The organism is Pedobacter sp. SYP-B3415, from assembly GCF_004138205.1.
Taxonomy (GTDB): domain Bacteria; phylum Bacteroidota; class Bacteroidia; order Sphingobacteriales; family Sphingobacteriaceae; genus Pedobacter.
On the sequence record NZ_RXNQ01000033.1, the window covers coordinates 229,893 to 287,181 of the forward strand.

The window sequence follows — 57,289 nt, forward strand, 5'->3', positions numbered from 1 at the left end:
CACTCTGGTCCAGTATGTCGCCGACAACGAAACTGTTGTTCGGGCTGTAACGATCTGTATTGTTAATGAATGCATTGTGAAAGACCACCCTGGCATTGTTATTCAGCGGAAAACCCAGCTTGATATCAATCCTCCGGTCGTATTGTTCAATGTAAATAGGGCGTGGATTTTCGATAAATATCTGACTTGTGTTATAAAAATTCCAGTGGTTGTAGGTCAGTTCCGCACCGATAAAGAGCGGCAGCCGGGTCGGGTAGTCGATCCGGCCTGAAGCCTGTACCGATTCATAAAATCTGCCTGAATAAAAACTCGTACCGAAGGTATAGGCCTTCCGGTTCAGGTAATTGTATTGCAGACCGAGAAAGACGTTACTGATGGGACGGGTTGAAATGTTCCCGCCAAGGTCAACCTTAAAGCTTTTTTGCGGCTGCGCAATGATCTCAAAGATATAACTGTCTGTTTCAGGCTTGTACAGGATACGCGGATAAATAGTCTCAAATACCTCATCAGCTACAAGCTTATAGTAGCCTCTGCGGATGTCTGCCAGGTTGAAGGTAGGCCGGTCGCTCTTAAACAGCCGCTCAATGTATTTTCGCTGTCTGAGCGTTACACCCTTTACTGAAATTTCACTGAACACCAGGTCTGGTTTTCTGTTGTTGAATTCGTTTCGCCGCCTGGCCAGGTTGTCTTTGTTTTCCCGGCGTAACACAGCTGCTTTAATTTTTGGCATATCTGCCATAGTCGCTTCATAACCCCTTTGTATCAGTTCAGCCACGGGGGCGAAGTTACTGACGCTGAAATCGCCAAGCTCGGGCTGAATATAAGTTCCGTTTTTTCCAATGAGCGTTGAATCAGATTTCGACAGGAACATAAAAACAAAAAAGCGGTTCATGAGCCGTTCGTCTGCTGACGATGGGTATTCATTGTAGATTTTTGACGATACATTGGCTCCGATGATGTAATCCGGATTAAATTCCTTTTTTAAAACATCTGCGGGAAAGTTGTTATAGAGGCCGCCGTCGAATACATATTTGCCATCCAGCCTGATGGGGCGATAGATAACAGGTACGGTCATGGTGGCACGGACCGCTTCGGCCAGACTTCCCCGGCCTACCGCAATACTGTTCTGAGAAAGTACATCAGAAACCATACAGCGATAGGGAACGAAGAGGTTGTCGAAATTATCTTTAGAAATGGCCGAAGCCTGAGAAAAAAGCTCCAGAAGCGCAAAGTTTAAAGGGATGTCATTGATGAGGTTAGACCGGAAGCTGAAATGGAAACCTGTATCCAGGCTAACCTTTGCGCTAAGCAGGGAGGCGGAAGGATCATTTTTGCTGAAGAAAAAACTGTAATCGCTCGAATACTTACCGCTTACCCAGTCCTGAAAATCACGGCTGAGCGCAATTTTTTCGATCTGTGCCGGCGCGTATCCGGCAGCATACATGGCACCGACAATTCCGCCCATGGATGTGCCGGTAATGTAGTCGATCGGGATGCCGTTTTCTTCCAGCGCTTTCAGGGTGCCGATGTGCGCCAGGCCTTTTGCCCCGCCGCCGCTTAATACGAGGCCAACCTTCTGTGCATAGAGCATGTGGCCAAGCATCGACAGCAGGATGAGAGATAGCAGGGCTTTCACATCCTAAAAATAAGCGTTTATTATTAAATTAATTTAAAATATAGATCTGCCAGGTCAGAATGGCTGCAAAGCTCACCCATAAGATATACGGCACAAAGAGGTAGCCTGCCCATTTATTGATCCGGTAAAAAACTATCGCGTTGATTATAATTATAACGAGAAAGACAAAGATCTCAATCAATGCAAAACCGATATCACGTTTATAGAAAAACAGGAACGACCACATGAGGTTCAGAATGAGTTGGATGGCATAAATGGCCACCACGCGAGGCCAGTGCGCTACCGCCGCCCTGTTGCGCCAAACCAGATAAGCGGCGATACCGATCAGGATAAATAACGTCGTCCAGACCGGGCTGAATAGCGAATCGGGCGGATTAAATGATGGCTTGGCGAGGGTTTTATACCATGTTTTTACTGAGTTCGCGGTGAATAGTCCGCCAAGTGCACCAACGGCCAACGTAATTGCTAGGCTGATGGCCAGCGCTCCAAAATTTATTTTTTTAGTATTCTCTGCTGGTTGCGGCCGGCTAGTCGCGGCCATGTCTGCGGGTAAGGTTGTCATCTGTTCGAAACATTTGGCGCCATGCTTGTGTTTGCGCTTTGACCGCAAGGTCGTCAATTTTTTGGCTCCCCTGAACAAATTACTAAATTTGATTACGGTTACACACAAATGAAACACGATGAATAAAAATTTGTATCTGGCTCTGTTGGGCTTAGTCTGTTTTTGCTCTTCACTGGCTCAGGACAAACAACCTGTCGACTATGTCAATACCCTGCAGGGTACCGACTCTGAGCCTGCATTGTCATACGGCAATACTTATCCTACCGTCGGCCTGCCCTTCGGCGTACATTTCTTTTCTCCGCAGACAGGTAAGAATGGAGATGGATGGAAATACCAGTACAAGGCAAAAACCATCCGGGGTTTTCAGCAGACACACCAGTGCAGCCCCTGGATGAACGACTATGCGGTTTTCTCGCTCATGCCCAGCGCCGGTAAACTTGTTGTTGATGAGGATGACCGGGCACTCGCCTTTAAGCACGAAAATGAGATCGCAAAACCATATTATTATAAAGTCGATTTTGATAACGGCATTAAAGCCGAGCTTTCGCCCGTTGAACGCGGAGCGCATATGAAATTCAGTTTCCCTGCAGAGCAGGATGCGTACCTGGTATTAGACGGATTTCTTAAAAATTGTGATATTACGATTTTGCCCACAGCCAGAAAGATTGTCGGTTATGTAGACAACGGGCGGTTTGTTCCCAAAAATTTTAAAAGTTATTTCGTTATCTCGTTCGATCAGCCTTTCACCGGATATGGCACCTGGGAGAACCGCAAGAATACCATGGTTCCGGCAAAATCATTTGCCATGGGGCCGGGGGCCGGAGCTTTTATCAAATTTAAAAAAGGAGCGGTGGTACAGGTAAAGGTATCATCATCATACATCAGTCTTGACCAGGCGCAGACTAACCTCGACCGCGAACTGGGCAAAGCGGCGAACTTTGAAGATACGCGCGATTCTGCGGCTGCAACCTGGAACAAATTATTGGGACGTGTAGCTGTTTCCGGCGGGTCTGAACAGGAACTCGCAACGTTTTATTCCTGCCTGTTCCGCGCCAATCTTTTCTCACGCAAATTCTATGATCTTGATAAGAGCGGCAAACCTGTTTATTACAGCCCATATGATGGAAAGGTGCGCCCGGGCTATATGTTTACGGATAATGGATTCTGGGACACCTTCCGCGCACAGTTTCCGCTCAGCAATATTTTGCATCCTGAAATGCAGGGCCGGCATATGAAATCATTGCTTGCTGCACAGGAGGAATCGGGTTGGCTGCCAACCTGGTCAAATCCCGGTATGTCTGGCGTCATGCTTGGCAACCACGCAATCTCACTGCTGGCAGACGCCTGGGCAAAAGGAATCAGGGATTTTGATGCCAGCAAGGCGCTGGCCGCATATTATCATGAAGCTACCAATAAAGGGCCCTTTGGCGGTTCGAACGGCCGCGAGGGTTGGAAGGAATATTTCACCCTGGGTTATATTACCTATCCGGAGATCCCTGAGGCTACTGCAAAGACGCTGGAATATGCCTATGACGATTTTTGTGCCTGGAACCTGGCACGGATGTCTGGCAATACGTACTACGAATCGGTCTTTGCCAGGCAGATGTATAACTACAAGCAGGTGTTCGACAGCGCTGCAGGTTTTATGCGCGGCCGGAAAATAAACGGCGCCTGGCAGGAAAACTTCGATCCTGTAGAGTGGGGAGGCCCTTTTACGGAAGGTAACAGCTGGCAATATACCTGGTCTGTTTTCCATGATATTCAGGGGTTGAAGAATCTGATTGGCGGCGACGAAAAATTTGTGGCAAAACTCGATACCTTCTTTACCCGTGCATCTGACTTTAAGGTTGGTACATATGGTAAGGAAATTCATGAAATGAAAGAAATGGCACTGGCCAATATGGGGCAGTATGCGCATGGCAATCAACCGGTTCAGCATGTGGCCTACCTGTACAATTATGCACGGGCACCCTGGAAAACGCAGGAGCGTGTGCGCACCATTATGAACAAGCTTTATAACGCCACCGAAAAAGGTTATCCTGGCGATGAAGATCAGGGGCAGATGTCATCATGGTATGTGCTGAGTGCGCTTGGCCTGTACAGCGTTTGCCCGGGAACCGATCAGTATGTAATCGGCAGTCCGGTGTTTCAGAAAGCCAGCATTCAGCTGGAAAACGGAAAAACGTTTACAATTGATGCACAGAACAACAGCAAAGAGAACGTGTATATTGAGTCTGCCCGGTTAAATGGTAAAGAATACAGCCGCAACTGGATCAGCTATGAAGACATCATAAACGGTGGTATCCTTGAGTTTAAAATGAGTAATACCCCAAATAAAACCCGTGGCACAGAGGCAGCCGATCAACCGTTTTCCTTAACTTCGGTAAATTAGATCCTGTATGAAGCTCAGATTTTTCTATTTCGTATCTTTTGTCGTGCTGCTGGCTTTCCCTGTTTTACCAGTCCTGGCCGCAAAGGTTGATACTGTTATTACGCACAGTGCTTCCATGAAAAAAGACATTAAGGCTGTCGTTGTATTGCCCGAAGGTTATGATGGCAGCAAGACCTATCCCGTTGTTTATCTTTTGCATGGTTATGGCGACCGTTACGATGGCTGGGTCAAAAAGTTCCCGGCTATACAAAATGAGGCAGACAGGCATAAGCTGATTATCGTTTGTCCTGACGGCAACATAGGCAGCTGGTATTTTGACAGCCCGGTAGATAAAAAATGGCGTTACGAAACGTATGTCTCAACAGAACTCGTTCAATGGATAGATAAAAACTACAAGACCATAGCAGACCGCAGGGCCAGGGCTATCACCGGATTAAGTATGGGCGGGCATGGTGCGCTCTATCTTGCGATTAAACATCAGGAGGTATTCGGCGCCGCCGGAAGCATGAGCGGGGGCGTAGATATCAGGCCTTTTCCGAACAACTGGGACCTGGCCAGGCGCCTGGGGCCAAAAGCAGAATTTCCTGAACGGTGGGCAGCCAACAGCGTAATTGAACAGCTGCATCTGTTAACTCCGGGTAAGCTGGCGTTGATTATAGACTGCGGTAAAGGCGACTTTTTTTATGATGTGAACGTAGCCTTACATGAAAAATTGGATTACTTGAACATTAACCATGATTTCATTATCAGGCCCGGCGTTCATAACTGGGAATACTGGAGCAATGCCGTGGGATACCAGTTGCTGTATTTTAGCCGGTTTTTCCGGTCTTAAAGGTGTCTGTGACCTGTAGCCCCGACAAGAGGAGGCCAAAAAAAAACCTCCGCATAACGGAGGTTTTCATCAATTAAATATCACTTAAAAAGAAAAATCGTCTTCAACTGGTCTTGGTGAAGCATGCTCTGCATGTTCCGAAAACTCATATCGTTTTTCAACGACATCCTGATGAGATTTGATATAGTCGACCGTGTCATTCAAACCTTCGGAGAACTTTTCAAAATCCTCTTTGTACAAAAAGATCTTGTGCTTGACAAACACTCCATCTTCCGGTCTTTTCTTGCTTTCAGTAATTGTCAGGTAATAGTCGCCCGCGCGGGTTGCCTTCACGTCGAAAAAATAAGTTCTTTTCCCCGCTCTTACTTTTTTAGAAAAAACCTCTTCTCGCTCTTTGTTGTCGTATTCTCCCATGATTGGTATTGTTCTTGGTTTTTGGTTGCGGTAAATATAAAGCAAATTCTGAAACTTCAAAATAGAAATTTATTTCATTTTGTTCTCCTCTTCTTCAAGCAACTGGTTGGCGTGCATTTCTGCGTAACTGCCATTAAGTGAAAGCAATTCGGCATGGGTTCCCTGCTCTTTTACCCGTCCTTCTTCAAGTACGAGTATCAGATCTGCGTTCTTAATTGTCGAAATACGATGGGCAATCAGCAGGGTTGTTTTTCCCTTCATCAGCCTGCCAAGATTGCTCAGAATTTCCTCCTCGGTTTTGGTGTCAACGGCCGAAAGGCAATCGTCGAAGATGAGAATTTTCGGTTCCTTGATCAATGCCCGGGCAATTGAAACCCGTTGCTTCTGACCGCCCGATAAGGTGATGCCGCGTTCTCCGAGCATGGTCTCAAATCCCTGTTCGAATCCGATGATGTTTTCGTACACCGCTGCATTCCGGGCTGCTTCGCTCACGGCGTTATGGTCCAGGTTATCAAGTCCAAAGGCAATATTATTGCTGATGGTGTCTGAGAAAAGAAAAACTTCTTGCGGAACAAAACCGATCTGGTCCCGGAAATGCTGCAGGTCCCGTTGTTTTACATCAATGCCATCAATTTCAACACTGCCTGAATTTGCGTCGTACATCCGCATGATCAGGTTTGCCAGGGTCGATTTTCCGGAACCGGTGCGTCCGATGACCGCAACAAACTGCCCTGGCTTAATTGCAAGGTTGATGTTGCTCAGCGCTGTGATGCCGGTGTCCGGATAAGTGAAGCTGACATCTTTGAGTTCAATTGCGCCGGCTATTGTTCCGGTTGCCACGTTTCCGCTGGTAATATCTGGGCGGAGCTGCAAAAACTCATTGATGCGTTTCTGCGAGGCTGCTGCGCGCTGAATGAGTGTCGTAACCCATCCAAGCATGGTCACCGGGAATGTAAGCTGGTTGACATACACAATAAATTCGGCAATATTCCCCGCACTGATCGATCCGTTAATTACTTGCAGGCCACCTATATAAACGGTCAGAATCGTGCTCAAGCCTACCAGCAGGAGCATGGTTGGGTAAAACAATGCCTGCAACCTGACAAGTTTCATCGATTCGGCTTTGTAATCTTCGCTCTGCACGGCAAAAGCATCGCGCGTCTGCGATTCGCGTACGTATGATTTGATTACCCTGATCCCTGACAGCCGTTCCTGTACAAATGCCGAGAGGGATGACAGTCGCTGCTGAATCTTTTCACTTTTATCATGAATGCCCGTATTGACGTAATAAATGGTTACCACGAGTACAGGTAAGGGCGCGAGGCTGTAGAGGGCCAGGGTTGAATTTACGTTAAACATGGCGTAGACGATAAGCACAACCTGAACGGCTGTATTCAGCGCATACATAATGGCGGGACCAACATACATGCGAACACGGTTTACGTCTTCAGTTGCCCTGTTCATCAGGTCGCCTGTATTATTCCGCCTGTAAAAACCGAGGCTTAACTCCTGGTAATGCGTGTAGATCTCGTTTTTCATGTCAAATTCAATATGCCTGGACATGAGAATCAGTGTCTGGCGCATAAAAAACATGAACAGCCCGCGCAGCAGGTAAAGTGCAAGAACGACGGCACCAAAATAGAGCAGGCCGGCGCTGAAGATATCATACATGATCTGCTGCCGTTCAAACCCTGCAAACAGTCTGTAGATAACAAGGTTTTCAGTGATCAGATCGAACGCAAAGCCAATGACCTGCGCAGGCACAACGCCAAAGATGTTTGATATGGTGACAAAAAAGACACCGGGTATAATCCACCACTTGTATTTGTAAAAGTATTTGTTGAGATAACGAAGGTGTTTCATACCCTGCAAATCTACCCAAAATAACGTGCAAATTTTTTGGTGATTTAGTTACGGGAGTGTAAATAATGGTTTTTTTATCTATTTTTGGCCCAGCGTTAATCAATACATCCATATGCCCGAACAAAGCCCTTCCGTATTGGATCAGTTGAGTGCATCCGGCCACAAAAAGGTTGTTTTTTGCAATGATTCAGATTCAGGATTGAAAGCAATCATTGCCATTCACGACACAACTCTGGGTCCGGCACTTGGCGGTACGCGCATGTACAATTATTCGTCTGAGGCTGAAGCGCTGGAAGATGTGCTGCGGCTTTCCAAACGTATGACTTACAAGTCGGCCATCACCGGTCTGAATCTTGGCGGTGGCAAGGGCGTAATTATCGGCGATTCACGTAAGGACAAATCAGAAGCGCTGATGCGTAGTTACGGGCGCTTCATCAAAAACCTCAACGGCGAGTACATCACTGCCGAAGAACTTGGAACTACTGCACGCGACATGGAATACATTCGCATGGAAACGCAGTATGTAACCGGTGTTCCTGAGTCGCTGGGCGGTGCGGGAGATCCTGCGCCTTTTTCTGCACAAGGTGTTTATTACGGTATCAAAGCCTCGCTTAAGGAGGTTTACGGATCAGATATGCTGGCCGGAAAAACTGTCGTTGTGCAGGGACTTGGCAAAGTAGGGGAGCACCTTGTTTCGCTTCTGCGAAAAGAGAATGCAGTTGTGCTGATCAGTGACATCAATAAAGACCTGACCATGCATGTAGCCTCAAAGTACAAGGCGAAGCCAATTGATGCAGACAAGATTTTCGGTATTGAGGCAGATGTATATGCGCCATGCGCACTCGGTGCAACGATTAACGACAAGACCATCGATAAGATGAAATTTGCCGTTATTGCCGGTTCAGCAAACAACCAGCTTGCAGATGATGAGAAACACGGCCGTGCATTACTGGAAAAAGGTGTGGTTTTTGCGCCCGATTACCTGATCAATGCCGGCGGCCTGATCAGCTGTTATTCGGAGCTTACAGGTTTAGGAAAAAAACGGACTATCCAGCTTACTGAGCACATTTTTGACGCTACGCGTGATGTGCTGCGGATGTCTAAAAAAGAAAACATCCCTACGCTTGAAGCTGCAAACCGGATCGCTGAACAACGCATCGCATCGATCAAAAAAATAAAATCGTCTTATTAGTAAAAATTTAAATAACAGGTTTTTTAACCGAATCGTTCTTTTCATGTTAAACAGAAGACACCTCAGAATCAAAGCGCTGCAAACTATCTTTGCATGGCAAATGGACAGTAAGAAAGACATCCGTTCTTTCGAAAAAGTACTGATGCAAAGCATCGACAGCGTTTATGAAATGTACATCTGGATGCTGTCGCTCATCCTCGACGTTACTGAATATACCAGCAATGACGCCGCTGAAAGGGCCAACAAATTTCTGCCCAGCGCAGAAGATCTCAATCCTAATCTTAAACTGCTGCATAATAAATTCGCAAACCTGCTCAAGCAAAATCCTGAGTTTGCATCGGCGGTAAAAAAATATAAAATAGACTGGGGCTTTGATCCCGAGATCACAAAAACAGCCTTTTCTGAGCTGAAGAAATCGGCAGAATACGCCGCTTATCTCGCCGATTCAAATGATGACCTTGAATCCTCAAAAGACATTATCAAATTCCTCTTCCGGAAAATCATCTTAAAAAATCCAAATATCGTTCAGGTATTTGAAGATAAATTTATCAACTGGCCTGTAGACCATGAGGTGATGAAAGGAATGGTAGCCAAAACGCTCAAGAACTTTACGTTCGATGACCCGTTCAAGAATAAACTGACGGTGATAAGCCAGGATTGGGAAGAAGACAGCAAATTTGTTCGTGATCTTTTTGTATATACACTGCAGAACGAAGCTAAATACAATGAACTGATTGCCGAGCGTACCAAGAACTGGGAATCGGAGCGTATTGCCATTGTAGATACCATCCTGATGAAAATGGCGATTTGTGAACTGCTTAATTTTCCCTCGATTCCTGTAAAGGTAACCATCAATGAATACCTTGATTTATCAAAAGATTACAGTACGCCGAAAAGTAATTCATTCATAAACGGTATTTTAGATAAAATTCTTGCCGACCTTAAGCGCACCAACAGCATTAAGAAGTCGGGAAGGGGTTTGATTGAAGACTAACTGATTAAAACACATGAAAAGAATCTTTTTTGCCGTGCTGATGGCCGGCGCCCTCGCTTCCTGCCAAAGCAACCAGAAAAATGAAACAGCCCAGTCTGAAACAGCTGCGGTATCAAATAACGGCGCAGATCATGCGGCTGCCGTACCTGATAAAGATGCGCCTGTAATTACCTGGGAGCGCGAAACCTACGATTTCGGAACAATCAAACAGGGCGAGAAGGTTCAGCATGACTTCAAATTCAGGAATACCGGTAAAACACCGCTCATTATCAGCAATGCCTCTGCTAGTTGCGGCTGTACAGTACCAGAGCCGCCTAAAGAGCCGATCAAACCTGGTGCAGAAGGCGTAATCAAAGTCGTATTTGACAGCAATGGAAAAGAAGGTGTACAGGATAAGGGAATCACTATTACCTCAAATGCTAATCCGACAATGTCGGTTGTGCACCTGGTGGGTGAAGTAAAAGCAAACTAAAATTTAATTAAATACAGCGTTAATGACAGCAGCAATTTTATTACAGGCTCAGGGCGGCGGACTTGGAATGATCGTTCCTATGGTCCTGATCATGGTCGTTTTTTATTTTTTCATGATCCGGCCACAGGTAAGAAAAGCCAAAGAGCATAAAAAAATGATCGGCGATCTGAAAAAGGGCGATAAGGTCGTCACTACTGCAGGTATTCATGGCCGCATCGTTGATATGAACGAAACTACCTTTCTGCTTGAGGTTGAAGGTGGCACGAAGATCCGCTTCGATAAGACAGCCGTATCACTTGATGCGACTAAAGCCGCGCAGCCAAAAGCTTAGTGCAGATTGTACATATTGAAGACTTGTCGGGATGCCCATGGCATCCCGCTTTTGTTTGTGGCTTTGACCTTGACACGATCTTTGTTACATTTGAAATGAACTAACAGCACGTATCTGCATGCCCATCATCAAACTCACTAAAGTTGAAAGAAGGCGTTTCCTGACCTTCCTGTTGTGTTTGCTGCTGGCCCTATCGGGCTGGATATTTCTTGCGCTTAAAAACAAATATGTTTATACGGCAAAAACTGTCCTGGTCTACAAAAATTTCCCGCAGAATAAGGCATTTCATCCCCTCCAGTCAGACACGGTAGACCTTCAGGTTGAGGGAACCGGCTGGCAGCTTGTGTTTGCCAGGCTCCGCATCAACCCGCAGTCTATCGCCGTTAGTCTGAATTCGCTGAACATCAGGAATTTCGTCGTGTTCAGCGACCAATTGTACAACATCAATAAACAGCTGGAAACCTCACAGAAAATAGTCAGCATTAAACCCGATACGCTTTATTTTGATTTTTCGAAGCGGACCGTTAAACGGGTACCGGTGAAACTTGTATCTGACCTGAAGTTCGTGAAACAATATGATGTATCAGGACCCATTGAAGTGATCCCGAAATATGTAACCATATCTGGACCGCAGGAGGAGATAGCCGGCATCCGCGAATGGCGTACTGATACGCTGTTTCTTGAAAAGATACAGCATACCAGCATGGCACGCATTCCGATGGAGGAAAAAAAGAAAAAGAACATCAACATTTTTCCGACTACGGCCGAGGTTAAGATCCCGGTTGATGAGTTTACCGAAAAAGAAGTCAGTGTGCCCCTCAAGATCGTTAACAATCCACGGTTTCTTGATCTTTCTGTATTTCCCCGGAAGGTCAGGGTAAAATTTATGGTGTCTCTGAGCGATTATGACGATATCAACGAGGACATGATGGAGGCGCAGGCAGACCTGAACGAATGGAGCCTTCAACACCATAAGCAGCTGCGGGTGCGTATGTCACGTTTTCCTGATTACTGCAAACTGATCTCCGTGAGTCCGGAAAAGGTAGACTTTATTATCGAACGCTGATGCTGAAAATAGGAATAACCGGAGGCATAGGAAGCGGTAAGACAACCGTGTGCAAAATTTTTGAAGTACTGGGCATCCCCGTTTTTTATGCTGACAGCCAGGCGAAAGCGCTGATGACTACCGACCCGATCCTGATGGCAGGAGTCAGGGAAGCGTTCGGTAAGCACAGCTACCGTGCAGATGGATCGCTTGATAATCAGCACATAGCAGGTATCGTTTTCAACGATGACGAACAACTGGCAAGACTGAACGCCCTTGTTCATCCCGCGGTGTTCCGCGCCTTTGATGTGTGGGTAGCAGCGGTCGACCGGCGGGCGCCATACATACTCAAGGAAGCGGCGCTGCTTTTCGAAAGCGGCTCCTACCGTATGTGCGATCGGAATGTCCTTGTTACTGCTCCGCTTGAGCTAAGAATCGGACGCGTTATGGAGCGCGACGGCGCTAGCCGCGATGCGGTCCTTCAAAGAATAGCCCGGCAATTCGATGATGAAACCAAGGAAAAAATGGCCGACTACCTCATCACAAACCAGGAAGATGCAGCCCTCATTCCTCAGGTTATGCGCTTACACAGGCAATTTACTGAGCCGGGTTCATGATTTTGCAGGATTTTATTGTATCGACCAGGGCCGGCCTGTATTGCCGTTACGGCGATTTTTATCTCGATGCCCGCCAGCCCGCTCGTATTGCCATCATATCACATGCGCATGCAGATCATGCCATTCCCGGTAACGGACAGGTGTTTTGTACCTCGGCCACAAGGGCGTTCATGCAGCACCGTTACGGCCCGATGGCGGCGGGTAGTTTTTCCTGCAGGATGTATGGCGAGCCGTTTATGATCGGCAAGGTTCGCGTAACACTGCTGCCTGCCGGACATATGCTTGGTTCGGCCATGATACTGATGGAATTTGAGGGGATCCGGTACCTCTATACCGGCGACTTCAAAACGCAGGAAGATGCAACCTGTGAACGCCTTGAAGCTGTTCAGGCCGATGTATTGATCACAGAATCCACATTTGCGCGAAAGGGGTTGACGCATCCACAGCCAGAGGCGGAGATAAGGCGCTTGTCTGAAACGCAGCATCCTATTCTGTTGGGCGCATATGCCCTGGGTAAAAGCCAGCGTCTGGTTCATCTGCTAAATACGTACTGTCCGGAAAAAAGGATACTTGTTCATTCGGGCATTGCACCCTTTATGAAAATCTATGAAAGCTTTGGCAAAGGACCATGGAAATGGGAACCTTACAACACAAAAATTGCAAAGCGCGGCGAGAAAGACATTGTTTATCTCGTAACCCCTTTATCTTTCAAGAGTTATAGCTTTGACCTGAATTTTGTCAGGGCGTTTGCAAGCGGCTGGGAAGCGCTGCAAAGTAAAGGTGGAATTAAATTATTTTTGTCTGACCATTCAGATTGGCAAGGTATTATCTTATTGATAAAAACGGTATCGCCAAAAGAAGTTTGGACCTTACATGGGGACGGGGCAGATCTGAAGGAATTTTTTGCAGGCTCGCTGTTCGTTAAGATTCTGGAATAATGGAAGAGGGGAAAGACTTTTATTTTAACGAAGCTGGTTTGATGGTGTTTACGAAAGAATATCATCTGAAGCGCGGTTACTGCTGCAAAAACAAATGCCTTCACTGCCCCTGGAACTATGGAAGGCCAAAATCCGGTCGAACCAGGACAAAATGATGTTTTATGAGGTCAATCAATGAACAAGCAACAAGCGCCTTGCGCCTGGAGTGCGACAAGGCTTTAATCAATCTTCTGTATGCAGCTAACCGGTGTAATCTTGAAATGCGCGAACGGCTAAAGGATTTCCAGATTACCACCCAGCAATTTAATGTATTGCGAATACTGAGGGGGCAATACCCCGGTGCAGCCACGATCAGTCTGATTAAACAGAAGATGGTTGACAAGATGAGCGATATTTCCCGCATCATTGACCGTCTGTTGCAGAAAAAATTTGTAGTCAGGGAACCTGGTAATTCGGACCGCCGTACGGTAGACATCAGCATCAATGAGTCAGGTCTGAAACTCCTCGAGGCCATTGACCAGCAGGTGGACTTGTCAACTTTTATTGCACGAAAACTTACACTTGACCAGGCGAAAGGCCTGAACCATCTGCTCGATAAATTAAACCGGAAGGCTTAAAGATAAGTTCCGGCAACCGCAATCCCGATACCGAGCAAAACGGCGATCATCTTACGCTTATTGACTTTATGATCCATACTTGATTCGAACAGGATGGTTGTAGAAATATGCAGAAAAATGCCGATCACAATGCCCATGATCTTGTTGAAGTATGATTCAACACCACCGATGGTGCCGTTGCTCAGCCCAAGGCTTACATAATAACCAAGAGGTGCCATAATAGCGAATACACCTACGCAGAGCAACAGAAGGCCACCACGAAACTTGTTCTGGAGGAGGATACTCGCCAGGGCAAATGCTGCAGGAATGTGGTGAAGAGATATGCCAAAGATCAGCTCATTCTGCCTGTCGCGTGCAAGCGGCATCCCCTCAAGGAATGCATGCAGACAAAGACTAAGCATGATTCCCCATGGGAACTGCCGGTCATGGTCATGATGCCGGTGAATGTGCCCATGTTCAACCCCTTGCGAAAATTGTTCAAGCAAAACCTGGAAAAGAAAGCCAATAAGAATAAAGATGCCGATCTCTTCAGAATCTGTACCGCTGTAGGCCTCGGGAATCAGGTGCAGAACGGTAATGGCAAACAGGTAAGCCCCGCTGAATGAAAGGATCAGCTTTAACAAAGCCGACTTGTCGCTCTTGACCAAAAAGATCGCAATTCCGCCCAGAAAGGCGCTGAAAAACAGGATCAGAAATTTCCAGATCTCCATCAGAACTCAGGTTTCAATGTTTTAAACAGCCTCGCCGTAAGCAAACCGATGCTGCAGCCAAGCAATGTGCCGGTCATCACATCAACCGGATAGTGTACCCCGACATAAATCTGAGCCAGGCTGATCATGATTGCCCAAGCCAGCCCGATGGGCAGAATGGGCTTCCATTTAGGATAGAAAACACAGATAATAAACACAGCCAGTGCAAAATGGTTGGTGGCATGAGCAGACGGAAAACTGTAGCCGCTGCCGCAGGGCACCCGGTGAATAATGTCGAGGGCAAGTGTTGGTTCATTGCAGGGCCGAAGCCTTGCCACAAAGGGTTTGATGAGGCGCGATGCCGTCAGGTCGCCCAGGCCAAAGGTAAGTAGGAAAATTCCCAGCAGGTAATAACCCGTTTTTTTGTATTCTTTTATGAAGAAAATGATGATAAACAGGTAGAGCGGAGCCCAGAAATACCGGTTGCGCACCAGCGGAAAGAAAAAGTCCAGAAAGTCATTGCTCCAGCCCCGGTGTATCTTCAGGAACAAGTCGGCGTCAAACTGCTGTATGCTCTCAATCATGCCTTTTTACAGATAAAGATCAGGCGGTCTGAAACCGTTTCCTGGAACGGGTTAAGCGCATAATCACCAAATGTATTTGTAATTCTCAAACCGCTTTTTTCAAACATACGTTCAAAATCTTCGGGCATAAATGCCTGAACACGCTCTTCGAATGCATAGGTCTTGTTCCGGTGCTCGAAGTTAATGTGTTTGATGATCTTACCGTCCTGAACAAATTTTTTTATATGGAACTCAATACCTTCCGCAATTCTGGTATCCATATGTGTAAGATTACGCAGAATTTTTTGTGTATTAAAATAATCGATAACCAGCGTCCCATCTTCGCGGAGCGACTTCCGGAATGATTTGAGGGCGTTTACGTGCTGAAGTTCCGTTTCGAAATACCCGAAACTGGTAAACAGATTTAGCGCGAGATCATAATAATTTATATAATGCAGCTTTCGCATGTCATGAACAAAGAAATGCAGGGAGCGGTTCTCGAACTGCCTCGCGTACTTTATATTCTGCTCTGACAGGTCTATGCCTGTGACATCAAAACCCTTTTTATTGAGGTACACGGCGTGGCGGCCCCTTCCGCAGGCAATGTCCAGAATGCGGTCATCGGCGCGGGGCCGTAAGCTGGCAATCAGGTTGTCGATCAGGAATTCGGCTTCAGCATCATCCCGCTGGTGGTATAGGATGTGGTAGAAGGGTGAATTGAACCAATATTGAAACCACTTTCGCTGCATAAACAGATCAATTTTGAGGCGCAAATATACTACTTTGAACCCTTCCCCGGGGCGCTAATCCTTGTCGGGTGATTAGATTTTCGCTTTCGAACGAATAAAAGCGGGCAAATCACCGGTGCTTCGAAAGTAATTTTTTATTTTTGACGCTCACCCAAATTCGTAGACCTTTGACACTTATCAAATCTATTTCCGGCATTCGCGGAACCATTGGCGGCGCCGCCGGATCAGGCCTTACACCAATCGATATCGTAAAATTTACAGCAGCATTCGGCGCTTGGGTCGTTGCCAAAAGCGGTAAGAAAAAAATCGTTGTAGGCCGTGACGCCCGCATCTCCGGACAAATGGTCAACCATCTTGTTCTCGGCACGCTCCAGGGGCTGGGCATAGAAGTGATTGATCTCGGCCTTTCTACAACGCCGACCGTAGAAATAGCCGTTCCTGACGAAGCGGCCGGAGGCGGAATCATTCTTACGGCCAGCCATAATCCCAAACAATGGAATGCCCTCAAACTGCTGAATGAAAAGGGGGAGTTTATCAGCGATGCCGATGGCAAAGAGGTACTTGACATGGCTGAAAAATCAGATTTTGAGTTCGCAGATGTAAATGAGCTTGGCCAGATCAAACAAGATGACAGTTACCTGCAAAAACATATTGACAAAGTGCTGGCGCTTCCGCTGGTAGACGCTGAGGCCATTCGCAATGCAGGATTTCGCGTGGTAATTGACTGCGTGAATTCAACGGGGGGTATCTATGTACCGGCCCTGCTGCGCGCGCTCGGTGTGCAGGAGATTACTGAGCTTTATTGCGAGCCAAACGGACATTTTCCTCATAACCCTGAACCGCTTCCTGAAAATCTTACAGAAATCTCGAAAGAGGTTCAAAAGCGCAACGCTCACCTCGGCATTGTTGTAGATCCCGATGTTGACCGTTTGTGTTTTGTGAACGAAGACGGCAGCATGTTTGGCGAAGAATATACCCTGGTAGCCGTTGCAGACTTTATTCTGAAACACACCCCGGGCAATACCGTGTCTAACCTTTCGTCTACCCGCGCTTTGCGCGATGTAACGGAGGCCGCCGGACAGGAATATCACGCGGCAGCGGTTGGAGAAGTGAATGTAGTTAACCAGATGAAGGCTGTTCAGGCAATTATCGGTGGCGAAGGCAATGGAGGTATTATTTACCCTGAACTGCACTATGGCCGCGATGCTTTGGTAGGTATCGCGCTGTTCCTTACGCACCTGGCGCGTTTCGGTAAGCCGATTTCGGTACTGCGTAACAGCTATCCTGCATACCATATCTCAAAAAATAAAATCACCCTTACCGATGATATGGATATCGACGGTTTGCTCGCCAGCGTTCGTGAAAAATACAAAGCCCAGCCGCACAGCACGATCGACGGACTGAAAATCGAATTTGATAAAAAATGGGTACATTTGCGTCGGTCAAACACCGAACCGATTATCAGGATCTACAGCGAGGCAGAAAATGAAACTATTGCTGAAAACCTGGCATCCAAGATTATTGCAGATATCAAGGAAGTACTCGGTACCAGATAGTTGTCAAAGCTGATCTGCCTTACGGTGAAAGCCGCAAAATGTCTGTCCTGTCAGCCATGACAAGGGCAGGCTTACTAACTTATTAAATTCGGGAACATGCAAAGGGTTTACCTTGACAATGCGGCAACGACACCGCTGGACAAAGAAGTTATTGCTGAAATGACAAATGTGATGGAGAATTTCTTCGGAAATCCTTCAGCAATACATGCGCTTGGCCGCGAGGTACGTACGCTTGTCGAAAAAGCGAGAAAAACAGTTGCCGGCATCCTGAACGCGGCACCCGCCGAGATATTTTTCACCTCAGGTGGTACGGAGGCCGATAATATGGCAATTCGTTGTGGTATCGCCGCGTATGGCATCCGCCATGCAATTACCTCCAGGATCGAACACCATGCCGTTGAGCAGACCCTTCATAACCTGCTGCGCGATGGCGTGATCGACAAACTCAGTTTCGTCAATATCGATGAAAAAGGCAATGTTGACTACGCACATCTTGAACAGCTGCTGCAAGACAACGAACGTTCTTTCGTATCATTAATGCATGCGAACAACGAGTTGGGAACGCTTACCGATATGGAGCGGGTGGGCGAATTATGCGAGACCTATAACGCTATCTATCATGCAGATACGGTGCAAACGATGGGGCACTACGCACATGACGTAAAAAAGCTTAAAGCTCATTTCCTGGTTTGCGCAGCGCATAAACTTCACGGGCCTAAGGGGGTTGGCTTTCTATACGTCAGCAATAAAGTAAAAATTCCGCCAATGATCTACGGCGGTGCACAGGAACGTAACATGCGCGGCGGTACGGAAAATGTTTATGGTATTGTCGGCCTTGCCAAAGCGCTTGAGATTGCTTACGCTGAAATGGATAGTCATCAGCAATATATCCAATCATTAAAAGACTATCTGAAGAAACGCCTGCAGACCGAAGTTCCGGGGGTAGCGTTTAACGGCGAAGTTGACCCTGAAAAAAGCTTGTACACGGTTTTGAATGTGTCGTTTCCTGAAATGGACATGGCCGATATGCTGCTGTTTAATCTTGACATTAACGGAATCTGCGCCTCCGGCGGGAGCGCATGTTCATCAGGCTCAAATATCGGTTCGCATGTGCTGACAGGGATCGGCGCCGATCCAAACCGGCCTTCGGTTCGCTTTTCGTTCAGTAAGTACAATACAAAAGAAGAGCTGGATTACGTTGTTGAAAAGGTGAAACAGGTTGTACGGCAAAATGTAAATGCCTGAGGCCACAAAGGGCGATGCCGTAGATCTTTGAAACATTTACTGAACTGATGTGTTTTTCTTTTGAGTCCAATCATGAACCAAAAGATAAAGAACATGAATTCAAGTACAAATCCAGAAGGACTGCACAACAGCAGCGAAGACCAGGAAAGACTGAACAATGGCGGCGGTCAGGAAGATACGCAGGATAATAACGAGGACAAAAAATCTGTAAATCCTGAAGGCATAGCCTCCCTGGACCAGTCTGATTTTTCAACAGATCATACCCGCAAGCATAAACCACTTGGCGACAGCCACGAACCCGGCACAGTACCGGGAGCAGACCTGTAACAAGTTCTTATACGAAAGCCACGGCCACAAGCTGTGGCTTTTGCTTTAAAGCCTGAACCTGTTAATTAATATCCTTTACGTTGGTTTTCAGGTAATGAAAGTATTTCGGATCTTCTGACTCAAAAATCTCTGACCCTTCGAGCATATAGGCACGCAATAAATGCTCGGTAGCCTCTCCATGCATTCCCTGTTCAAAGAGCGACTGTCCAAGCCGCAGTCGAACGAAAGGGTTTGTCGCGCCATCTTCGCAGTTCAGGGCCCGGCTCAGCGCTTCAGCGGCTTCGGTGTAACGACCCGACAGGAAGTCCATATCGCCCATACTCGCATATAACCACAATGCGGCTTCCCAATCCGTTTTTGGTTCAGGCAATAACGCCAGCGCCTCTTCAAATTTTGTACGGGCGGCCCTGAAGTCGTCCTGATCTGCCAGTGCATTCCCAACTTCAGACAATTCCAGAATCTGGTTGTAGATTTCGGCATTTAGTTCTTTTTCCATATTGTGTATCTCCTGTATAAAAGGACAGCCGAATATACATGATGTTTTTTAGAACGGTTCTAAATTAATAATGGGCCTGGTACAATGTGTCATCGCTTCGGATGCAGGAGATTTGTACAGTATATTTGTTACAGTCTTAAATCCTTAGCATATGGATGATTTTCTCGCCGCGCGATCGCAGATGGCACTTTCCCTGGGTTTCCATATCATTTATGCATGCATCGGCATGGTGATGCCATTCTTTATGGCTGTTTCGCATTACAAATGGCTGCGAACGGGCAATGATGTTTATAAGGATCTGACAAAGGCATGGAGCAAAGGCGTGGCGATTTTTTTTGCAACGGGTGCCGTGTCAGGGACAGTTTTGTCTTTTGAACTGGGATTGTTGTGGCCGGAGTTTATGAAACACGCCGGACCTATATTCGGTATGCCATTTTCGCTTGAGGGTACGGCTTTTTTTATTGAAGCCATAGCGCTGGGGTTTTTTCTGTACGGATGGCAAAAACTGAATCGCTGGTTCCACTGGTTTACGGGTCTCGTGGTCGGAATGAGCGGACTTGCCTCGGGTATACTCGTGGTAGCAGCCAATGCCTGGATGAATAGTCCGGCGGGCTTTGACTTTGTAAACGGGAAATACCTGAACATAGACCCCATGGCCGCGATGTTTAACCGGGCCTGGTTTAGTCAGGCTTTACACATGACACTGGCCGCGTTTGCATCGACCGGCTTTGCTGTAGCCGGAGTACATGCGCTTATGTTGTTGCGCAACCGGGAGCGTGTCTTTCATGCGAAAGCTTTTCGTATCGCAGCTGTCTTTGGTTGTGTAGCTGCAATGCTGCAGCCGTTAAGCGGCGATATTTCTGCCAAGGATGTAGCACAGAGGCAGCCGGCAAAACTTGCAGCAATGGAGGCCCTGTACAAAACGGAACGCCGGGCACCGCTGATCATTGGCGGAATACCTGATGACAAAACCGAACGTGTCAATGCAAAACTCGAAATTCCGGGACTGCTCAGCTTCATGGCTCATGGCGACTGGAATGCTGAAGTAAAAGGCCTTGATCAGTTCCCCGCTAACGACAGGCCACCCGTGGCAATTACACATTATGCTTTCCAGGTTATGGTTGGCATAGGAACGCTGCTGATGGCCGTTTCTGTCTTGTATTTTATAGCGCTGATCAGAAAAAAAAGCTGGCTTGAACGAGGCTGGTTCCTTAAACTGTTCGTTTTTGCCATTCCGCTGGGCTACATTGCGCTCGAAGCTGGCTGGGTGGTTACCGAAGTAGGCAGACAGCCCTGGATTATTTATAACGTTATGCGAACATCAGAAGCCGTTACACCGATGCCCGGTATTGCCTGGTCGTTTTACATCTTTTCAGCTATCTATCTTTCCTTGAGTTTAATCGTCATCTTTCTCCTTTACCGGCAGATCAAAATGGTGCCTGTCCTTTATTCAAGCAACCCTGACCTCAATAAAACTACATAATGGAATCTGTTGTCCTTATCTTCCTGTGCGTGTCGATCCTGTTGTATTTCCTGCTTGGCGGGGCTGACTTCGGAGCCGGTATTGTTGAATTGCTTACTTCCCGAAAAAACCTCAGTAAGACGCGGAAGACCATGTACCATGCAATCGGCCCGGTATGGGAAGCCAATCATATGTGGCTGATCATTGCTGTGGTCATCCTGTTTGTCGGGTTTCCGGTAATTTATAGCACCATGTCGGTCTACCTGCATATTCCTCTCGCCATCATGCTGATCGGAATCATTGCACGCGGCACTGCATTTGTGTTCAGGCACTATGATGCGGTAAAAGACAGCATGCAGCAAACATATAACCGCATCTTTGTGTACAGCAGTTTTATAACACCGCTGTTTCTCGGCATCATTGCCGGAAGTGTAATTTCAAGGCACATTGATACGGGCGCTACAGATTTTGCATCCGCCTATATATGGGGCTGGCTGAACGGTTTTTCGGTTTCAGTCGGTCTGTTTACCGTAGCGCTGTGCGGCTTCCTGGCGGCCATTTACCTGATAGGCGAAAGTGATGACCACGCGGACCGGAAGCGCTTTATAAGAAAAGCCAAACAAATGAATCTCGCTGCGGTAGCGAGCGGCTGCGTGGTATTCATTTTTGCCGAACAGGACGAGGTACCGCTCCGCACCTGGATATTCGAGAACCCTGTAGGCTTATCAGCGGTCATTGCGGCAACGCTTTCACTGGTTGCATTGTGGTACCTGCTGTTGCGCGGAAAAACGACAGTTTTGCGTATTCTGGCGGGTTTTCAGGTAACCATGATTTTGCTGGCAATCAGTTATGCGCATTTCCCGTACTTCCTCAGGCTGAAAAATGGGCGCGATCTGTCATTATATGAGCATATGGCGCCGGAAAAAACAATGCAGACGCTGGGTATTGCCTTACTGGCGGGCAGTGTGCTGATCCTTCCGTTTCTGGGATACCTCTTTTACAGCTTTCAGCGCAGCACAGAAGATTAACGGTTGTCAGGAGGGATGGCCAAACCAGGCTGAAAACTTTTTTTTAAGCCGCTGAAAACCTTCAATGGCAATGGCCAGCACGCCTATGATCAGAGTATATTCTTCGAAGCTGTTCATACTAATGAGACGTATTCAGAATGTAAAGGTTACAGCCTGCCGGCGGATAATTACAGCCCGGTATTCGTCCGGAAAAGCTTAATGGCGATGGCCAGGAGAATTACGCCGAAAGTCTTTCTCAGTACATTTAATCCCGACTTTCCAAACAGGCGCTCGAGGCGTGCCGTATTTTTCAGAACGAAATAAACAAAGGTCATATTGAGTACAATGCCGACCAGAATATTCTGAGTGGCATATTCAGTTTTGAGCGAGAGCAAGGTGGTCATAGATCCTGCACCGGCAATAAGCGGGAATGCAAGTGGAACGATTGACACCGTTTCGGGCGCGTCTTCTTTAAATATCGTGAGGCCGAGAACCATTTCAAGTGCAATGCAGAATATCACGATCGACCCGGCTATGGCAAACGAGGCCACATCAAGACCGATTACGCGCAGCAGAGATTCGCCCAGGAAGAGGAAAAGGATCATTAGTGCAAGTGCGACCAGGGAGGCTTTCTCAGATTCGATATGCCCTGCCTTGCGTCTGAGTTCGATGATGATCGGAATAGATCCGAGGATGTCGATGATCGCAAAAAGGATCATGGTTACAGACAGGATCTGACTGAAACTAAATTCCATAGCTCGTTTTTTGGCAAAGATAGTGATTAATTGTTTGCCTGTGAAGGAAGGGCCGGAGACGCATCAGGCACAAAAAAACCACGTCTTTTGAACGTGGTTTTCTTTATTTCTGTTGTTGAATCTAATTCTTATTGGCAAGTTTCTCAGCTTCGTTGAGGTTGCGGACCTTACTGTTGTAACGACCATAGCCAAAGTAGATGATTACCCCAAGGGCCATCCAGATAACCAGCCTGATCCAGCTTTCGCCAGGCAGAGATGCCATCAGGTATACGCAAACAAGGATGCCCATGATCGGAACAAACGGTACCAGCGGCGTGCGGAAAGGACGGACAGCATCTGGCAGCGATTTACGCATAACAAGTACGCCGATACAAACAAGAACAAATGCCAGCAGGGTACCTATACTAACCATATGGCCAAGGTCTGATACCGGAACAAAGCCGGCAAACAAACTTACAAATACCATAAAGAACAGGTTTGTTTTGAATGGCGTTGAGAATTTCGGGTGCACTTTGCTAAAGAATTTCGGCAACAGACCGTCTTTAGACATTGTGTAGAATACGCGTGATTGTCCCATAAGCATAACCAGGATAACCGAAGTATAACCGGCAAGAATTGCTACGATCAGCGCATCCTGAAGGAAACCGTAACCTGTTACTGCGAATGCCGTGGCGGCAGGCTTGGCATCGCCGGCAAAATCTTTATAGTTTACAAGACCGGTCATAACGTGCGCAAATAATACGTACAGGATTGTACATACGACGAGCGATCCGAGGATACCGATAGGCATACCTTTTTGCGGGTTTTTGGCTTCCTGCGCAGCAGTTGAAACGGCGTCAAAACCGATGAAGGCAAAAAATACCACAGCCGCTCCGCGTGAAATACCGCTCCAGCCAAACTGACCCGGACCCACATTTTCAGGAATGTAAGGTGTATAGTTGGCCTCGTTGATGTGGCTCCAACCAAGGGCGATAAAGATCAGTACAACCGCAACCTTTAGAATAACGAGCAGGTTGTTCATCGTTGCAGACTCTTTTGTTCCGCGGATCAAGACAAGTGAAAGCAGACAAACGATAAAAATAGCGGGCAGGTTAATAACGCCGCCTTCAATGAGTGTTCCATCTCCGAGTTTTACGGTTTCCCATGGTGAGACAATCAATTGATGAGGCAGGTGAATGTTGTACTTATGAAGTAATTCCAGCAAATAACGAGACCAGCTTACAGACACGGTTGCCGCACCCAGCGCGTATTCAAGTACAAGGTCCCAGCCAATGATCCAGGCCATAAACTCGCCCATTGTTGCATAAGAATATGTATAGGCACTTCCTGCTACCGGGATCATTGAAGCGAACTCAGCATAACACAAGCCTGCAAAGGCACAGGCTACAGCAGCAAGTACGAATGAGATGGTTACTGCAGGACCCGCATTTTCTGCGGCTGCTATTCCAGTTAGCGAAAACAACCCTGCGCCGATAATGGCGCCAATTCCCAATGCTACAAGGTTCCAGCTGGAAAGTGACCGTTTCAGGGTACCCTCACCACTTTGACCAGCTTCAAACAGAAGCTGCTCTATCGATTTCTTATGAAACATAGATTAGTTAAGATAATATTACGTTAGTTTGTTATAGAAAGGCGTAAACCTAAAGAAAAATAATCTAAATAGAAAAGGGATTTATCCTAAATCCCTTTTTCCATGTGTTTTACGAAGCTATGTTTTAAGGTTGTTGCACTTTTACAACTTTTTTGCCTGCGATTTGCTTCTGTAAGGCGGCAGTATTCCTTTTGGGGACCTCCGTTTTATACTTCACTCCAGAGCTTTCATTTTTTACAGTCGCAACTTCAGGCGAGGATACCGCAATGTAAGGCGCAATAACTAAGGATACGATAGACATCAGTTTAATCAGGATGTTCATTGAAGGACCTGATGTGTCTTTGAAGGGATCGCCCACGGTATCGCCGGTCACAGAGGCCTTATGCGGTTCAGACTTTTTATAGTGCATTTCCCCATTGATCTGTACACCTTTTTCGAATGATTTTTTTGCGTTATCCCAGGCACCACCAGCATTGCTTTGAAAGATGCCCATCAATACCCCTGAGACCGTTACGCCGGCAAGCAGGCCGCCTAGAACTTCAGGTCCGAAAATGAAACCAACTACAACCGGTGTAATCAGCGCAATACCACCCGGCAACAGCATTTCACGAATTGAGGCTTTGGTAGATATGGCCACACATTTTTCATATTCCGGTTTTGCTTTGTATTCCATAATGCCGGGAATCTCCCTGAACTGACGGCGAACCTCCTGAACCATATCCATCGCTGCGCGGCCAACAGCCTGAATGCACAAAGCAGAAAAGATAAACGGAATCATACCGCCCACAAAAAGCCCGGCAAGAACCGGCGCTTTATATATATCTATGGCAGTGATGCCTGCAATGCCCACAAACGCGGCGAAGAGGGCCAGGGAGGTCAGGGCTGCAGAAGCAATGGCAAAACCTTTGCCTGTAGCAGCAGTTGTATTCCCGACAGCATCAAGATTATCTGTACGCTCCCTTACTTCAGGAGGCAGCTGGCTCATTTCAGCAATGCCGCCCGCGTTATCGGCAATCGGCCCGAAGGCATCGATAGCCAGTTGCATGGCCGTGGTGGCCATCATGCCTGCAGCCGCGATGGCTACACCGTATAAGCCGGCAAAATAGTAAGACGCCATAATGCCCCCGGCGAGCACAAGGATCGGAACGACAGTTGATTTCATACCCACAGCAAGACCGGCAATGATATTTGTTGCATGTCCGGTAGAAGACTGCTGAATGATTGAGTCTACCGGTCCCTTGCCCATGGCGGTGTAATATTCTGTAACAATGCTCATAATGGCGCCAACGATGAGGCCCACAACAATGGCATAAAAGACATTCATGCTTGAAAACTGGTACCCCCTCAGTTCGAGATTTTCAGGCAGCATCCATCTGACGATAAAAAACGAGGCAATCCCGGTGATGATAATCGATGACCAGTTGCCCAGGTTCAATGCGCTCTGCACATTAGACTGTTCGTTTTTTATAGTGACGAACCAGGTGCCGACAATGGAAAAAACGATACCCAGGCCGCTGATGAGCATAGGAAGTAAGATGGGAGATAATCCGCCAAAAGCATCGTTGCTTGCATCGATCTCCTGTCCGAGGACCATGGTTGCCAGTACCGTAGCCACGTATGAGCCAAAGAGGTCTGCCCCCATACCGGCTACATCGCCCACGTTATCGCCCACGTTGTCTGCAATAGTTGCCGGGTTACGTACATCATCTTCAGGAATCCCAGCTTCAACTTTACCAACCAGGTCAGCACCGACATCGGCAGCCTTTGTGTAGATGCCGCCCCCGACCCGTGCGAAAAGGGCAATTGACTCTGCACCCAGTGAAAAGCCGGTTAACACCTCTATAGCGGTTTTGACAGTGTCCGGACCCAAATCTGCAAATATGGAGAGAAAAACGATGAACAGTCCGCCAAGACCAAAGATCGCCAAACCCGCTACGCCCAGACCCATGACGGTGCCGCCGGTAAAAGAAACTTTAAGTGCTTTTTTTAAGCTTGAACGGGCTGCCTGGGTGGTTCTTACATTGGCTTTCGTAGCGACGTTCATGCCGATGTATCCGGCGAAAGCCGAAAAGACAGCACCAATAATAAATGCCAGGGAAATGATCCAGCTCGAATGGATCTCGCGGCCATTTACTTCATGGACGGTTCCGGAATAAGCCAGGAGCGCGCCGGCTATAACCACAAAATAGCCGAGTATCTTCCACTCGGCCCGTAGAAAGGCCATCGCGCCATCAGCAATGTGGCCGGCTAATGTGCGCATGTTTTCATCGCCCGCATCCTGCTTTGATACCCACGCGCTTTTGGCCAGCATCACCAGAATGCCGATCAGCCCAAGGGCGGGAATCGTGTAGATCAGATTTTCTTGTAAAAAATTCATAGTTACTTTAGATTACTCGTATTTGGTTTAGATTGATAGAACAGCAAGATAGGAATTTATTCCACATACGCTAAAAAATGTTCCTGCTAAAAAATCTCTACTGTTCTGAGTGTCAGCATGGGCAATTGCTGCCCATATGCGCCGGCTGGCGGTTGGTTTGCGCAGCAGAATACCCAGGATTCGTAAATGCGATATTTTTGAATAAATTAGGGCCGGACTAAACCAAACAAATGGAAAATCAGGATCATTCTTTTAAGCGCGAGCTGGGTCTTTTCGATGGCACAATGCTCGTCGTGGGCTCTATGATCGGCTCGGGCATTTTTATCGTGAGCTCAAACATGACTCAAAATATCGGTTCGGCTGGCTGGCTTATTCTTATCTGGGTGCTGACTGCCCTGGTAACAATGACCGCTGCCGTTAGTTATGGTGAACTCAGTGCGATGTTTCCCAAGGCAGGCGGACAGTATGTCTACCTGAAAGAGGCGTATAACAAACTATTTGCTTTTTTATACGGGTGGAGCTTTTTTGCGGTGATACAAACCGGCACCATTGCAGCGGTGGGCGTGGCTTTCTCCAAATTCGCCGCTTATTTGTATGAGCCGCTCAGCGACAAAAACGTACTTTGGGAACTCGGTGCATTCAAATTGAACGCAGCACAGCTGGTTTCAATAGCCACAATTATTATTCTCACCTGGATTAACAGCCGAGGTGTGAAGAACAGCAAAACGCTGCAGACTTTTTTGACCATCATAAAAATCCTCTCGTTATTTGGTCTCATTGTATTCGGGTTCATACTAGGTGCAAAAACCGAGGTCTGGAATGCCAACTGGTCAAATGCCTGGGACGCGCGCATGTGGTCTGTCGGCACCGGAAGCTGGACTGCGATAGGGGGAACTGCCTTACTTGGTGCCGTTGCAGCTGCCATGGTGGGATCTCTCTTCAGCAGTGATGCCTGGAATGGCGTTACTTTTATCGCAGGCGAAATCAAGCGGCCGGAAAGAAATGTTGGGCTTAGCCTTTTTCTCGGTACGCTTATCGTCAGTGTTATTTATATTCTTGCCAATGTGATGTACGTTGCAGTTTTGCCGTTGAATCAAATTGCTTTTGCAGACCAGGAGCGGGTGGCCGTTGCTGCTGCAGAAGTCATTTTCGGGAACATCGGTACCAATATCATTGCCGTTATGATCATGATATCAACTTTCGCCTGTAACAACGGATTAATCATGGCCGGCGCCCGCGTGTATTATACCATGGCTAAAGATGGCCTGTTTTTTAAGCAGGCCGGCAAACTAAACCGTTTTGACGTGCCTGGCTGGTCACTGTGGATTCAATGTGCATGGATTTCACTACTCTGCCTTACAGGGCGGTACGGGGATCTGCTGGACTACGTCATCATTATTGTACTAATATTTTACATTCTTACTATTCTGGGCATCTTTATCCTCAGGCGTAAAATGCCACATGCTGAACGTCCTTATAAAGCATTCGGCTACCCCGTGCTGCCCGCACTTTATATATTGATTGCTTCGGTAATCAGTATTTCGCTGCTTATTACCAAGCCCGCCACTTGTGGCTGGGGCGTTCTGATCATGCTGCTCGGTATTCCCGTCTATTACCTGAGCAAAGCAAGAGGCGCGCAGGCAGACTAGGTGCTTACAGTTTTTAAGCGTAACTTTGTGCTGAAATGGGCACGTTAATAGATCAGGGCATTAAGGGATACAGGAACTATGGAACATATCTGCGCGAAAAATATAAGGGGCAGCGTGTTTTTAAAGTTATTGTAGACGGTGGTTTCACCTGTCCAAACCGGGATGGGAGTAAGGGATACGGCGGCTGTACATATTGTAATGTAGATTCGTTTACTCCTGAACTGTCGCGAAAAATGCCCACGATCAGGGAGCAGTTGCTGGCGGGAATGGAGCGCGCGAAGCTCCAGTACCGCGCCGACAAATTTATCGTGTATTTTCAGCCAAATACAAACACGTATGCGCCTGCTCATTACCTGAAAATGATGTATGATGAGGCGCTTAGCATCAATCCAGAAGAGATTGTAGGTCTATCTGTCGGCACCCGGCCTGATTGCATAGATGCTGAAAAGATAGCCTTGCTTGAAAGTTATACCGACCGCTTTGATGTTGATCTTGAAATGGGCATGGAGTCCATCTATGATGATACGCTTGCCAGGATTAACCGGGGCTGTACGCATGGAGAGCTAATTTCGGCTCTAAACCTGGTTAGCAATAGTAAACTTGATGTTTGTGTGCATACCATTTTTGGTTTTCCATGGGAAACACGAGAACAGATGCTTGCGTACGCTGACGAAATAAACCGTTTCCCGCAGATCAGTTTTGTGAAGTTTCATCATCTGCACATTGTCGAGGGATCTATTATGGGCGTAAAATATAAGCGTGAGCCCTTTCCTCTTTTCACGCTTGAGGCATATACCGATTTTCTTTGTGAGCTTATCCCTTTGATCAGACCTGATATAACAATTCAGCGTCTTTTTGGTATTTCTGATTGGGATTTGCTCATTGCACCGAACTGGGGTCTAAATAAATCTGCTATTCAAACGTACATGGATAAGGAGATTGAGCGCAGGGGGGTTGTTCAGGGTAGCGCCTACGTCGGAAATTGATTCCTCTCTTTTTGCTGAAACAAGAACTTTTTATGTAAGCTACCGTCAGATTGACCGGAGGATGCCCTGCGCCTTGTCGTTTCTGTTGGCTTATCCAGTAGCTGAACCGTCTTAGTTTCTTAAAAACTTCTCTTCTTATGCATCGCCGCTTTGGTGTAAATTTTTTTTAGGCATTTTTTCAGATTCCTGATTTATCTGTTTTTTCTTTCTTTTTCTGTATTTTTTGAAACAACTGCAATTTTATGGCTTTATTTTTTGTTAAACAGCGAATTTATTAGGGTATTTTGCTGTATAAATTTAATAAATTCTGAAAAATGATCTGAAAAACTACTTTTTTGTGTTGGTTGAATAATATTTTTCTACTTTTGGATTAATTCATTGAAATATATGAGCTAAAAAACCGAATAACTAGTAAAAATAACCATCATGAGTACGAAAAAAATCACATTTAAGCAGATTGCACCGTTTTTAGTGCTGGCGGGCGTTTCTGTTCTGGCAATATTTATTCCGTCGGAGCCGATGTTTGCAGATTCCGCCCAGTATAATGCTGCAGATATAGCCTGGATTCTTGTGGCTGCCGCATTGGTCTTTTTAATGACGCCCGGCCTTGCATTCTTCTACGGGGGTATGGTACATCGCAAAAACGTCCTTTCCACGATGATCAAGAGTGTGGTTGCTGCCGGAGTTGTCAGTGTAATCTGGGTTGTGGTCGGCTTTAGTCTTTGTTTTGGAGATACGATAGGTGGATTTATTGGCGATCCGACGACATTTTTGTTCTTTAAAGGGGTGGCCTCAGGGGCGCCTGTGCTTCAGGGTGGTGCGCCAATGACGATTCCGTTGCTGTTGTTCTCTGTATTTCAGCTCATGTTTGCTATTATAACGCCAGGGCTGGTTGTGGGCGCTGTTGCTGAACGGATTCGCTTCACATCTTATATTCTATTTACTGTTCTGTTTGTATTATTTGTTTATGCACCGCTTGCGCACTGGACCTGGCATCCTCAGGGTTTCCTTTTTAAAATGGGAGCGCTCGATTTTGCCGGCGGAACCGTTGTGCATATCTCGGCAGGCTGTGCTGCCCTGGTTGGAGCGCTTGTGCTGAAGAGAAGGAAAGCGCACCTTGAGCACCGGGAAATTCCGCCTGCAAATATTCCTTACGTTCTGATCGGTACCGGGCTGCTTTGGTTCGGCTGGTTCGGGTTTAATGGTGGTTCTGCGCTGGGTGCAAATGCATTGTCTGTTTCTGCGTTTGCTACAACAAATATTGCTGCAGGTGCGGCCGGTTTGTCATGGATGTTTTTTGATGTGATCAGGGGTAAGAAACCATCAGTTCTTGGCTTCTGTATTGGTGCAGTTGTGGGGCTTGTCGCAATTACGCCGGGAGCAGGTTTCGTGGCTATTCCTCAAAGTATCTTCATTGGCTTTATAGCGGCAATTGTTTCGAACGGCGTTGCGCACTGGAAAGCAAAATCAACACTTGATGACACATTGGACGTATTTCCTTGTCACGGCGTTGGTGGCATGGTGGGTATGCTGTTAACCGGAGTTTTTGCGACCAAAACCGTAAATGGTGCGGGAGCCGACGGTCTTATTTTTGGAAATTTTGAATTTTTCTTTACACAGCTGAAAGCAATGCTTATTGCTGTAAGTTACAGTCTGGTTGTTTCTTTTGTGATCTTTAAGATCGTTGGTCTGGTGCAGCCACTACGCGTTTCTGATGAGGAAGAAGAGTTGGGTCTGGATGAGTCGCAGCATAATGAAAAATATCTTCAGGGCACACTGATTGTGGCAGGAAGAGAAGTTGTTCATGTTGCGGACGGTGTATTCGAAAAGGAATACCTCGAAGCCGGCGTTATTGAGGCGAAATAAATATTTACGTTGATAATTTTTTTGAGCCCTCCGCATCAGCGGGGGGCTTTTTTATGGGAATAATTCTTTGATCTTCGTGCTGCGGTAGGCGAATATATTTCGTACGCGCTTGTTTACCATTACGGCATCTGCAAGTGATCCGGCCAGGCTTAAACCCACGTCGTAATACAGGGTGTCTGTCATGAGTACGCCGGTTTCATTTTCTTCAAACTGGTGCAGGTGATGCCAGAATGCAAAGGGGCCCAGGCGCTGTTCGTCTATAAAATATTTTCTATCCTGCATTTGTGTGATCTCGGTTACCCAATCCATCCGGATATTAAAAACCGGCGCTACCTTATAGGTGATGAGCATTCCGGGGAACATTTTGGTTTGTTCGTTAAAATCTGACGTGATGATAAACTTCATGTCAGGTGGTGTGATCCTGGAAAGGTTGATGGGTGATGAAAAAAAATCCCAAACGGTCTGCAGGTTTGCGGGGATTTGTTCTGTAAAATGAAGTTGTCTGAGTGCCAAGTTGTCCTTTCTGTGATTAACAGCCTTGTAAAGATTTTTGTTTTTCCGGGCTTTGGCGGGTTGCCTGTGATGTGCTGTAAAGTCAAGATGACTGTTTGAGGTCTGACGACGAATATATAAACAATCCTGTTTAATATTTGTATGCCAGCGGCGGTTGTCTATAGGTGTTCAGATATGGTGATCAATTGGTGTGTTTTCATAGTCTCACAGCTTTTGGATGTTGTTCCGGAGGGTGCGGTGATCGTAATTATCTATTTTCTACACGAAAACCTCAGGTTCTGCGGGATAAATTGCTGTTTAGCTCGTTAACTTTTGATAAAAACTCAATTTTTGGTAATAAAAATTGAAAAATCTGACTCTTTATCTCGTTTAAGTTGATTTAAATCAAAAAAGCTAGTATAAAATTCGCATAAAATATATAATCTGATTATTTAAAATTGTTAAAATCTAATTATAAGGCGTTTTTAGCGTGAATATTTTTAATACTTACCTCTTTCCATGAAAAATATATCTATAAATTAACTATGTCTATTCGATTTCAGTATTTTAGGGATGTTAATTCGTCTAAACCAAACTAAAATTCTGAAATTATGAACAAATTTTCCGTTAAACGGTTTTTGCCCTTTGCAATTTTATCAATTGTGGCAATCTTTTCTGTTTTCGTTCCGGCTTTGCCCAATTTTGATGTCGGAAAATACAATTCTGCAGATATTTCCTGGGTGATCGTAGCAGTGGCCCTTGTTTTTCTTATGACACCTGGTCTGGCGTTCTTCTATGGGGGGATGGTTCACCGAAAAAATGTGCTTTCTACCATGATCAAGAGTGTGGTTGCTGCCGGGGTGGTGAGCGTTCTCTGGGTTCTTGGCACGTTTAGTCTTGCATTTGGGGACAGCATAAATGGTTTGATAGGCAATCCGACTACGTTTTTCTTCTTCAAGGGAGTCAATTCCGGCGAAGCCTGGAGCCTTGCGCCAACGATTCCACTAACGCTGTTTGCCTTATTCCAACTGATGTTCGCAATTATCACACCCGGACTTGTAGTCGGAGCGGTTGCTGAACGGATACGTTTTACATCTTACATACTTTTTATTGTGCTTTTTGCGGTTTTTGTCTATTCGCCGCTGGCGCACTGGACCTGGCATCCTGAGGGTATACTCTTCAAGATGGGTGTGCTGGATTTTGCCGGGGGAACGGTTGTCCATATATCCGCCGGGATGGCTGCCTTAGCAGGTGCCCTTGTTTTGAAGCGGCGCCGTTCGCACCTGGAGCGGAGAGAAATTCCGCCGGCAAATATTCCTTATGTATTGATCGGCACGGGTCTGCTCTGGTTTGGATGGTTCGGCTTTAACGGCGGTTCGGCGCTTGGTGCAAACAGCCTGGCGGTGTCGGCTTTTGCAACGACTAACATGGCAGCGGCAGCCGCAGGACTGTCATGGATGTTTTTCGATGTACTGAGAGGCAAAAAGCCGTCTGTACTCGGTTTTTGTATTGGCGCAGTTGTCGGTCTGGTTGCGATCACGCCTGGAGCCGGTTTCGTCGGCATTCCCCAAAGTATCTTTATCGGCGTAATTGCAGCAATCGTTTCCAATCTGGTTGTTGTCTGGAAGTCTAAAACCTCTCTCGATGATACCTTAGATGTTTTTCCGTGTCATGGTGTTGGCGGTATTGTTGGTATGCTGCTTACGGGTGTTTTTGCCACCAAAACCGTTAACAGTGCCGGCGTAGACGGCCTGTTGTATGGAAATCCTGATTTCTTTTTCACGCAGCTGAAAGGTGTACTGATCGTTGTGCCATTCAGCTTCATCGTCTCATTTGTCATTTTCAAACTGGTTAACCTGATTCAGCCGATCCGAGTAACGCAGGAAGAAGAGGAAGAAGGTCTGGATGCCAGCCAGCATAACGAAAAATACCTGCAGGGTACGCTTATCGTTGCTTCATCTCCTGACGAAAGCATCAGGCCCGTGCATGACTAGGCTGTCTTTGCAATCAAATACCGAATAGAACCACAGATAAACTTAAACCACAACCAAACTTAAAATGAAAATCAGCAGACTACTCTTTTCTTTTCTTGCATGTATTACAACCAGCGCTTATGCTCAGGATTCGACCGCCGTTAACCCGCTTGTTATCAGTGGCTCGGTTGATACATACTTTAAATATGATTTTTCAAAAAGATCAAATATTCAAACGAGTTTTGCGACCGATCAAAATTCGGTTTCACTTGGCATGGTAAACTTCGCCCTTAAAAAAAGTGTGGGTAAGGCATCTTTTGTTGGCGACCTGTCTTTTGGTCCGCGGGGGCAAGCTCAGTCTATACTTAATGCGGCTGAGGAATACAGTGAGACCTCGGCCAACAGCTTTCATATTCAGAATCTCTACGTGACTTATGCCTTTACGGATAAATTTTCCATGACGGCCGGTTTCATGGGTACATTTGTAGGTTATGAAGTGATCTCGCCGGCTGCCAATTTTAATTACTCAACGTCATACCTTTTCTCAAGCGGTCCGTTTCAGAATGCGGGTATTAAGGCAAACTATGCTTTTTCAGACAAAGTAGCCGTTATGGTCGGGTTGTTCAATGACTGGAACAAATACCAGGATTTTAACGGTGTTTCTGATTTTGGCGCGCAGCTCATGATCTCGCCTGTTGAAGGATGGACGGCCTACCTGAACGTGATTACAGGTTATCCGTCAGGAACTGAATTCGATCTGACCACTTCTTACCAGATCAGCAATAAGTTTAAGCTGGGGCTGAATGCGGCAGATTACAGTATGCCTGACGATGCCGGCGGTTTTAGCGGGGCTGCCCTCTACCCGCAATATGCATTTACAGATGCCTTTGCCTTAGGACTCAGGGGTGAGTATTTCAAGGCAAAAGCCGGAACTGACATCTATAACGTTGCTGCAGGATCTGCGGTTACAGCGCTGACTTTGACAGCGAATGTAAAGGCCGGACCTTTAACCTTTATTCCTGAACTGCGTTTCGATAACGGCGAGCAGGAGATTTTTTATCGCGGGCGAAACAGTGCTGCCTTTGATACCAAAAAGGCTTCGCAATTTTCTTTGGCCGCCGTATATAGTTTCTAATCTTTATATTGTATAGCCAGGCCATCCGAAACAAGTGCGGATGGCCTGTATTGATCTTATGTTGTTATTTAGTAATAAGCTGTCCGGACTGCCCATTTTCATTATCCTGTTTGCAATTGCGTTTGGGAGGGCTTCCGCGCAGGGCCCCGCAAAAACTGATTTTGCAAAGAATCAGGACCAGAAATATACCTTGTATCAGGTAGTAACAGACGCAGTCAGATCAGATTCGCTGTTGAGGCGTGTTGTTCACTTTTTAAAAAAAGAGAAGGCAACGGCAATCAAACAAACAGATTCGTCAATAACCTGTACAGGGGTCTTTACGGTTGCAAAGAGAGCCCTGGTATCTGCCCAGCCGGAAGCACTTGTGTCGTTTTCTTTTCAGTTGGAATCCAAAAGCGGAAGGTACCGGTTTTGGCTGACCGACTTTATAACAACACCATACAAGCGCAACCGTTATGGTCAATTTGAACCGGAACCTGGTGTCAGGCTTCCGCTTGAACAAGAGCCCGGTTCGTTAAACAGGAAGAGCTGGGAAGCCAGGGTGAAGTCTGTTGAAGCAGCATCGCGGCAATTCGCTGCGAGACTACGTACCGCGGTTTCAGAAGTCATATCCGCCCCCTTACCCAAAAAACGTCTTGATGTGAAAAAAGACGAGTGGTAACGGTTTAGTGGACCATTTTGTCTGCACAGGCAGAGCTTGCAAAAGCTTCGGGCTTCGCCTTGAAAATAAAGCCCATACTGAGAATATAACCCATAGCATCGTTCAGCGCTTTGTTTGACTTGAACATTGGGCTCGTATTGATGTCGGCATGCACCTCCAGGGCCACATCATAAATATCAAGAAGGTCGCAGATCGAATAGGCCGTTTCGATTGATTTCTGCACTTCGGCAAGCATCCGTTCTTTAATGCCGAGCTTCTGAACGCTGCGTTCCTGATGAATATACATGAAGCCTCCGTGGTGCTCGCGAAGAAGCACGATTACTGTAGCAAAGTCTGTAACCGGGCCCTTTACCTGCGAATCGGTGCCGATGCATACCTTGAGTTTAAAACCCGCTTCCGTTTCACGGATAATTGCATGCTCAACTTCTTCGAGGATATTTGACTGAATGGTTTCGCCGCTGAATTTTTTCCAACTCATAGCTATTGAATTAAGGATTTGTGCCTGTACTAAATTTACGGTTAATATGTTAATACGACGTTAACCAGATAAAGTCTTTTACGCACATTGTTCTGGTTTTCAACAAATTGTTGCCTGTTGTTTGACCAAATCCGTCTGAAATTCGAAAAAACACAAAACAATCCTCGTGCTGAGTCCTTATACTAACTAGAACCGCCAGGAGTGTGAATGAGTAAAACTATAATAATATCCAATCGTCTACCCATCAAAATCACTGAAGAAAACTGTCAGTACCAGCTGAGTCGCAGTGAAGGTGGTCTTGCCACCGGTTTGGGGTCTATCTACAAAAACGGAAACAATATATGGGTCGGCTGGCCTGGCATTGAAGTGCCGCCTGAGCGCCAGGATGATGTCCGGGCACAATTGGAAGCATTAAATCTGTTTCCGGTTTTTCTTACACAGGAAGAGATAAATCTTTTTTACGAAGGTTTTTCAAATGAAGTATTGTGGCCTGTATTTCATTATGCGGTTACGTATGCGAAGTTCGAACAAGCATATTGGGACTGCTACAGGAAGGTAAATGAAAAGTTCAGGGATGCAGTGATCCGGATTGCGGAAGAAAGGGATACGATCTGGATCCACGACTATCAGCTGCTATTGCTCCCGGAGCTGATCCGTGAAGGTCGCGAACGCTGTACAATTGGTTTCTTCCAGCATATCCCTTTTCCATCTTATGAAATTTTCAGGCTGATACCCTGGCGCACGGAACTGATTAACGGGGTTTTGGGGGCTGATCTGATCGGTTTCCATACGTTTGACGATGTCAGGCACTTTATGAGTACGGCTACAAGGTTGCTTCCGGTAAGCAGTTCAGCAAATATGATCGTGAAAAAAGACAGACAGGTGCTGGTCGAATCGTTCGCTATGGGAATTGATTTCAACTTATTTGAGCGCCTGCCTGAGCAACAGGAAGTAAAAGAACATATAACAGAATTGAAGGAAAGCATCGGGAAGGATCAGAAAATAATTCTTTCCATAGACCGCCTTGATTACAGCAAGGGGATCTTGCAGCGTCTGCAAGCCATCGAATTGCTGTTAAACGAGCATCCTGAGTACGCCGGACAGTTTTCGCTATACATGATCGTTGTTCCTTCGCGCGATACGGTACCGCAGTATCGTGAGTTGCGCGAGCAGATCGATCAGCTTGTTGGTAATATCAATGCCCATTATCGCACATTAAACTGGTCGCCTGTGCATTATTATTATCGGTCTTTTCCCATGGAGTTTCTTTCGGCCCTGTATGCCTCGGCAGACATTTGCCTGGTTACGCCGATGCGCGATGGTATGAACCTCGTTAGCAAGGAATACGTTGCCTCGCGCACAAAAAATGATGGTGTACTTATCCTAAGCGAAATGGCGGGTGCTTCCAAAGAACTGAATGACGCGCTTATTGTTAATCCGAACAACATTGGCGATATCATGCAGGCTATGGTTACAGCGCTGAATATGCCGGAGCAGGAGCAGCAGACGAGAATGCAGTCTATGCGGGAACTGGTAAAGAAATTTAACATCCATCACTGGGTGCGTTTGTTTATGCAACGATTAAATGAAGCAAAAAAAATGCAGAATGATCTGATTACAAAATATGCGGGGGGAGCCGTTAGAGAAAACCTGTTGACGACCTACGACACATCGGAGGAACGTTACATTTTCCTTGACTACGATGGTACGCTTATGGGTTTTAGTGGAGACATTGATAAGGTAGCGCCAGATGCAGAACTGTATGCACTGCTGCAAAAGCTGTCTGATGATCCCTCTAATCATGTTGTGATCATCAGCGGACGCAGGCATGAAACGCTTGAGCAATGGTTTGGGCATATGAAACTCGATCTGATTGCCGAACATGGCGCCTGGCAGAAAGCCGACGATCAGTGGAACAGCCTGCCCTTGTTGACTGAACAGTGGAAGGCGGAAATACGCGCGGTACTGGAAACCTACACTGACAGGACGCCGGGATCGTTTATCGAAGAAAAAAGTTATTCGCTCGTCTGGCATTACCGCAAGGCAGATGCCGGCCTCGGTGATCTCAGGGCAGGTGAAATTGTAAATCACCTTAAGCCGCTTGCTGCTGATAAAGGACTTCAGGTGATGCTTGGTAACAAGGTTATCGAGTTCAAAAATATAGAGGTAAACAAGGGCAAATCGGCGTCAAACCTTATTTACGACAGAAAATATGACTTCTTGCTCGCCCTTGGCGATGATCATACTGATGAAGATATTTTCAAAGCGCTTCCTGCATCAGCTTTCACCGTAAAAGTGGGCAGCAACATTTCGGCCGCAAGATTTTATCTGAATGATTTTAAAGAGGTTAGGCGTTTGCTTACGGAACTGGCAGACCGTTCCAGGCGATCTGAACGTCATCAGCTGAAAGTTCATTGAGACAAAAAAAAACGGCACGCTGATAGGGTGCCGTTTTACTTTGTAAGTCACACCTTCTGACGAATTAGCTGTGTCTCAAATGCCCCATTACCGTTTCCAGGTCTACCTTTAGGCCGCGGGCAACACCCATGCCCAGTTCGGGGTTTGCTCTGAAAAAATGGCAAAGCTGTCTGTTAATGATTTCATCCCGTTTCGGACCTTCAATCCCACTCATCGCACCCACAATGTTTGAGACAAGATTGTGCCGGTCATAGTCATTCAAAACTTTGGTGTATAACAGGCCGGGCTGGCTGTAGTGGTCATTATCTCCCGCACCATTGCGGTCGTGCCAGTCAGCAACATAGCTATCGAGTTCCCATGCCGGTTCCTTATAGCTCTGGTCTGCAACGATGTCGTCAAAGCTATTGGGAAAATAATTCGGACTGTCTTCGCCGTTGCCATCAATACGCATCGCACCATCTCGCTCGTAATTGTTCACCATGTATGGGCAGCGGTTAACCGGAATCTGCTCATAATTTACGCCCAAACGGTACCGGTGGGCATCAGGGTAGGAAAGGATGCGACCCTGCAACATTTTGTCAGGGCTGTACCCGATTCCGTCAACCACATGCGCCGGTGCGAACGCTGACTGTTCTACCTGGGCGAAATAGTTCTTCGGAACCTGGTTGAGTTCGAGCACGCCAACATCGATCAGCGGAAACTCAGCATGAGGCCAAACCTTAGTCAGGTCAAACGGATTAAAAGGAAGCTCCGCTGCCTGTTCCTGTGTCATAACCTGGATCTTCATGTCCCATTTGGGAAAATTCCTGCTATCTATCGCTTCAATGAGATCGCGCTGCGCAAAATCAAGGTCCCTGCTTTTCATCTCAGCAGCTTCTCTGTCTGTGAAATTTTTTATGCCCTGCTGTGTCTTAAAATGGAATTTAACCCAAACCCGCTCATTGTCTGCATTGATCATGCTGAAGGTATGCGAGCCAAATCCATCCATATGCCTGTATCCGTAGGGCGTGCCCCGATCGGTCATGAGAATCATAACCTGATGAAGGCTTTCAGGGTTCAGACTCCAGAAGTCCCACATCATTGTCGGACTTTTCATGTTTGTACGCGGGTCGCGTTTCTGTGTGTGGATGAAGTCGCTGAACTTTTTCGGATCTTTTACAAAGAAAATCGGCGTATTGTTGCCTACAAGGTCCCAGTTTCCATCTTCAGTATAAAATTTTATAGCGAAGCCCCTGGGGTCGCGTTCTGTATCAGCGCTGCCTTTCTCACCGCCTACGGTGCTGAAACGCAGGAAAAGTTTTGTTTCCTTGCCAATTTTGCTGAAGAGTTTTGCTTTGGTATAACGTGTTATATCATGTGTAACTGTAAAAGTTCCGAATGCGCCCGACCCTTTTGCATGGACAACCCGTTCGGGAATACGTTCGCGGTTGAAGTGAGCCATTTTTTCATGCAGAATAAAGTCCTGCAGCAACAGGGGACCCCTTGCGCCCACACTCTGGCTGTTTTCATTTTCTGCATAGGGCTTTCCTGATGCGGTAGTCAGTTTCTTCTGGTTGTTCATGCCTTTATCGTTTTGATTGTTTCTTTCGATAAAGGTGAAAAACTTTAATCTGCCGGTCAAACTGATATTTTCTATATGGCAATAGACGAAATTTATATACATAAAAGCAAAGCCTCCGGTGTTCGCAGAGGCTTTACATGACTTGTCATTTATGCAGCGGTTTTCCTGTTACTGTTATGGATCTGAGTTCTTCCTGACTACGCGGCAGTACGGGTTTAGCCGGTTTAGCGCCGGGACCGCCGGGGCCAAAGCCGGTAACAGTAATTTCCTCCGGAGCAGATTTACGCGCCTGGCCAATAACAAGCTTCACCGCATTCTGCGTTTTTACTGTGCCCAAACCGGTAATCCTGATCGCTTGCAACCGTTCAGGCGCAGGGGCCGCAGGGACCATAGTCTGTGCATGAAGTTCCTTTCCTTCTACTATAACTTCCCTTTGTGCAGGCTTCATAATGGATGCCTGTTCAGCATTAAATGTGACCGCCTCCACTTCAGGTTTGCCTGTAAATGTTATCGAAACAGTCTTTTTACGTGCTGGCGGCGGTTCTACCGGCGGGGGTGGCGGAGCAACCTTTTTCGCTGCCCGGGAAGCCCTGGGCGGTGGCGGCGGAACGCTATTTTTGTCGTGCTCTGACCCTGCAGTTTTTGGATGAGCAGGCGGGGGTGGCGGTGCCAGCGGTTTTTTAGCTGTCCTGGCACCTGGGTGCGCCGGAGGAAGCGGAGCAGGCGGTGGGGGAAGCGGGTAGCCGAGAACACGAGCTTCTCTTCCGGTGATAACAACGGCGCCATATTGCCCGGCATTACCGTACTGCCTGGTTGCCTCGGCGGCATTTAAAGTCTGGATCCGGCTGGCTGCAACGACCCCACCTATTTCCGTGTTCCTGAGCGTCTTACCGTTTAAGACGATCAGTCTTTTCTCGGTCGAAACCGGCTGTCCGTTTGCATCTGATTTGAAAGAGATATAAAAATTTCGTTTACCGCTGCGGTCAGGTGCGGAAATCCGGATCTGTTTGACCGTGTCCTGTATCAAAATCTTTTCATGAGCCAGGTTTTCAGGTGCAAGATCGAATTTTTTGTAACCGGCGTTTTTGAACGCCATAGTCGAAACGGCTAACAGCATTACACCGATCGGTGCTGCAAGCAGGTACCTAAGGCGGCCCCGTTTGTCTGTCTTTTCTTTGTTTAACATGTTGATTCTCCTTTTTAATATTGATTGATTGAATATGTGATTGGTCAATTGAAGGTCTGGCATGCCATAGGTATTTTTAATCAGGAAGAGCGCATAGTCGTAGCGGCTGTTACCGAGCGTACTTTGCTCGTCTGCCTGGTACTCATGCAAAAGGCGCAGGTCCCGGCACAGCAGGTGAACGATCGGATTAAACCAGCCGATAATTCTGATGAATTCAAAAAAGATAACATCATAACTGTGTTTTTTCCTGATATGCGCCATCTCATGCTCTATGATTGTTTGCCGGTTCTGCGCACCTGTTGAAATGAACAGGGTGTTAAAAAACGAAAAGCCTGCATGTTTTGACGCTTGAAGTTCTACGATCTGCACACCCTGGTCGTAGTGACTCTGGTTTTTCCGGCGAAGCTGTAGAATCCTGAGAAAAGATAAAATCAGTTTTACCGTGAGCATGATCGCACCAACCAGATACAGCGCAACCAGGGTAGCGGCGGTCCATGCCTGATTCCAGACTAACGTTACGGGCTCGCTGCCGGCCGGGCGTTCCAACAAAACATAACGGACCTGCTGCGGTTGTCCTGAGAGCAGTATGCTTAACTGCCCGGCCTGGCAGAGCGGCAGCACAAATGACAGCGCGACGGCTATGAATAAATACAGACGGTTAAGGCCATAGAATGTTTGTGGGTGCAAAGCGAACCGGTAAAACGCATAAAATATACAGAGATAGCAGTTTGCTTCGAATAGATAGGTTAGCGTTTCCATCAGTCTTTGTTTTTGAGTTGTTCAGCAAGACGGATTAAATCATCAAGCTCTTCAGGGTTGAGATTTTTCTCTTTAACCAGAAAAGAAACCAGACTTTCATAAGAATTTTCGAAATAATTGTTCATCACCTTATCGAAGGCAAAGTGTTTATATTTTGCTTCGCTGATTAGCGGGAAATAAATATGTGTATTGCCGACGGCCTTATGATCTATGAAACCCTTTCCTTCCAGCACGCGGACAACGGTCGAAACCGTATTATATGCCGGTCTGGGTTCAGGCAGCCGCTCTAAAATATCTTTAACCAATGCCTCTCCGATTTCCCATAAGATGAGCATGATTTGTTCTTCTGCTTTTGTAAGTTCCCGCATAAGTTTGATCGTTTTTCTAAAGGTACTACTATTTTTATAGTTTGCAAACTATTTTTATAGTTTGTAGAGGCCTATGCTGTTTTGATCTATATCAGTAATTTATAGCGTAAAAAATTAATTAATATTTTAATTTATATGCGAAATTAGTAAATTTGGGTAGATAGAATTGTATGTTACATCAGCTTGCTTTAGGTTTTACGCGTTTCATCGGTCCGGTTAGTACAAAGGCATTAATTAATCATTGTGGAAGTGCGGAAGCGGTATTCAGCACTTCGGAAACGCAGTTGCTTGATATTCCGGGAATTCACAAACGCATTGTTTCCGGTCTGCTGGATCCTTCCGTTATGAGAAGGGCAGAAGAGGAGCTTAAATTTATAGACCGGCACCAGGTGAAGGTTCTTTTTTATGGAGATCAAGAGTACCCGAAGCGCCTGATGAACTGCTGCGATGCCCCGCCGTTGCTGTATTACAAGGGTACAGCTGATCTGAATGCGCAGAAGATCATTGCGGTTGTCGGCACCAGAAAGATGACGCCCTACGGGCAACGGGTTTGTGAAGAACTCATGGCTGAGTTAGCGGCGTACAATGTGATTACCATCAGTGGTTTAGCCTATGGTGTCGATGCTGCCGTGCACCGGCAAAGTGTACAACACGGCGTGCCAACCATCGGTGTGCTGGGGCATGGCCTGGATACATTGTACCCCAGAAGCCACCTCGAGCTTTCCCGTAAAATGGCTGTATCCGGCGGGCTGCTGACCGAGTTCCCTACGGGTACACTTCCCGACCGAAGTAATTTCCCGATGCGTAACCGGATTATTGCCGGCATGGCAGATGCTGTAATTGTTGTGGAAGCTTCCAGGAAAGGTGGGGCATTGATTACCGCAGACCTTGCCAATTCTTATTTCAGGGATGTCTTTGCCTATCCCGGGCGTGCCGGTGATGAGTTCTCCGAAGGTTGCAACTTTCTCATCAGAAGTAACCGCGCAGCTCTGATTACGTGTGCTACAGACCTTATCAATGCGCTTAACTGGGGTAATCGCGAAGTTTTATCGAATGTTCAGGCAAGTCTGCCACTGGCGTTAAACGACGAGGAGCGGCTGCTTACCGAATCCCTGCGAGAGGGGCCATTATCTGTCGATGAACTATGTTGTCGCCTTGATATGCCCCAAAGCCGGCTGTCGGTAGTGTTACTTAACCTGGAGATGCAGGGAATTTTGATCGCCCTTCCGGGAAAACGCTATCGCATTGCCTGAATATGAGCAAACATCATGGTCGGGATTCAGAATATTTAATATATATTCCCTATAACATTTATAGATATTAGAATAAAATTCTGTTAACGCTTCATATCTGTAATTATATATCGAATTCATGGTTTGTTGTGAAATAGCTGCCTTGAATCTGTAAATTTGAAGCATGTGGTACAACAACATACTCGAGACAATCGGTAACACGCCTCTGGTGAAATTGAATACAATTACCCGTGGTGTGCCCGGTACGATTCTGGCCAAGATCGAAACGACTAATCCGGGAAATTCGATCAAAGATCGGATGGCGGTTAAAATGATCGAAGATGCAGAGCGAAGCGGAAAGCTGAAGCCGGGGGGGACAATTATTGAAGGCACATCTGGCAATACCGGGATGGGACTTGCTATGGCTGCCATTATCAAAGGATACAAATGTATTTTCACTACGACTGATAAACAGTCGAAAGAGAAGGTGGATGCACTCCGGGCATTTGGTGCCGAGGTAATCGTTTGCCCAACGAATGTTGAACCGGAAGACCCCCGTTCTTATTATTCCGTCTCTTCCAGACTGGAACGGGAGGTGCCTAATTCCTGGAAACCCAATCAGTACGATAATCTCTCTAATTCGCAGGCGCATTACGAGCAGACCGGTCCGGAGATCTGGGCGCAAACAGAAGGCAAGATTACACACCTTGTAGTTGGGGTAGGCACAGGTGGTACCATCTCCGGAGCCGGAAGATTCCTTAAGGAACAGAACCCGGATATTAAGATCTGGGGAATTGACACCTATGGCTCCGTCTTTAAAAAATACAAGGAGACCGGGATATTCGACAAAAACGAAATCTATCCGTATATCACAGAAGGCATAGGCGAAGATTTTCTCCCGGCTAATGTAAATTTTGACGTGATTGACCTTTTTGAGAAGGTGACAGATAAAGACGCGGCATTAACTACCCGGGATATTGCGCGGCGGGAGGGAATTTTTGTCGGCAATTCGGCTGGGGCGGCGGTAGCAGGCCTGCTCCAACTTAAACACCTGCTAAAACCGGACGATCTTGTAGTCGTTATCTTCCACGACCACGGCAGCCGGTATATGGGCAAGATGTACAATGAAGACTGGCTTCGTGAACGCGGCTTTCTTAAGGACGAAAAACTTACAGCTAAGTCAATCTTACAGAAAAAGGAGCAAAAGGAAATTGTCCTTATCGACTCAGAAAAATCCGTCCTTGAAGCGATCAACACGATGAAATCGCTGAACATCTCGCAAATTCCGGTTACTCAGCAAGGCATGGTTGTTGGCAAAATAGCAGAAAGTGATATTCTCAGCGCATTGCTGGAACGACCGGGATTGAAGACAGCGCCGGTTCATGAGATCATGACAGCAGGTTTTCCTTTCGTCGACCTCAACACGTCAATAGATAAAATATCCTCATTAATTAACCGTGAAAATGCGGCCGTTCTCGTCGAGGATGAACAAGGGGATATTGAGATTATTACGCAGTATGACATCATTAATGCTATATCTGCTTAGCAATAAGTCGCATCATACCTCAGTGTGACTTTTAGCGAAATGATAATTAAAGCCTCAGTTTGTTGTCAAATTGAGGCTTTTTTATCTTTAAGGGATCCGCTAAATTTGTCGGAGCCGAAGAGACCGACGACTTACCCGTACACGGCGACTGTGCTTATTTTATTTCGGCACGGTTCATTGCTTCCGCGGGATTCATGATCCAGGTGCGAATCGTATTGTCTTCAAGTAATTCAACCACTCTGAAGCCTTTGTATGCGGTTCCCCAGTCTCCGCCAAAGTGGGCGTCAAATACGAAATTCAGCCCACGATGTGTTTTTATTCCCTCCTCATCATGGTCATGCCCATTAAAGACGCAGCGCACATTGGGATATGCTGCCAACAAGTCCAGGAAGTCCGGGCAATTAATGCCGTGCTTTGTTAACTTCGCCGGGTTGATATGTATGAATATAAAAATGTTTTTTCTGTCTTTGTGAAGCTCGAGCTTTTCTTTGAACCAGGCCTGGTCCGGACAAATGTATTCACCTTTTTCGTTTGAGGTGGTGCCAACAAGAAAGGCGGTATCAGCAAATATGAAATCGTAATTTACGGGCATGCCCCAGATTTGCTGCCATTCTGATGCTGTTACAAGGTCATGATTTCCCTGGTTGACGTAAAGCTTTGGCTGCAGGCCGGTGAGGATCTGCTGAACCGCAGGATACAACCTCTTGTCATTATGAATAATGTCTCCATTGATCAGGCAAAAAGAGAAAGGGGTATCCTTGTGTGCCCGGTTGATGTGGTCTACAAAGGTTTTAAAATTCAGATCGAATGGTGTTCCGGCTTGTCCATAATGGCCGTCTGATGCGACGGCGAATCTCAGCTTAACTTTGGCGTTCCGCCAGACCGCCCCGCGAGCTATATTCCCGTTTGCCATTAGCAGCACTGCAGGTATGGCAATCTCAAGAAATTCTTTTCTTTTCATTATCGCAGCTTTGGCTAAATGTAGGGCTTTGTGTGTTAACAAAAAAGGAAGCCTTTGTGAAGCTTCCTTTTCAATTACGATCTAGTGACCAGGATTGGCCGCATCGACACGCCTGATCTTTGCGCCCAGCGCGCGCAGCCGCGTATCTATATCCTGATAACCACGCTCAATCTGCTCAATATTAAATATGGTAGACTGGCCTTCGGCAGATAGTGCTGCAATAAGCAGTGATACACCAGCCCGTATATCTGGAGATGTCATGCTAATGCCGCGCAGTTTATATTTTTTATCAATTCCGTTTACAGTCGCGCGGTGCGGATCACAGAGTATGATCTGTGCACCCATATCGATCAGTTTGTCGACAAAGAACAGCCGGCTTTCAAACATCTTCTGATGTATAAGAACTGAGCCTCTTGCCTGCGTTGCCACAACCAGAACGATACTGAGCAAATCTGGAGTGAATCCGGGCCATGGAGCGTCTGCTATCGTTAATATAGACCCGTCGATGAAGGTATCTATAACATAGTTCTTTTGAGAAGGAATATAAATGTCATCTCCGCGAAGTTCGAACTGTATGCCGAGGCGTTTAAAAACGTTAGGGATCACGCCCAGTTCATTATAACAAACATTTTTGATGGTAATTTCAGATTCAGTCATGGCAGCAAGACCAATGAATGAGCCGATTTCAATCATATCTGGCAACATACGGTGTTCCGTTCCCCCAAGCTCTGTTACACCTTCAATAGTTAGCAGGTTTGAGCCTATTCCTGAGATTTTCGCACCCATGCGGTTGAGCATCTTGCAAAGCTGCTGAAGGTATGGTTCACAGGCGGCGTTGTAAATTGTTGTTGTACCCTTAGCCAGTACAGCAGCCATAACAATGTTTGCTGTTCCCGTCACTGATGCTTCATCGAGAAGGATATAAGTGCCTTTCAGGTTCGTTGCATCTACATTGAAAAATTCTTTCTTTGAATCGTAGATGAATTTAGCACCCAACTTCTCAAAACCAAGAAAATGGGTATCGAGTCGGCGGCGACCTATTTTATCGCCCCCGGGTTTTGGAATTGCAGCTTTGCCGAAGCGGGCCAGCAAGGGGCCAACGATCATGATTGATCCCCGCAGGCCGCCGCCTTTTGCCTTGAACGTGTCTGACTGGAAAAAGTCGAGGTCGATGTTTGCGGCTTCGAAACTATAGGTGTCTTTCGAGAGTCTCTCTACAACAACGCCAAGGTCGCCGAGTAACTCAATTAGTTTGTTTACATCCTTGATATCCGGAATGTTGCTTATCGTAACCTTTTCACTGGTTAACAAAACGGCCGAAATAATCTGCAGGGCCTCATTTTTTGCTCCCTGTGGCGTAATCTCGCCCTTTAGTTTTATACCGCCTGTAATTTCAAATGCATTCATGCTGAAGCCTAGTGTCTTTGTTTGTTGTTATTGTTGTTATTGCTGCGCTGGCGATTCTGGTTATTGTTCTGCCGGTTCTTGTTGTTGCCGTTATTCTGGTTGTTGTTTTGCCGGCGGTTCTGATTCTGATTGTTGTTTTGGCGGGGGTTTACCGGCCTGAACTCAACCTTATTCAGATTTACGTTCTCCTGCAGCTGGAGGTTGCCACCGGAAAGGTCATGCAGATCTTTCAGAATGGTTTCATCAGAAACGTTGTCCTTGTTCCATGTTACATAGGCCATTTTCATAAAATTTGCTATGCTCTGTACCATAGCGGCCTTGCGTTCAGGTTCTTCGATCTCCTTAGCACGTTCAATTAGTGTCTCAACCGTTTTACCATAATGTTTATAGGTAATGCGTTGCTGCGGGTAACCGATATGATCCGGTCTGATGTTTTCATTTTCCGGTAGCGGCTTCGGATAGGGGCTGTCTACATCGATCTTGTAACCGGAAATAATGTGCAGGTGATCCCAAAGCTTGTGTTTGAAATCTGCCACATCCCGAAGGTGCGGGTTTAAAAAACCCATGAGGTCTATTACAGCCTGGGCGTATTTGTTCCGTTCTTCAATGGTGGGCAATTCACAGATGTACTTGACCATATTCTGAACGTTGCGGCCATACTCTGATAATATCAGGTGACTGCGTGTGGTGTTGTAATCGAAATTCATTGTTTATATACAGACAATCATCAAGACTGTCTTTGCTTTAAAGGTAAGTAACTATTACGCTGATAATTTTCTTCAGAACAGACAGCGAGGCCGGCGGGAATTGCCGGTTGCTTCAATTGATCAGCCTGGACAAATATAACAACTTACCCAGATTGCGCAACCTTGCAACGCTAATCTTTTTTGATCATCAGTTTGGCAAACTTTAGCAATAACTGTTTGTTGCCGAGTCCCGGGAAAAAAACAGTAGCCTTTACGTCAGGAAGACTGCCTTCAAGATTAATGATCTTTCCGAAACCAAATTTTTCATGTTCAACTTCCATGCCGGTCTGAAATGCGGCCGGTTGATCGGGCGCAAATCCCGGAGAAGGAATATGTGCCTTGGGAAGGATTGATGTAGTTTTCGGCGGAGCGGCAGGCTTGGGTCTGCTAAACACATCACGCTGGGGCGATGATGTCCATGTGCGGCGCTCATCATCAAAATTTCCTTCAAGTACATTACTTTTTGCCGGTTTCATATCAAGCTCCAGATACCTGGGATTGATCTCGTTAATGAAACGGCTCGGCTCGCATGTTGTGAGTGTACCCCAACGATAGCGGGACGTTGCATAGGTAAGCGTGAGTTTCTTTTCTGCTCGCGTAATGGCGACGTAAAACAGTCGGCGCTCTTCTTCAAGATCTGTACGGGAGCTGAGCGATAGCTGTGAAGGAAACAGGTTTTCCTCGAGTCCGACGACAAATACATTCTTGAATTCCAATCCCTTGGCAGAGTGGATGGTCATGAGTGATACCGTATCGCGGTCTTTATCTTTGTCGTTATCATCGTTGGTTAACAGGGCAACATCCTGCATAAAGATAGCCAGGCCCTTGTCTTCGATATCTTCACGCTCAGCAAACTCTTTGATACCGTTCAATAACTCCTGAATGTTCTCGTAACGGGCCCGACCCTCAATACTGTCGTCGTTGTATAATTCTTTCAGGATGCCGGTATGCTGCGCAATATATAAAGCGGTTTCGTAAGCATCGCTTTTTTTCGCCTCGGCCTGAAAACTTTGAATCAGCGTAGCAAAATCTTTCAGTGGTGCGGCAACACGGCCTTCCAGATACATATGCGGATGGCAAATTACTTCCCACATGGTTTTGTCATGCTGATCGGCGGCCACGATGATCCGCTCTACCGACGTATCGCCGATACCTCGTTTCGGGTAATTGATCACCCTTTTTAGCGCTTCCTCATCGCTGGGATTAAAGGTAAGCCTGAAATATGCGATCAGATCTTTGATCTCCTTGCGCTGGTAAAAGGAAAGACCGCCATAAATTTTATAGGGTACGTTTAACTTACGTAAGGCCTCCTCCATGGCTCTCGACTGCGCATTTGTGCGATAGAGAATGGCAAAGTCATGAAACAGGATTCCTTTCAGACTGCGTTCCTGTACAATGGCTTCAGCAACCAGCTTGCCTTCTTCGTTGTCGGTAAAGGCACGCTGCACCTTGATCCGGTCGCCCGGCTCATTATCAGAAAAAACGTTTTTCTCGAGCTGGTTTTTGTTGTTTGCAATAATACTGTTTGCTACTTCAACGATGTTCTGTGTAGACCGGTAATTTTGCTCAAGTTTATAAACCTTCAGGTCAGGATAGTCACGCTCAAAATTGAGTATATTCTGAATATTGGCTCCGCGGAACGCGTAAATACTTTGCGCATCGTCGCCTACTACGCAGATGTTCTGGTATGCAGCAGCAAGTTTTTTTACAATCGTGTACTGGGAAAAGTTTGTATCCTGATACTCGTCTACCATGAGATAACGAAACTTTTGCTGGTACTTGTTGAGTACATCGGGATGGTTTTTCAGCAATACATTCGTTTTGAAAAGCAGATCGTCAAAATCCATAGCGCCCGCTTTAAAACAACGTTTTGTATAGGTTTCATAAATCTGCCCAAGCATCGGACGTTTGTTAGAGGCATCTTCAGCCTGAATCTGATCATTGTTTATATACTCAGATACCGAGATCAGGTTGTTCTTTGCAGACGAAATGCGGTTATACACAAAATTTGCATTATACAACTTATCGTCAAGCTGCATTTCTTTCAGAATGGCCCTGATCAGACTTTTGCTGTCATCGGTGTCATAGATCGTGAAGTTTGACGGATAGCCAATTTTTTCTGCCTCAACACGCAGGATTTTCGCAAAGACAGAGTGGAAGGTTCCCATCCAGATGTTTTTCGCTTCTGCGCCAACCACCTTTGTGATCCGCTCGCGCATTTCTTTGGCGGCTTTGTTTGTAAATGTAAGTACCAGAATGTTGAAAGGATCTGTTCCCGTGCGAATAAGATGTGCTACACGATAGGTGATAACCCGGGTTTTACCAGAGCCCGCGCCTGCAACAATCATAACCGGTCCTGTCGTATTCTCTACTGCCGCACGTTGCTGCGGATTAAGTCCTTCTAAGTAATTCAACATACAAAAAATTGGTCTGCAAAATTACAAAAAATAGGCCTAAGCGGGGCCCTTTGTGTAAAACTAATGGACGACGATAAACTTTTTTACCGCCTGGTTCACACCAGATTCTGTGGTAACACGGAGAATATAGACGGCGGGCTGCAGCGTGCTTACATTCACTTCGAGTGTGTGTTTGCCATTGTTCAGGTATTCGTTCAGTACCGTTCGCACAACGCGGCCGTGCAGGTCATAGATCCGCATAAGCACCTTGTCGGCCTCAGGCAGAACGAGGTCGATCCGGGTGACGTCATTTGCAGGGTTAGGGTAATTTTGCGTGACTGTAAAAGCAAGAAAACGGTCTGAAATAGCCCGGTTGATGGCGTCAAAGATGATGAAACTAATGAGCCGGTAACCGCGCGCATTAGGGTGAATGGCATCCTGGTAAAGCGAAAAGTCGCGCCGGAGCACCACATTGATATCTGCCAGGTATATCTTGTATTCCCGTGCAAGGTTGCGGTAGGCAGTATTAAGCAGCCGGATCTGCACATTTGTCCGGGCGTTAACCCCGTTGTTACGGTCATCAAAATTCTGCAGCGTGCCCAGCACCGGAACCAATCCTGCCCGCATCGATCGCTCGATGATCTGGCGCATGTTAGCAACGGTTTGCTCGATCGTCAGCCTGCCGTTTGCGATCTGGCTGGCATCGTTGGCGCCCATCAGGATAAAAATAAACCCGGTTCGGTTGGCTATGGCTTTATCAATACGAAGCAGGCCCTGGGCTGTTGTCTCACCGCCAATACCTTCATTGGTGATGTTGATGCTTTTTCCTGCATAACAGCGAAGAAAATGCTGTTCAAGAAACGACTGAAAGTTGAATCCATTAATGCCCTGAACCGTACTTGCGCCGAAGGTGACAATATTTATACTGTCTTTGGCGTAAAACTGGGCAGCTTCCGGACAGCTGGCCGGCGTGGTCTGCGCCCGAACAAAAGAAAAAAACAGGGAAAGAATAATGCTCAGTGTAAGGGCCTTAATCGTCATGTTTTTACCAGTATCCTTGTCCTTTGTAATTGGAGCACAAAGATATCAGAATATTTTGCTTTTCTGATCATCGCTGTTTTGGGGGGCCAACTTCTTCGGTACGTTTTGTCGTTGGTGTGCAAAGCCTATATTTGCCTAAAATCAAATTGTTATGCAAGTGATTAAAAATTACGTGGAGCAAAATAAGCAGCGGTTTCTTGATGAGCTGTTTGAATTGCTGAGGTTCCAGTCGGTAAGTGCCGATCCGAAATACAAAGATGATGTACTTAAGACTGCGGCTTTTGTCGCTGAAAAGCTGAAAGATGCTGGTGCGGATAAGGTAGAGGTATGCGAGACAGCAGGATATCCAATTGTTTATGGCGAAAAGATGGTTGATGCGTCGTTGCCGACCGTACTGGTTTATGGCCATTATGATGTTCAGCCGCCCGATCCGCTTGAGTTATGGCATACACCGCCGTTTGAACCGACTGTGCGCGATGGTAAGATTTACGCAAGAGGCGCCTGCGATGACAAAGGCCAGTTTTATATGCATGTAAAGGCATTCGAACTGATGATGGAAACAGGAACGCTTGCCTGCAATGTGAAATTTATGATCGAGGGTGAGGAGGAGGTCGGATCAGCGAATCTGGGAATCTTTGTGAAAGAGAACCAGGAACGTTTGAAAGCAGACGTGGTTCTCATTTCAGACACGTCAATGATCAGTATGGAACATCCCTCTATTGAAACCGGGCTCCGTGGTCTGGCCTATATGGAAGTAGAGGTTACCGGCCCGAACCGCGATCTGCATTCGGGTGTTTACGGAGGTGCAGTGGCTAACCCGATCACCATGCTTTGCAAAATGATCGCCAGCCTGCACGATGAGAATAACCACATAACGATTCCGGCATTTTATGATAAAGTTGCCGATTTGTCTGAAGAGGAGCGCAGCGCGCTAAATTCGGCACCTTATGATGAGGAAGAATATAAACAGGACCTCGACATTGCTGAGGTTTGGGGTGAAAAAGGTTACTCCACGCTTGAGCGCACAGGCACACGACCTACGCTTGAAGTAAATGGCATCTGGGGCGGCTATACAGGCGAAGGTGCAAAAACTGTATTGCCATCGAAAGCATTTGCAAAAATTTCCATGCGACTGGTTCCGCATCAGAATTCTGAAGAGATTGCAGCTATTTTCAGCAAACACTTTGAGGAAATTGCACCGGCGGGTGTCCGCGTTAAGGTTACACCACACCACGGCGGCGAACCGGTTGTTACACCGACCGACAGCATTGCCTACCGCGCGGCAGAAAAGGCAATCGAAACTTCATTCGGCAAACAGGCTATTCCAACACGTGGGGGAGGGAGTATTCCGATCGTTGCACTGTTCGAAGAAGTTCTGGGTATCAAAACCGTGCTTTTAGGTTTCGGCCTCGACAGCGATGCCCTGCATTCGCCCAATGAAAAATATGATATTTTTAATTATTACAAAGGTATTGAGACGTTGCCGCTGTTCCACCAATATTACGCCGAGCTGAGCAAAGGCGAATAAGCGGACCGGTTTATCATGCTTATGCCTCCTCTAAGCGAGGGGGCTTTTTTATGTACTTGCTTCCGGCGCTGCTTTCAGGTCCATCCAATTTTTGCCTTCGGTGAACCGCGCAACGAGCATGGCTGCGACTGTATCCCCGGTTGAGTTCAAAAGAGTTGCAAGCGGGTCTACAAGCGTTCCGATGATCATGGCAGGGGGTAACGCCTCCGGCGGAAAACCGTAAGCCGATATGAACAGCAGTTCACCTACATAACCGCCGTTTGGTATGCCACCTTCCACAATGCTGACCAGCACGGTCATGCCCAGGGCAAGCAGAATGGCATCGACGCTGTTGAAATCCCTCCCGAAAAGTGCAAACACGACAGCCATTTTTACGATGGAGGAAATGCTTGAACCATCTTTATGCAGGGTGGCTCCAAGGGGCACCGCTACATTGGTGATATAATCGGGAACGCCCATTTTTTTTGCGGCATCAAGATTTGCCGGAATATTCGCAATGCTGCTGCATGTGCCGATCGCTGTAGCCGAGGGCACGATGTTATTGGTCCAGTAACGTCTAAAACCCCTGACCCCGCCGGCCACAAATGCATAGACACTGAAGAGCGCGAAAAAATAAAAAATACCAAACCCGTAATATAGTCCGAGTGACCGGGCGTAAGCGCCAAATAACTGCGGACCAAACACGCCCACCTGATAGGCAAAATAGGCGCCCAGTCCGACGGGCCCCAGCTTCATGATCAGGATAAAGACATGTTTGAAAACTTCATTGCCCTCATTCAGGAAGCGTACAAAACCACTCGCCTTATTTCCTGCGCGTAGCGTGGCAAACCCGATCAGTACCGAAAATATGATCATGGCCAGCATGCTTCGCCTTGAAAGAAGCTGGTAAAACTCATCAGTAGTGAACAGTTGAGTCAATTGGTCTGCGAATGGTTTTTCGTCGATCTTTTCGGTAATTTTTAGCGCCTGCAGCTGTTCATGAATTGGAAACAGCCGCACAGCCATAATGGTAAGAAAAGCTGATATCAGAACAGTTGCCACGAACACAATGGCCATGATACCCATCATGCGGCTGAGTTTGTTTGTCTGGCTTATCCCCGCAATGGCCGAAGCAACAGAGAAAAACACGAGCGGAATCACCGCTGTAAAGAGCAGGTTCAGAAAGATATCGCCTATAGGCTTCAGTACAACCACGTCTTTACCAAAAACCAAACCGGCGATGCTGCCAAGTAAAATGCCGGCCAGCAGCAAAATTATACCGCTATAGTTTTTGTAGAAATTGTTCATCCCCCGAAGATAAGAAAAAGGGACGCGTAACAAACATGCCGGCGGCGCTTTATGATGCTCTAGCAAGCTTCCGCCGGCAGCTTGATGAAATTAACAATTTGTACCGCCATCTATGGTAAACTCTGCCCCCGTAACATACCCGCTTTCCGCGCCGGCGAGGTAAGCCACCAGTGCAGCGATGTCTTCAACAGAACCAAAACGATCAAGGGCCATCAGGTCGATTTGTCCCGCCGCCATGGGACCGTTTGCCGGGTTCATATCGGTATCTACAGGGCCGGGATGTACGATGTTGACGGTTATTTTTCTTGGACCTAAGTCTCTGGCCATTCCTTTTGTGAGGCCAGCGAGTGCACTTTTGGTCATGGCATACAGCGAGCCGCCCGGATGGGGAATACGGTTGGCCTGGCAGCTGCCGATGTGAATGATCCGGCCGCCTGCCTGCATCTGCTCCAAAACTGCCTGCGAGGCGACAAATACGCTGCGGATGTTTACCCCGACGATCAGCTCGAACTGTTCAAGGCTGAGCTGCATGAAGTCGTCGTAAAAAGCGATTCCCGCGTTATTTACGAGAATGTCTATGGTTCCTAAATGCTGCACAGCCTGCTGGACGGCAGCCCTAACCGCCTGCGGATCGTTGCTGTCGGCGCGGAGTGCGAGTGCACGTGCACCCGAGTCACGTAACAACTGTGCCTGCTGTTCAGCTGCCTGCGCTGAGTGCTGGTATGTAATTGTAACATTCGCACCCTCCCTGGCAAGCCGCAATGCAATCCCGGCACCGATACCGCGACTGCCGCCGGTAACAAATGCATGTTTGTTTTTTAACTTTTTCATGCTCAAATCTATCTCATCGTAGGTATTTTTGCTGGTACTGATCAAATTGTTAGGTGCTTACAAAACGGTAAGAAATGAGAAAGGAAAGTTCTACAAACAGTTTAAATATAGACGCACTGACAAAAAACTGCGGCATGGTGAATGCACTCAGCATGATAGGCGGGCGGTGGAAACCGGCTATCCTCTACAGTCTGACCGACGGCCGGCAGCGGTACAGCGCGCTCCGGAAGGGCATACCGCGGGTCTCTGAAAGAATGCTTGTTAAACACCTGAGGGAACTGGAACTTGACGGCCTGGTCAGAAGGATTGTATATCCGGAAGTTCCGCCGCGGGTAGAATATGAACTTACTGAGAGAAGTACAGATTTGCTGCCGGTTCTTAACCTTTTATCAGAATGGGGTTATAAGAACCTGCCTGCCGGCGCAACCGGTAACGCCACGTAAAAGACTGCCCTGCAAAACATATTCAGGGTGTTTAATTGTTTGTTATTTGGTTGTTTTTCAAGTTAATAATAAGTACATTTGGTGTATGAGCGAAAAAACCGATATCGATCAAATTATTCAGTCTGATAGCAGCGGGAAACTTTTTATTAACGCTCCCGATTTCTTTAATCAGCCGAAAATTCAGCAAATGATCAGCTCGATCATGGAGTCGAACGTATTCAAAAAAATAGTAAAGGAAAAGCATAAAAAATAATTTTATGCCTTTTAACCTCCTGCTTTTTCCCCTTGTTGGCGGTTATTACATTCTCATCCGGTTTGAATATCTTAGGTATATCCAATACAGACTCGAAAGTCAGCGTATTTTGCTCAATTCCGCCTTTGCCGGTATTATCCTGCTGGTTGTCTGTTTTTTGCTAAGGGCTGTTGCCAATTATTTTTTTCCGGTGCTGATCAAAGACCTCGGAGCCCTGATGCCCGTAAAGTCTGCTTACTTCGGTACAACCAGTCTGTCGCTGGTAGCCGCTGTTGCCGGTACGGAAATAGCAAACCTGTTTGTTGACAGAAAAAAGGCCATCCGCAATTCGCTTAAAAAGGCTGGGAATGAGTTTGAATTGCTTATGAGCACGTCGTTTTTTGATCGGCATCTGCTGCAATTTACCATGGACAGCGGCAAGGTTTATATCGGTTGGGTCAAAGAGCTTCCGAAACCATTTACAACTAACTATATCCGGATAACCCCGGCGCTGAGCGGTTATAGAAATGAAGCAAAGGAATTGATCTTTACAACCCAGTATCTGACTGTTTATGCCTCTTACATTGCTGACGGTTCGGTAAAAAATGAAACCGAATTGAAAACGGACCTCGTGCTGAAGGTCGACAAAATCAATTCGGTTTCTTTTTTTGATATGGAAATGTATAAGCGATTTAATCCTGACGAAGAGGAGGCGGCTGATGTGCCTGCGTAAACCGCTTATTGCGATTATCGCTTTCTTAAGTAGAGCTCCATTACGTCACGCTTTATACCCTGCGAACTGTTTCGGGTTTCCTCACTAACAAGAGTCATTTCGCTGTTGTTCAGATTTCTGATAGAAAAGAGGTATGTTTCGCCGTCAAACTTCATGGTTAGATGGTCTTCGGCAAGCACCCAGGTAAGTGCCGTCTCGTTTTCACTCCCGTAGAGGACACGCCCGCCGCCGTTTGCGGCAAAATCAAAAACCAGGTCATCGTCACGATCTTCAGAACGGTCTGTTTCCCGGTCATTAAGGTACTCGATCTGCACCAGGTTGGTCAATTCCCACTGACCTAACAAGCGATCCTTGTTGTCTGCGATTTCATCTTTTTTACATCCGAAGGCCAGCATTACGAGCACCAGCGCAAAAAATAGGGTAATTTTCTTTGTCATATGATCAGGTTTGGAGACCTAACAGAAATTGTCTGAAAAGGTTTTGATGCAGCGACAAAAAAAGCCTCAGACTATTCATCCAAGGCTTTACTGTGCTCCCGAAGGGATTCGAACCCCTATCATCAGAACCGGAATCTGACATTCTATCCATTGAACTACGGAAGCAGGCGTGCAAATATATAAAAATGCCGCTCGTTATAACGAAAATTTGAAGA

General features: G+C 46.7%; 53 protein-coding genes and 1 tRNA gene (1 of these 54 running past the window's edge). 29 read left to right on the forward strand and 25 right to left on the reverse strand.

The genetic code is table 11. From position 1 onward, the window contains the following. Together EJV45_RS14470 and EJV45_RS14475 are read right to left on the reverse strand one after the other, a co-directional pair. A protein-coding gene (locus tag EJV45_RS14470; RefSeq protein ID WP_240755292.1) for a patatin-like phospholipase family protein crosses the window boundary here: on the reverse strand, positions 1-1,636 show its 5' portion. 677 nt of this gene lie to the left of the window's left edge; the window shows 1,636 of its 2,313 coding nt (coding positions 1-1,636); the start codon lies at positions 1,634-1,636; its stop codon lies off the left edge, out of view. A 28-nt stretch (positions 1,637-1,664) separates the two neighbouring features. Beyond that, the gene (locus EJV45_RS14475) at positions 1,665-2,198 is read right to left on the reverse strand and encodes a TspO/MBR family protein (protein ID WP_240755293.1); all 534 of its coding nucleotides are present in this window, start codon (positions 2,196-2,198) and stop codon (positions 1,665-1,667) included. A gap of 118 nt (positions 2,199-2,316) precedes the next feature. Here EJV45_RS14475 and EJV45_RS14480 point away from each other — a divergent pair, with 118 nt between their 5' ends. Together EJV45_RS14480 and EJV45_RS14485 are read left to right on the forward strand one after the other, a co-directional pair. Continuing rightward, positions 2,317-4,590: a GH92 family glycosyl hydrolase gene (locus tag EJV45_RS14480; RefSeq protein WP_129716579.1), complete on the forward strand. Its 2,274-nt coding sequence runs from the start codon at positions 2,317-2,319 to the stop codon at positions 4,588-4,590. A 7-nt stretch (positions 4,591-4,597) separates the two neighbouring features. Then, positions 4,598-5,422, forward strand: coding sequence for an alpha/beta hydrolase family protein (locus tag EJV45_RS14485; RefSeq protein ID WP_129716581.1), 825 nt, complete (start codon positions 4,598-4,600; stop codon positions 5,420-5,422). 84 nt (positions 5,423-5,506) lie between these two features. Here the strand turns inward: EJV45_RS14485 and EJV45_RS14490 are convergent, their stop codons facing one another. Together EJV45_RS14490 and EJV45_RS14495 are read right to left on the reverse strand one after the other, a co-directional pair. After that, positions 5,507-5,836, reverse strand: coding sequence for a DUF3276 family protein (locus EJV45_RS14490; RefSeq protein ID WP_129716583.1), 330 nt, complete (start codon positions 5,834-5,836; stop codon positions 5,507-5,509). Positions 5,837-5,905: 69 nt separating this feature from the next. Further along, positions 5,906-7,699: an ABC transporter ATP-binding protein gene (locus EJV45_RS14495; RefSeq protein WP_129716585.1), complete on the reverse strand. Its 1,794-nt coding sequence runs from the start codon at positions 7,697-7,699 to the stop codon at positions 5,906-5,908. 112 nt (positions 7,700-7,811) lie between these two features. Here EJV45_RS14495 and EJV45_RS14500 point away from each other — a divergent pair, with 112 nt between their 5' ends. From EJV45_RS14500 to EJV45_RS14535, 9 genes are all read left to right on the forward strand, one after another. Continuing rightward, complete coding sequence (locus EJV45_RS14500) at positions 7,812-8,891, forward strand: Glu/Leu/Phe/Val dehydrogenase (RefSeq protein WP_129716587.1); 1,080 nt, start codon at positions 7,812-7,814, stop codon at positions 8,889-8,891. A gap of 43 nt (positions 8,892-8,934) precedes the next feature. Beyond that, on the forward strand, positions 8,935-9,885 hold the full coding sequence (gene nusB, locus EJV45_RS14505) for a transcription antitermination factor NusB (RefSeq protein ID WP_129716589.1): 951 nt from the start codon (positions 8,935-8,937) through the stop codon (positions 9,883-9,885). Positions 9,886-9,898: 13 nt separating this feature from the next. After that, entirely contained in the window at positions 9,899-10,357 is a 459-nt protein-coding gene (locus EJV45_RS14510) for a DUF1573 domain-containing protein (RefSeq protein WP_129716591.1), read from the forward strand. 22 nt (positions 10,358-10,379) lie between these two features. Further along, a complete protein-coding gene (gene yajC / locus EJV45_RS14515) occupies positions 10,380-10,688 on the forward strand; it encodes a preprotein translocase subunit YajC (protein ID WP_129716593.1) in 309 nt (102 codons plus the stop codon). A gap of 118 nt (positions 10,689-10,806) precedes the next feature. Continuing rightward, entirely contained in the window at positions 10,807-11,754 is a 948-nt protein-coding gene (locus tag EJV45_RS14520; RefSeq protein ID WP_129716595.1) for a YbbR-like domain-containing protein, read from the forward strand. Then, the gene (gene coaE / locus EJV45_RS14525; RefSeq protein WP_129716597.1) at positions 11,754-12,350 is read left to right on the forward strand and encodes a dephospho-CoA kinase; all 597 of its coding nucleotides are present in this window, start codon (positions 11,754-11,756) and stop codon (positions 12,348-12,350) included. The genes EJV45_RS14520 and coaE overlap by 1 nt, the downstream gene beginning before the upstream one ends. Beyond that, positions 12,347-13,288, forward strand: a complete 942-nt coding sequence (locus EJV45_RS14530) for an MBL fold metallo-hydrolase (RefSeq protein WP_129716599.1) — start codon at positions 12,347-12,349, stop codon at positions 13,286-13,288. The genes coaE and EJV45_RS14530 overlap by 4 nt, the downstream gene beginning before the upstream one ends. Further along, positions 13,288-13,443: a DUF5522 domain-containing protein gene (locus tag EJV45_RS19510; protein ID WP_165305066.1), complete on the forward strand. Its 156-nt coding sequence runs from the start codon at positions 13,288-13,290 to the stop codon at positions 13,441-13,443. Before EJV45_RS14530 ends, EJV45_RS19510 begins: the two co-directional genes overlap by 1 nt. Positions 13,444-13,449: 6 nt before the next feature. Then, on the forward strand, positions 13,450-13,905 hold the full coding sequence (locus tag EJV45_RS14535) for a MarR family winged helix-turn-helix transcriptional regulator (RefSeq protein WP_129716601.1): 456 nt from the start codon (positions 13,450-13,452) through the stop codon (positions 13,903-13,905). Here EJV45_RS14535 and EJV45_RS14540 read toward each other — a convergent pair. Genes EJV45_RS14540 through EJV45_RS14550 form a run of 3 tightly spaced genes read right to left on the reverse strand, consistent with a single transcriptional unit; the run spans position 13,902 to position 15,906 of the window. Beyond that, positions 13,902-14,615: a ZIP family metal transporter gene (locus EJV45_RS14540; RefSeq protein ID WP_129716603.1), complete on the reverse strand. Its 714-nt coding sequence runs from the start codon at positions 14,613-14,615 to the stop codon at positions 13,902-13,904. The two genes, EJV45_RS14535 and EJV45_RS14540, sit on opposite strands and share 4 nt — an antisense overlap. Then, entirely contained in the window at positions 14,615-15,178 is a 564-nt protein-coding gene (locus tag EJV45_RS14545) for a phosphatase PAP2 family protein (protein WP_129716605.1), read from the reverse strand. The genes EJV45_RS14540 and EJV45_RS14545 overlap by 1 nt, the downstream gene beginning before the upstream one ends. Next, the gene (locus tag EJV45_RS14550; RefSeq protein WP_129716607.1) at positions 15,175-15,906 is read right to left on the reverse strand and encodes a bifunctional 2-polyprenyl-6-hydroxyphenol methylase/3-demethylubiquinol 3-O-methyltransferase UbiG; all 732 of its coding nucleotides are present in this window, start codon (positions 15,904-15,906) and stop codon (positions 15,175-15,177) included. Before EJV45_RS14550 ends, EJV45_RS14545 begins: the two co-directional genes overlap by 4 nt. Positions 15,907-16,073: 167 nt before the next feature. Between EJV45_RS14550 and glmM the strand changes: the two genes are divergently transcribed. The 3 genes from glmM (at position 16,074) to EJV45_RS14565 (ending at position 19,034) form a co-directional block, all read left to right on the forward strand. After that, positions 16,074-17,462 carry a phosphoglucosamine mutase gene (glmM, locus tag EJV45_RS14555; protein ID WP_129716609.1) on the forward strand — a complete coding sequence of 463 codons (1,389 nt, stop codon included), beginning with the start codon at positions 16,074-16,076 and terminating at the stop codon, positions 17,460-17,462. A 96-nt stretch (positions 17,463-17,558) separates the two neighbouring features. Beyond that, on the forward strand, positions 17,559-18,707 hold the full coding sequence (locus tag EJV45_RS14560) for a cysteine desulfurase family protein (protein WP_129716611.1): 1,149 nt from the start codon (positions 17,559-17,561) through the stop codon (positions 18,705-18,707). A 93-nt stretch (positions 18,708-18,800) separates the two neighbouring features. After that, entirely contained in the window at positions 18,801-19,034 is a 234-nt protein-coding gene (locus EJV45_RS14565; protein WP_129716613.1) for a hypothetical protein, read from the forward strand. Positions 19,035-19,095: 61 nt separating this feature from the next. On the opposite strand, the gene EJV45_RS14570 is transcribed toward EJV45_RS14565, so the two are convergent. After that, positions 19,096-19,530: a tetratricopeptide repeat protein gene (locus EJV45_RS14570; RefSeq protein ID WP_129716615.1), complete on the reverse strand. Its 435-nt coding sequence runs from the start codon at positions 19,528-19,530 to the stop codon at positions 19,096-19,098. Between the two features lie 151 nt (positions 19,531-19,681). Here EJV45_RS14570 and EJV45_RS14575 point away from each other — a divergent pair, with 151 nt between their 5' ends. Together EJV45_RS14575 and EJV45_RS14580 are read left to right on the forward strand one after the other, a co-directional pair. After that, complete coding sequence (locus EJV45_RS14575) at positions 19,682-21,013, forward strand: cytochrome ubiquinol oxidase subunit I (RefSeq protein WP_129716617.1); 1,332 nt, start codon at positions 19,682-19,684, stop codon at positions 21,011-21,013. Next, positions 21,013-22,020, forward strand: coding sequence for a cytochrome d ubiquinol oxidase subunit II (locus EJV45_RS14580; protein ID WP_129716619.1), 1,008 nt, complete (start codon positions 21,013-21,015; stop codon positions 22,018-22,020). The genes EJV45_RS14575 and EJV45_RS14580 overlap by 1 nt, the downstream gene beginning before the upstream one ends. Positions 22,021-22,187: 167 nt before the next feature. Here the strand turns inward: EJV45_RS14580 and EJV45_RS14585 are convergent, their stop codons facing one another. From EJV45_RS14585 to EJV45_RS14595, 3 genes are all read right to left on the reverse strand, one after another. Then, positions 22,188-22,754 (reverse strand): MarC family protein, encoded by a 567-nt coding sequence (locus EJV45_RS14585; protein ID WP_129716621.1) that lies wholly within the window; start codon positions 22,752-22,754, stop codon positions 22,188-22,190. 121 nt (positions 22,755-22,875) lie between these two features. Then, on the reverse strand, positions 22,876-24,345 hold the full coding sequence (locus tag EJV45_RS14590) for an amino acid permease (RefSeq protein ID WP_129716623.1): 1,470 nt from the start codon (positions 24,343-24,345) through the stop codon (positions 22,876-22,878). A 124-nt stretch (positions 24,346-24,469) separates the two neighbouring features. Then, on the reverse strand, positions 24,470-26,722 hold the full coding sequence (locus EJV45_RS14595) for a sodium-translocating pyrophosphatase (RefSeq protein ID WP_129716625.1): 2,253 nt from the start codon (positions 26,720-26,722) through the stop codon (positions 24,470-24,472). A 230-nt stretch (positions 26,723-26,952) separates the two neighbouring features. Here EJV45_RS14595 and EJV45_RS14600 point away from each other — a divergent pair, with 230 nt between their 5' ends. The 3 genes from EJV45_RS14600 (at position 26,953) to EJV45_RS14610 (ending at position 31,223) form a co-directional block, all read left to right on the forward strand. Then, the gene (locus tag EJV45_RS14600) at positions 26,953-28,371 is read left to right on the forward strand and encodes an APC family permease (RefSeq protein WP_129716627.1); all 1,419 of its coding nucleotides are present in this window, start codon (positions 26,953-26,955) and stop codon (positions 28,369-28,371) included. A 35-nt stretch (positions 28,372-28,406) separates the two neighbouring features. Continuing rightward, complete coding sequence (locus EJV45_RS14605; RefSeq protein WP_129716629.1) at positions 28,407-29,357, forward strand: TIGR01212 family radical SAM protein; 951 nt, start codon at positions 28,407-28,409, stop codon at positions 29,355-29,357. A 426-nt stretch (positions 29,358-29,783) separates the two neighbouring features. Then, positions 29,784-31,223, forward strand: coding sequence for an ammonium transporter (locus tag EJV45_RS14610; RefSeq protein WP_129716631.1), 1,440 nt, complete (start codon positions 29,784-29,786; stop codon positions 31,221-31,223). A gap of 51 nt (positions 31,224-31,274) precedes the next feature. Here the strand turns inward: EJV45_RS14610 and EJV45_RS14615 are convergent, their stop codons facing one another. Beyond that, complete coding sequence (locus tag EJV45_RS14615) at positions 31,275-31,736, reverse strand: SRPBCC family protein (protein WP_240755294.1); 462 nt, start codon at positions 31,734-31,736, stop codon at positions 31,275-31,277. Between the two features lie 590 nt (positions 31,737-32,326). On the opposite strand from EJV45_RS14615, the gene EJV45_RS14620 reads away from it, so the two are divergent. The 3 genes from EJV45_RS14620 to EJV45_RS14630 all read left to right on the forward strand — a co-directional run bounded on the left by EJV45_RS14620 (position 32,327) and on the right by EJV45_RS14630 (position 35,484). Continuing rightward, entirely contained in the window at positions 32,327-33,709 is a 1,383-nt protein-coding gene (locus tag EJV45_RS14620; protein ID WP_129716633.1) for an ammonium transporter, read from the forward strand. Between the two features lie 64 nt (positions 33,710-33,773). Next, positions 33,774-34,823, forward strand: coding sequence for a porin (locus EJV45_RS14625; protein WP_129716635.1), 1,050 nt, complete (start codon positions 33,774-33,776; stop codon positions 34,821-34,823). 40 nt (positions 34,824-34,863) lie between these two features. Next, complete coding sequence (locus EJV45_RS14630) at positions 34,864-35,484, forward strand: hypothetical protein (RefSeq protein ID WP_129716638.1); 621 nt, start codon at positions 34,864-34,866, stop codon at positions 35,482-35,484. Positions 35,485-35,488: 4 nt separating this feature from the next. On the opposite strand, the gene EJV45_RS14635 is transcribed toward EJV45_RS14630, so the two are convergent. Next, entirely contained in the window at positions 35,489-35,962 is a 474-nt protein-coding gene (locus EJV45_RS14635) for a ribonuclease H-like YkuK family protein (RefSeq protein WP_129716640.1), read from the reverse strand. A gap of 207 nt (positions 35,963-36,169) precedes the next feature. Between EJV45_RS14635 and EJV45_RS14640 the strand changes: the two genes are divergently transcribed. Then, positions 36,170-38,380: a bifunctional alpha,alpha-trehalose-phosphate synthase (UDP-forming)/trehalose-phosphatase gene (locus EJV45_RS14640; RefSeq protein WP_129716642.1), complete on the forward strand. Its 2,211-nt coding sequence runs from the start codon at positions 36,170-36,172 to the stop codon at positions 38,378-38,380. A 64-nt stretch (positions 38,381-38,444) separates the two neighbouring features. Here the strand turns inward: EJV45_RS14640 and EJV45_RS14645 are convergent, their stop codons facing one another. From EJV45_RS14645 to EJV45_RS14655, 3 genes are all read right to left on the reverse strand, one after another. Next, entirely contained in the window at positions 38,445-39,941 is a 1,497-nt protein-coding gene (locus tag EJV45_RS14645) for a catalase (protein ID WP_129716644.1), read from the reverse strand. A gap of 145 nt (positions 39,942-40,086) precedes the next feature. Further along, positions 40,087-41,886, reverse strand: coding sequence for a M56 family metallopeptidase (locus tag EJV45_RS14650; protein WP_129716646.1), 1,800 nt, complete (start codon positions 41,884-41,886; stop codon positions 40,087-40,089). Further along, positions 41,886-42,254: a BlaI/MecI/CopY family transcriptional regulator gene (locus tag EJV45_RS14655; protein WP_129716648.1), complete on the reverse strand. Its 369-nt coding sequence runs from the start codon at positions 42,252-42,254 to the stop codon at positions 41,886-41,888. Before EJV45_RS14655 ends, EJV45_RS14650 begins: the two co-directional genes overlap by 1 nt. 170 nt (positions 42,255-42,424) lie before the next feature. Here EJV45_RS14655 and dprA point away from each other — a divergent pair, with 170 nt between their 5' ends. Next, the gene (dprA, locus tag EJV45_RS14660; protein WP_129716650.1) at positions 42,425-43,507 is read left to right on the forward strand and encodes a DNA-processing protein DprA; all 1,083 of its coding nucleotides are present in this window, start codon (positions 42,425-42,427) and stop codon (positions 43,505-43,507) included. 163 nt (positions 43,508-43,670) lie between these two features. Beyond that, complete coding sequence (locus tag EJV45_RS14665; RefSeq protein WP_129716652.1) at positions 43,671-45,032, forward strand: pyridoxal-phosphate dependent enzyme; 1,362 nt, start codon at positions 43,671-43,673, stop codon at positions 45,030-45,032. A gap of 154 nt (positions 45,033-45,186) precedes the next feature. On the opposite strand, the gene EJV45_RS14670 is transcribed toward EJV45_RS14665, so the two are convergent. The 5 genes from EJV45_RS14670 to EJV45_RS14690 all read right to left on the reverse strand — a co-directional run bounded on the left by EJV45_RS14670 (position 45,187) and on the right by EJV45_RS14690 (position 51,583). Further along, a complete protein-coding gene (locus EJV45_RS14670; protein WP_129716654.1) occupies positions 45,187-45,993 on the reverse strand; it encodes a metallophosphoesterase in 807 nt (268 codons plus the stop codon). Positions 45,994-46,074: 81 nt separating this feature from the next. Next, a complete protein-coding gene (gene murA, locus EJV45_RS14675) occupies positions 46,075-47,400 on the reverse strand; it encodes a UDP-N-acetylglucosamine 1-carboxyvinyltransferase (RefSeq protein WP_129716656.1) in 1,326 nt (441 codons plus the stop codon). 8 nt (positions 47,401-47,408) lie between these two features. Further along, the gene (locus EJV45_RS14680) at positions 47,409-48,107 is read right to left on the reverse strand and encodes a DUF4290 domain-containing protein (RefSeq protein WP_129716658.1); all 699 of its coding nucleotides are present in this window, start codon (positions 48,105-48,107) and stop codon (positions 47,409-47,411) included. A gap of 170 nt (positions 48,108-48,277) precedes the next feature. Continuing rightward, positions 48,278-50,560 (reverse strand): ATP-dependent helicase, encoded by a 2,283-nt coding sequence (locus EJV45_RS14685; RefSeq protein WP_129716758.1) that lies wholly within the window; start codon positions 50,558-50,560, stop codon positions 48,278-48,280. A 63-nt stretch (positions 50,561-50,623) separates the two neighbouring features. Continuing rightward, positions 50,624-51,583 carry a GDSL-type esterase/lipase family protein gene (locus EJV45_RS14690; RefSeq protein WP_129716660.1) on the reverse strand — a complete coding sequence of 320 codons (960 nt, stop codon included), beginning with the start codon at positions 51,581-51,583 and terminating at the stop codon, positions 50,624-50,626. A 151-nt stretch (positions 51,584-51,734) separates the two neighbouring features. Between EJV45_RS14690 and EJV45_RS14695 the strand changes: the two genes are divergently transcribed. Next, positions 51,735-53,111 carry a dipeptidase gene (locus EJV45_RS14695; protein WP_129716662.1) on the forward strand — a complete coding sequence of 459 codons (1,377 nt, stop codon included), beginning with the start codon at positions 51,735-51,737 and terminating at the stop codon, positions 53,109-53,111. A gap of 48 nt (positions 53,112-53,159) precedes the next feature. Here EJV45_RS14695 and EJV45_RS14700 read toward each other — a convergent pair whose 3' ends face one another. After that, positions 53,160-54,398, reverse strand: coding sequence for a dicarboxylate/amino acid:cation symporter (locus tag EJV45_RS14700; protein WP_129716664.1), 1,239 nt, complete (start codon positions 54,396-54,398; stop codon positions 53,160-53,162). Between the two features lie 90 nt (positions 54,399-54,488). Beyond that, a complete protein-coding gene (locus EJV45_RS14705) occupies positions 54,489-55,229 on the reverse strand; it encodes an SDR family NAD(P)-dependent oxidoreductase (protein WP_129716666.1) in 741 nt (246 codons plus the stop codon). A 74-nt stretch (positions 55,230-55,303) separates the two neighbouring features. On the opposite strand from EJV45_RS14705, the gene EJV45_RS14710 reads away from it, so the two are divergent. From EJV45_RS14710 to EJV45_RS14715, 3 genes are all read left to right on the forward strand, one after another. Further along, positions 55,304-55,672 carry a helix-turn-helix domain-containing protein gene (locus EJV45_RS14710; RefSeq protein ID WP_129716668.1) on the forward strand — a complete coding sequence of 123 codons (369 nt, stop codon included), beginning with the start codon at positions 55,304-55,306 and terminating at the stop codon, positions 55,670-55,672. 85 nt (positions 55,673-55,757) lie between these two features. Continuing rightward, positions 55,758-55,925 (forward strand): hypothetical protein, encoded by a 168-nt coding sequence (locus tag EJV45_RS19575; RefSeq protein WP_205942395.1) that lies wholly within the window; start codon positions 55,758-55,760, stop codon positions 55,923-55,925. Positions 55,926-55,929: 4 nt separating this feature from the next. Further along, complete coding sequence (locus EJV45_RS14715; RefSeq protein ID WP_129716670.1) at positions 55,930-56,637, forward strand: hypothetical protein; 708 nt, start codon at positions 55,930-55,932, stop codon at positions 56,635-56,637. A 14-nt stretch (positions 56,638-56,651) separates the two neighbouring features. Here EJV45_RS14715 and EJV45_RS14720 read toward each other — a convergent pair whose 3' ends face one another. Together EJV45_RS14720 and EJV45_RS14725 are read right to left on the reverse strand one after the other, a co-directional pair. Next, positions 56,652-57,074: a lipocalin family protein gene (locus tag EJV45_RS14720; protein WP_129716672.1), complete on the reverse strand. Its 423-nt coding sequence runs from the start codon at positions 57,072-57,074 to the stop codon at positions 56,652-56,654. A 93-nt stretch (positions 57,075-57,167) separates the two neighbouring features. After that, positions 57,168-57,239 (reverse strand) — tRNA-Arg (locus tag EJV45_RS14725). Positions 57,240-57,289 lie beyond the last annotated feature (50 nt).

What these genes read in the sequence shown, in the direction of transcription:
- murA (WP_129716656.1), bottom strand. Translation starts at nt 47,400, where the DNA reads ATGAATGCATTTGAAATTACAGGCGGTATAAAACTAAAGGGCGAGATT.
- EJV45_RS14705 (WP_129716666.1), bottom strand. Translation starts at nt 55,229, where the DNA reads ATGAAAAAGTTAAAAAACAAACATGCATTTGTTACCGGCGGCAGTCGC.
- EJV45_RS14600 (WP_129716627.1), top strand. Translation starts at nt 26,953, where the DNA reads ATGGAAAATCAGGATCATTCTTTTAAGCGCGAGCTGGGTCTTTTCGAT.
- EJV45_RS14490 (WP_129716583.1), bottom strand. Translation starts at nt 5,836, where the DNA reads ATGGGAGAATACGACAACAAAGAGCGAGAAGAGGTTTTTTCTAAAAAA.
- EJV45_RS14645 (WP_129716644.1), bottom strand. Translation starts at nt 39,941, where the DNA reads ATGAACAACCAGAAGAAACTGACTACCGCATCAGGAAAGCCCTATGCA.
- nusB (WP_129716589.1), top strand. Translation starts at nt 8,935, where the DNA reads ATGTTAAACAGAAGACACCTCAGAATCAAAGCGCTGCAAACTATCTTT.
- EJV45_RS14695 (WP_129716662.1), top strand. Translation starts at nt 51,735, where the DNA reads ATGCAAGTGATTAAAAATTACGTGGAGCAAAATAAGCAGCGGTTTCTT.
- EJV45_RS14570 (WP_129716615.1), bottom strand. Translation starts at nt 19,530, where the DNA reads ATGGAAAAAGAACTAAATGCCGAAATCTACAACCAGATTCTGGAATTG.
- EJV45_RS14550 (WP_129716607.1), bottom strand. Translation starts at nt 15,906, where the DNA reads ATGCAGCGAAAGTGGTTTCAATATTGGTTCAATTCACCCTTCTACCAC.
- EJV45_RS14605 (WP_129716629.1), top strand. Translation starts at nt 28,407, where the DNA reads ATGGGCACGTTAATAGATCAGGGCATTAAGGGATACAGGAACTATGGA.
- EJV45_RS14580 (WP_129716619.1), top strand. Translation starts at nt 21,013, where the DNA reads ATGGAATCTGTTGTCCTTATCTTCCTGTGCGTGTCGATCCTGTTGTAT.
- EJV45_RS14480 (WP_129716579.1), top strand. Translation starts at nt 2,317, where the DNA reads ATGAATAAAAATTTGTATCTGGCTCTGTTGGGCTTAGTCTGTTTTTGC.
- EJV45_RS14545 (WP_129716605.1), bottom strand. Translation starts at nt 15,178, where the DNA reads ATGATTGAGAGCATACAGCAGTTTGACGCCGACTTGTTCCTGAAGATA.
- EJV45_RS14665 (WP_129716652.1), top strand. Translation starts at nt 43,671, where the DNA reads ATGTGGTACAACAACATACTCGAGACAATCGGTAACACGCCTCTGGTG.
- EJV45_RS14690 (WP_129716660.1), bottom strand. Translation starts at nt 51,583, where the DNA reads ATGACGATTAAGGCCCTTACACTGAGCATTATTCTTTCCCTGTTTTTT.
- EJV45_RS14575 (WP_129716617.1), top strand. Translation starts at nt 19,682, where the DNA reads ATGGATGATTTTCTCGCCGCGCGATCGCAGATGGCACTTTCCCTGGGT.
- EJV45_RS14485 (WP_129716581.1), top strand. Translation starts at nt 4,598, where the DNA reads ATGAAGCTCAGATTTTTCTATTTCGTATCTTTTGTCGTGCTGCTGGCT.
- EJV45_RS14540 (WP_129716603.1), bottom strand. Translation starts at nt 14,615, where the DNA reads ATGGAGATCTGGAAATTTCTGATCCTGTTTTTCAGCGCCTTTCTGGGC.
- yajC (WP_129716593.1), top strand. Translation starts at nt 10,380, where the DNA reads ATGACAGCAGCAATTTTATTACAGGCTCAGGGCGGCGGACTTGGAATG.
- EJV45_RS14710 (WP_129716668.1), top strand. Translation starts at nt 55,304, where the DNA reads ATGAGAAAGGAAAGTTCTACAAACAGTTTAAATATAGACGCACTGACA.
- EJV45_RS14635 (WP_129716640.1), bottom strand. Translation starts at nt 35,962, where the DNA reads ATGAGTTGGAAAAAATTCAGCGGCGAAACCATTCAGTCAAATATCCTC.
- EJV45_RS19575 (WP_205942395.1), top strand. Translation starts at nt 55,758, where the DNA reads ATGAGCGAAAAAACCGATATCGATCAAATTATTCAGTCTGATAGCAGC.
- EJV45_RS14620 (WP_129716633.1), top strand. Translation starts at nt 32,327, where the DNA reads ATGAACAAATTTTCCGTTAAACGGTTTTTGCCCTTTGCAATTTTATCA.
- dprA (WP_129716650.1), top strand. Translation starts at nt 42,425, where the DNA reads ATGTTACATCAGCTTGCTTTAGGTTTTACGCGTTTCATCGGTCCGGTT.
- EJV45_RS14585 (WP_129716621.1), bottom strand. Translation starts at nt 22,754, where the DNA reads ATGGAATTTAGTTTCAGTCAGATCCTGTCTGTAACCATGATCCTTTTT.
- EJV45_RS14670 (WP_129716654.1), bottom strand. Translation starts at nt 45,993, where the DNA reads ATGAAAAGAAAAGAATTTCTTGAGATTGCCATACCTGCAGTGCTGCTA.
- EJV45_RS14720 (WP_129716672.1), bottom strand. Translation starts at nt 57,074, where the DNA reads ATGACAAAGAAAATTACCCTATTTTTTGCGCTGGTGCTCGTAATGCTG.
- EJV45_RS14475 (WP_240755293.1), bottom strand. Translation starts at nt 2,198, where the DNA reads ATGACAACCTTACCCGCAGACATGGCCGCGACTAGCCGGCCGCAACCA.
- EJV45_RS14680 (WP_129716658.1), bottom strand. Translation starts at nt 48,107, where the DNA reads ATGAATTTCGATTACAACACCACACGCAGTCACCTGATATTATCAGAG.
- EJV45_RS14495 (WP_129716585.1), bottom strand. Translation starts at nt 7,699, where the DNA reads ATGAAACACCTTCGTTATCTCAACAAATACTTTTACAAATACAAGTGG.
- EJV45_RS14715 (WP_129716670.1), top strand. Translation starts at nt 55,930, where the DNA reads ATGCCTTTTAACCTCCTGCTTTTTCCCCTTGTTGGCGGTTATTACATT.
- EJV45_RS14655 (WP_129716648.1), bottom strand. Translation starts at nt 42,254, where the DNA reads ATGCGGGAACTTACAAAAGCAGAAGAACAAATCATGCTCATCTTATGG.
- EJV45_RS14535 (WP_129716601.1), top strand. Translation starts at nt 13,450, where the DNA reads ATGAGGTCAATCAATGAACAAGCAACAAGCGCCTTGCGCCTGGAGTGC.
- EJV45_RS14520 (WP_129716595.1), top strand. Translation starts at nt 10,807, where the DNA reads ATGCCCATCATCAAACTCACTAAAGTTGAAAGAAGGCGTTTCCTGACC.
- EJV45_RS14650 (WP_129716646.1), bottom strand. Translation starts at nt 41,886, where the DNA reads ATGGAAACGCTAACCTATCTATTCGAAGCAAACTGCTATCTCTGTATA.
- EJV45_RS14565 (WP_129716613.1), top strand. Translation starts at nt 18,801, where the DNA reads ATGAATTCAAGTACAAATCCAGAAGGACTGCACAACAGCAGCGAAGAC.
- EJV45_RS14640 (WP_129716642.1), top strand. Translation starts at nt 36,170, where the DNA reads ATGAGTAAAACTATAATAATATCCAATCGTCTACCCATCAAAATCACT.
- EJV45_RS14625 (WP_129716635.1), top strand. Translation starts at nt 33,774, where the DNA reads ATGAAAATCAGCAGACTACTCTTTTCTTTTCTTGCATGTATTACAACC.
- EJV45_RS14530 (WP_129716599.1), top strand. Translation starts at nt 12,347, where the DNA reads ATGATTTTGCAGGATTTTATTGTATCGACCAGGGCCGGCCTGTATTGC.
- EJV45_RS14500 (WP_129716587.1), top strand. Translation starts at nt 7,812, where the DNA reads ATGCCCGAACAAAGCCCTTCCGTATTGGATCAGTTGAGTGCATCCGGC.
- EJV45_RS14590 (WP_129716623.1), bottom strand. Translation starts at nt 24,345, where the DNA reads ATGTTTCATAAGAAATCGATAGAGCAGCTTCTGTTTGAAGCTGGTCAA.
- EJV45_RS14595 (WP_129716625.1), bottom strand. Translation starts at nt 26,722, where the DNA reads ATGAATTTTTTACAAGAAAATCTGATCTACACGATTCCCGCCCTTGGG.
- EJV45_RS14510 (WP_129716591.1), top strand. Translation starts at nt 9,899, where the DNA reads ATGAAAAGAATCTTTTTTGCCGTGCTGATGGCCGGCGCCCTCGCTTCC.
- EJV45_RS19510 (WP_165305066.1), top strand. Translation starts at nt 13,288, where the DNA reads ATGGAAGAGGGGAAAGACTTTTATTTTAACGAAGCTGGTTTGATGGTG.
- EJV45_RS14610 (WP_129716631.1), top strand. Translation starts at nt 29,784, where the DNA reads ATGAGTACGAAAAAAATCACATTTAAGCAGATTGCACCGTTTTTAGTG.
- coaE (WP_129716597.1), top strand. Translation starts at nt 11,754, where the DNA reads ATGCTGAAAATAGGAATAACCGGAGGCATAGGAAGCGGTAAGACAACC.
- EJV45_RS14630 (WP_129716638.1), top strand. Translation starts at nt 34,864, where the DNA reads ATGGCCTGTATTGATCTTATGTTGTTATTTAGTAATAAGCTGTCCGGA.
- EJV45_RS14700 (WP_129716664.1), bottom strand. Translation starts at nt 54,398, where the DNA reads ATGAACAATTTCTACAAAAACTATAGCGGTATAATTTTGCTGCTGGCC.
- EJV45_RS14560 (WP_129716611.1), top strand. Translation starts at nt 17,559, where the DNA reads ATGCAAAGGGTTTACCTTGACAATGCGGCAACGACACCGCTGGACAAA.